61 protein-coding genes (2 of these 61 running past the window's edge) are annotated in these 56,252 nt (G+C 49.1%); 31 read left to right on the plus strand and 30 right to left on the minus strand.

Features of this window, described 5'->3' with window-relative positions:
* Both rimK and maoP read right to left on the minus strand, forming a co-directional pair.
* Positions 1–24 carry the 5' end (the start) of a 30S ribosomal protein S6--L-glutamate ligase gene (gene rimK / locus CBE68_RS04165; protein ID WP_087504905.1) on the minus strand. Its footprint begins 882 nt before the window's first position, so 24 of the gene's 906 nt are visible here — the first part of the coding sequence; it begins with the start codon at positions 22–24; its stop codon lies off the left edge, out of view.
* A 29-nt stretch (positions 25–53) separates the two neighbouring features.
* Positions 54–413, minus strand: a complete 360-nt coding sequence (maoP, locus tag CBE68_RS04170; RefSeq protein ID WP_087504906.1) for a DUF413 domain-containing protein — start codon at positions 411–413, stop codon at positions 54–56.
* A 149-nt stretch (positions 414–562) separates the two neighbouring features.
* Here maoP and CBE68_RS04175 point away from each other — a divergent pair, with 149 nt between their 5' ends.
* The 4 genes from CBE68_RS04175 (at position 563) to CBE68_RS04190 (ending at position 2,902) form a co-directional block, all read left to right on the plus strand.
* Entirely contained in the window at positions 563–1,462 is a 900-nt protein-coding gene (locus tag CBE68_RS04175) for a LysR family transcriptional regulator (RefSeq protein ID WP_087504802.1), read from the plus strand.
* 91 nt (positions 1,463–1,553) lie between these two features.
* Entirely contained in the window at positions 1,554–1,805 is a 252-nt protein-coding gene (locus tag CBE68_RS04180) for a TIGR03643 family protein (protein ID WP_087504803.1), read from the plus strand.
* Between the two features lie 147 nt (positions 1,806–1,952).
* Entirely contained in the window at positions 1,953–2,270 is a 318-nt protein-coding gene (locus tag CBE68_RS04185) for a heavy metal-binding domain-containing protein (protein ID WP_087504804.1), read from the plus strand.
* A gap of 194 nt (positions 2,271–2,464) precedes the next feature.
* Complete coding sequence (locus CBE68_RS04190; protein WP_229744632.1) at positions 2,465–2,902, plus strand: GNAT family N-acetyltransferase; 438 nt, start codon at positions 2,465–2,467, stop codon at positions 2,900–2,902.
* A 12-nt stretch (positions 2,903–2,914) separates the two neighbouring features.
* On the opposite strand, the gene CBE68_RS04195 is transcribed toward CBE68_RS04190, so the two are convergent.
* From CBE68_RS04195 to CBE68_RS04220, 6 genes are all read right to left on the minus strand, one after another.
* The gene (locus CBE68_RS04195) at positions 2,915–3,118 is read right to left on the minus strand and encodes a hypothetical protein (protein ID WP_087504806.1); all 204 of its coding nucleotides are present in this window, start codon (positions 3,116–3,118) and stop codon (positions 2,915–2,917) included.
* A gap of 293 nt (positions 3,119–3,411) precedes the next feature.
* Positions 3,412–5,193, minus strand: a complete 1,782-nt coding sequence (locus CBE68_RS04200; RefSeq protein WP_087504807.1) for an ABC transporter ATP-binding protein — start codon at positions 5,191–5,193, stop codon at positions 3,412–3,414.
* Positions 5,190–6,575, minus strand: a complete 1,386-nt coding sequence (gene hutW / locus CBE68_RS04205) for a heme anaerobic degradation radical SAM methyltransferase ChuW/HutW (protein ID WP_087504808.1) — start codon at positions 6,573–6,575, stop codon at positions 5,190–5,192. The genes CBE68_RS04200 and hutW overlap by 4 nt, the downstream gene beginning before the upstream one ends.
* 77 nt (positions 6,576–6,652) lie before the next feature.
* Positions 6,653–7,183, minus strand: a complete 531-nt coding sequence (locus CBE68_RS04210) for a pyridoxamine 5'-phosphate oxidase family protein (RefSeq protein ID WP_087504809.1) — start codon at positions 7,181–7,183, stop codon at positions 6,653–6,655.
* 17 nt (positions 7,184–7,200) lie between these two features.
* On the minus strand, positions 7,201–7,617 hold the full coding sequence (hutX, locus tag CBE68_RS04215) for a heme utilization cystosolic carrier protein HutX (protein ID WP_087504810.1): 417 nt from the start codon (positions 7,615–7,617) through the stop codon (positions 7,201–7,203).
* A gap of 53 nt (positions 7,618–7,670) precedes the next feature.
* Positions 7,671–9,707: a TonB-dependent hemoglobin/transferrin/lactoferrin family receptor gene (locus CBE68_RS04220; protein ID WP_087504811.1), complete on the minus strand. Its 2,037-nt coding sequence runs from the start codon at positions 9,705–9,707 to the stop codon at positions 7,671–7,673.
* Between the two features lie 271 nt (positions 9,708–9,978).
* Here CBE68_RS04220 and CBE68_RS04225 point away from each other — a divergent pair, with 271 nt between their 5' ends.
* The 7 genes from CBE68_RS04225 to CBE68_RS04255 all read left to right on the plus strand — a co-directional run bounded on the left by CBE68_RS04225 (position 9,979) and on the right by CBE68_RS04255 (position 16,763).
* Entirely contained in the window at positions 9,979–10,749 is a 771-nt protein-coding gene (locus CBE68_RS04225; protein ID WP_087504812.1) for an energy transducer TonB, read from the plus strand.
* Positions 10,750–10,780: 31 nt separating this feature from the next.
* On the plus strand, positions 10,781–11,332 hold the full coding sequence (locus CBE68_RS04230) for a MotA/TolQ/ExbB proton channel family protein (RefSeq protein ID WP_087504813.1): 552 nt from the start codon (positions 10,781–10,783) through the stop codon (positions 11,330–11,332).
* Positions 11,329–11,739, plus strand: a complete 411-nt coding sequence (locus CBE68_RS04235) for an ExbD/TolR family protein (RefSeq protein ID WP_087504814.1) — start codon at positions 11,329–11,331, stop codon at positions 11,737–11,739. Before CBE68_RS04230 ends, CBE68_RS04235 begins: the two co-directional genes overlap by 4 nt.
* A complete protein-coding gene (locus tag CBE68_RS04240) occupies positions 11,736–12,587 on the plus strand; it encodes a heme/hemin ABC transporter substrate-binding protein (RefSeq protein ID WP_087504815.1) in 852 nt (283 codons plus the stop codon). The genes CBE68_RS04235 and CBE68_RS04240 overlap by 4 nt, the downstream gene beginning before the upstream one ends.
* Positions 12,587–13,615, plus strand: coding sequence for a FecCD family ABC transporter permease (locus CBE68_RS04245; RefSeq protein WP_087504816.1), 1,029 nt, complete (start codon positions 12,587–12,589; stop codon positions 13,613–13,615). Before CBE68_RS04240 ends, CBE68_RS04245 begins: the two co-directional genes overlap by 1 nt.
* Position 13,616: 1 nt before the next feature.
* Complete coding sequence (locus CBE68_RS04250; protein WP_087504817.1) at positions 13,617–14,375, plus strand: heme ABC transporter ATP-binding protein; 759 nt, start codon at positions 13,617–13,619, stop codon at positions 14,373–14,375.
* Between the two features lie 1,134 nt (positions 14,376–15,509).
* Positions 15,510–16,763, plus strand: coding sequence for a sugar efflux transporter (locus tag CBE68_RS04255; RefSeq protein ID WP_087504818.1), 1,254 nt, complete (start codon positions 15,510–15,512; stop codon positions 16,761–16,763).
* On the opposite strand, the gene CBE68_RS04260 is transcribed toward CBE68_RS04255, so the two are convergent.
* The 5 genes from CBE68_RS04260 to rnm form a co-directional block, all read right to left on the minus strand.
* Complete coding sequence (locus tag CBE68_RS04260; protein WP_087504819.1) at positions 16,726–17,610, minus strand: WYL domain-containing protein; 885 nt, start codon at positions 17,608–17,610, stop codon at positions 16,726–16,728. The two genes, CBE68_RS04255 and CBE68_RS04260, sit on opposite strands and share 38 nt — an antisense overlap.
* An 82-nt stretch (positions 17,611–17,692) precedes the next feature.
* Positions 17,693–18,370 (minus strand): SMC-Scp complex subunit ScpB, encoded by a 678-nt coding sequence (gene scpB, locus CBE68_RS04265; RefSeq protein ID WP_087504820.1) that lies wholly within the window; start codon positions 18,368–18,370, stop codon positions 17,693–17,695.
* A gap of 306 nt (positions 18,371–18,676) precedes the next feature.
* Complete coding sequence (locus CBE68_RS04275; protein ID WP_087504822.1) at positions 18,677–19,531, minus strand: segregation and condensation protein A; 855 nt, start codon at positions 19,529–19,531, stop codon at positions 18,677–18,679.
* Between the two features lie 3 nt (positions 19,532–19,534).
* Complete coding sequence (locus tag CBE68_RS04280) at positions 19,535–20,155, minus strand: L-threonylcarbamoyladenylate synthase (RefSeq protein WP_087504823.1); 621 nt, start codon at positions 20,153–20,155, stop codon at positions 19,535–19,537.
* A gap of 22 nt (positions 20,156–20,177) precedes the next feature.
* Entirely contained in the window at positions 20,178–21,023 is an 846-nt protein-coding gene (rnm, locus tag CBE68_RS04285) for an RNase RNM (protein ID WP_087504824.1), read from the minus strand.
* A 409-nt stretch (positions 21,024–21,432) separates the two neighbouring features.
* On the opposite strand from rnm, the gene CBE68_RS04290 reads away from it, so the two are divergent.
* The 8 genes from CBE68_RS04290 (at position 21,433) to CBE68_RS04330 (ending at position 29,927) form a co-directional block, all read left to right on the plus strand.
* Positions 21,433–21,654: a hypothetical protein gene (locus tag CBE68_RS04290; protein WP_087504825.1), complete on the plus strand. Its 222-nt coding sequence runs from the start codon at positions 21,433–21,435 to the stop codon at positions 21,652–21,654.
* Between the two features lie 524 nt (positions 21,655–22,178).
* On the plus strand, positions 22,179–23,801 hold the full coding sequence (locus CBE68_RS04300) for an anthranilate synthase component 1 (RefSeq protein ID WP_087504827.1): 1,623 nt from the start codon (positions 22,179–22,181) through the stop codon (positions 23,799–23,801).
* The gene (locus CBE68_RS04305) at positions 23,798–24,424 is read left to right on the plus strand and encodes a glutamine amidotransferase-related protein (RefSeq protein WP_087504828.1); all 627 of its coding nucleotides are present in this window, start codon (positions 23,798–23,800) and stop codon (positions 24,422–24,424) included. The genes CBE68_RS04300 and CBE68_RS04305 overlap by 4 nt, the downstream gene beginning before the upstream one ends.
* Before the next feature lie 10 nt (positions 24,425–24,434).
* Complete coding sequence (gene trpD / locus CBE68_RS04310) at positions 24,435–25,463, plus strand: anthranilate phosphoribosyltransferase (protein WP_087504829.1); 1,029 nt, start codon at positions 24,435–24,437, stop codon at positions 25,461–25,463.
* Between the two features lie 2 nt (positions 25,464–25,465).
* Positions 25,466–26,842, plus strand: a complete 1,377-nt coding sequence (gene trpCF, locus CBE68_RS04315; protein WP_087504830.1) for a bifunctional indole-3-glycerol-phosphate synthase TrpC/phosphoribosylanthranilate isomerase TrpF — start codon at positions 25,466–25,468, stop codon at positions 26,840–26,842.
* A gap of 11 nt (positions 26,843–26,853) precedes the next feature.
* On the plus strand, positions 26,854–28,050 hold the full coding sequence (trpB, locus tag CBE68_RS04320) for a tryptophan synthase subunit beta (protein ID WP_087504831.1): 1,197 nt from the start codon (positions 26,854–26,856) through the stop codon (positions 28,048–28,050).
* A complete protein-coding gene (gene trpA / locus CBE68_RS04325) occupies positions 28,047–28,856 on the plus strand; it encodes a tryptophan synthase subunit alpha (protein ID WP_087504832.1) in 810 nt (269 codons plus the stop codon). The genes trpB and trpA overlap by 4 nt, the downstream gene beginning before the upstream one ends.
* Positions 28,857–28,952: 96 nt before the next feature.
* Positions 28,953–29,927, plus strand: a complete 975-nt coding sequence (locus CBE68_RS04330) for a substrate-binding domain-containing protein (RefSeq protein WP_087504833.1) — start codon at positions 28,953–28,955, stop codon at positions 29,925–29,927.
* On the opposite strand, the gene CBE68_RS04335 is transcribed toward CBE68_RS04330, so the two are convergent.
* Together CBE68_RS04335 and CBE68_RS04340 are read right to left on the minus strand one after the other, a co-directional pair.
* Positions 29,917–30,930, minus strand: coding sequence for an SMP-30/gluconolactonase/LRE family protein (locus CBE68_RS04335; RefSeq protein WP_087504834.1), 1,014 nt, complete (start codon positions 30,928–30,930; stop codon positions 29,917–29,919). The two genes, CBE68_RS04330 and CBE68_RS04335, sit on opposite strands and share 11 nt — an antisense overlap.
* Before the next feature lie 97 nt (positions 30,931–31,027).
* Entirely contained in the window at positions 31,028–31,339 is a 312-nt protein-coding gene (locus CBE68_RS04340; protein ID WP_229744631.1) for a DUF3392 domain-containing protein, read from the minus strand.
* A gap of 149 nt (positions 31,340–31,488) precedes the next feature.
* On the opposite strand from CBE68_RS04340, the gene CBE68_RS04345 reads away from it, so the two are divergent.
* The 3 genes from CBE68_RS04345 to CBE68_RS18700 all read left to right on the plus strand — a co-directional run bounded on the left by CBE68_RS04345 (position 31,489) and on the right by CBE68_RS18700 (position 32,763).
* Entirely contained in the window at positions 31,489–32,061 is a 573-nt protein-coding gene (locus CBE68_RS04345; protein ID WP_087504835.1) for a septation protein A, read from the plus strand.
* Between the two features lie 3 nt (positions 32,062–32,064).
* A complete protein-coding gene (locus CBE68_RS04350) occupies positions 32,065–32,364 on the plus strand; it encodes a YciI family protein (RefSeq protein WP_087504836.1) in 300 nt (99 codons plus the stop codon).
* 255 nt (positions 32,365–32,619) lie between these two features.
* Positions 32,620–32,763, plus strand: coding sequence for a hypothetical protein (locus CBE68_RS18700; RefSeq protein ID WP_158100491.1), 144 nt, complete (start codon positions 32,620–32,622; stop codon positions 32,761–32,763).
* A 76-nt stretch (positions 32,764–32,839) separates the two neighbouring features.
* On the opposite strand, the gene rmuC is transcribed toward CBE68_RS18700, so the two are convergent.
* Positions 32,840–34,300: a DNA recombination protein RmuC gene (rmuC, locus tag CBE68_RS04355; protein ID WP_087504837.1), complete on the minus strand. Its 1,461-nt coding sequence runs from the start codon at positions 34,298–34,300 to the stop codon at positions 32,840–32,842.
* A 123-nt stretch (positions 34,301–34,423) separates the two neighbouring features.
* Positions 34,424–34,696, minus strand: a complete 273-nt coding sequence (locus CBE68_RS04360) for a hypothetical protein (RefSeq protein ID WP_143824484.1) — start codon at positions 34,694–34,696, stop codon at positions 34,424–34,426.
* Positions 34,697–34,856: 160 nt separating this feature from the next.
* Between CBE68_RS04360 and CBE68_RS04365 the strand changes: the two genes are divergently transcribed.
* The 3 genes from CBE68_RS04365 to CBE68_RS04375 are packed head-to-tail and all read left to right on the plus strand — an operon-like array spanning position 34,857 to position 36,994.
* Positions 34,857–35,261, plus strand: coding sequence for a DUF350 domain-containing protein (locus CBE68_RS04365; RefSeq protein WP_087504839.1), 405 nt, complete (start codon positions 34,857–34,859; stop codon positions 35,259–35,261).
* A gap of 9 nt (positions 35,262–35,270) precedes the next feature.
* A complete protein-coding gene (locus tag CBE68_RS04370) occupies positions 35,271–35,840 on the plus strand; it encodes a DUF1190 domain-containing protein (protein WP_087504840.1) in 570 nt (189 codons plus the stop codon).
* A 2-nt stretch (positions 35,841–35,842) separates the two neighbouring features.
* Positions 35,843–36,994, plus strand: coding sequence for a glutathionylspermidine synthase family protein (locus CBE68_RS04375; RefSeq protein WP_087504841.1), 1,152 nt, complete (start codon positions 35,843–35,845; stop codon positions 36,992–36,994).
* A gap of 8 nt (positions 36,995–37,002) precedes the next feature.
* On the opposite strand, the gene CBE68_RS04380 is transcribed toward CBE68_RS04375, so the two are convergent.
* The 3 genes from CBE68_RS04380 to CBE68_RS04390 form a co-directional block, all read right to left on the minus strand.
* Positions 37,003–40,215 (minus strand): mechanosensitive ion channel domain-containing protein, encoded by a 3,213-nt coding sequence (locus CBE68_RS04380; RefSeq protein ID WP_143824485.1) that lies wholly within the window; start codon positions 40,213–40,215, stop codon positions 37,003–37,005.
* 155 nt (positions 40,216–40,370) lie between these two features.
* Positions 40,371–41,201, minus strand: coding sequence for an HDOD domain-containing protein (locus CBE68_RS04385; protein WP_087504843.1), 831 nt, complete (start codon positions 41,199–41,201; stop codon positions 40,371–40,373).
* Between the two features lie 58 nt (positions 41,202–41,259).
* On the minus strand, positions 41,260–41,631 hold the full coding sequence (locus CBE68_RS04390; RefSeq protein WP_087504844.1) for a hypothetical protein: 372 nt from the start codon (positions 41,629–41,631) through the stop codon (positions 41,260–41,262).
* A gap of 167 nt (positions 41,632–41,798) precedes the next feature.
* Between CBE68_RS04390 and asnS the strand changes: the two genes are divergently transcribed.
* Positions 41,799–43,199: an asparagine--tRNA ligase gene (asnS, locus tag CBE68_RS04395; RefSeq protein WP_087504845.1), complete on the plus strand. Its 1,401-nt coding sequence runs from the start codon at positions 41,799–41,801 to the stop codon at positions 43,197–43,199.
* 67 nt (positions 43,200–43,266) lie between these two features.
* Here asnS and CBE68_RS04400 read toward each other — a convergent pair whose 3' ends face one another.
* From CBE68_RS04400 to thrS, 9 genes are all read right to left on the minus strand, one after another.
* Complete coding sequence (locus CBE68_RS04400; RefSeq protein ID WP_087504846.1) at positions 43,267–44,151, minus strand: ABC transporter substrate-binding protein; 885 nt, start codon at positions 44,149–44,151, stop codon at positions 43,267–43,269.
* Between the two features lie 44 nt (positions 44,152–44,195).
* Entirely contained in the window at positions 44,196–44,558 is a 363-nt protein-coding gene (locus CBE68_RS04405) for a SpoIIAA family protein (protein WP_158100492.1), read from the minus strand.
* A 149-nt stretch (positions 44,559–44,707) separates the two neighbouring features.
* On the minus strand, positions 44,708–45,187 hold the full coding sequence (locus tag CBE68_RS04410; RefSeq protein WP_087504848.1) for a GNAT family N-acetyltransferase: 480 nt from the start codon (positions 45,185–45,187) through the stop codon (positions 44,708–44,710).
* 2 nt (positions 45,188–45,189) lie between these two features.
* Positions 45,190–45,717 carry a GNAT family N-acetyltransferase gene (locus CBE68_RS04415; RefSeq protein WP_087504849.1) on the minus strand — a complete coding sequence of 176 codons (528 nt, stop codon included), beginning with the start codon at positions 45,715–45,717 and terminating at the stop codon, positions 45,190–45,192.
* Between the two features lie 99 nt (positions 45,718–45,816).
* Complete coding sequence (locus tag CBE68_RS04420; protein ID WP_087504850.1) at positions 45,817–46,596, minus strand: TatD family hydrolase; 780 nt, start codon at positions 46,594–46,596, stop codon at positions 45,817–45,819.
* A 144-nt stretch (positions 46,597–46,740) separates the two neighbouring features.
* Positions 46,741–47,097, minus strand: a complete 357-nt coding sequence (gene rplT, locus CBE68_RS04425; protein WP_087504851.1) for a 50S ribosomal protein L20 — start codon at positions 47,095–47,097, stop codon at positions 46,741–46,743.
* Between the two features lie 12 nt (positions 47,098–47,109).
* A complete protein-coding gene (rpmI, locus tag CBE68_RS04430) occupies positions 47,110–47,307 on the minus strand; it encodes a 50S ribosomal protein L35 (protein WP_087504852.1) in 198 nt (65 codons plus the stop codon).
* A gap of 99 nt (positions 47,308–47,406) precedes the next feature.
* Positions 47,407–47,949 carry a translation initiation factor IF-3 gene (infC, locus tag CBE68_RS04435; protein ID WP_087504853.1) on the minus strand — a complete coding sequence of 181 codons (543 nt, stop codon included), beginning with the start codon at positions 47,947–47,949 and terminating at the stop codon, positions 47,407–47,409.
* 3 nt (positions 47,950–47,952) lie between these two features.
* Positions 47,953–49,881, minus strand: a complete 1,929-nt coding sequence (gene thrS, locus CBE68_RS04440; RefSeq protein WP_087504908.1) for a threonine--tRNA ligase — start codon at positions 49,879–49,881, stop codon at positions 47,953–47,955.
* A 260-nt stretch (positions 49,882–50,141) separates the two neighbouring features.
* Here thrS and CBE68_RS04445 point away from each other — a divergent pair, with 260 nt between their 5' ends.
* The 4 genes from CBE68_RS04445 (at position 50,142) to CBE68_RS04460 (ending at position 53,690) form a co-directional block, all read left to right on the plus strand.
* A complete protein-coding gene (locus CBE68_RS04445) occupies positions 50,142–50,921 on the plus strand; it encodes a substrate-binding periplasmic protein (RefSeq protein WP_158100493.1) in 780 nt (259 codons plus the stop codon).
* 115 nt (positions 50,922–51,036) lie between these two features.
* Positions 51,037–51,858, plus strand: coding sequence for a transporter substrate-binding domain-containing protein (locus tag CBE68_RS04450; RefSeq protein ID WP_087504855.1), 822 nt, complete (start codon positions 51,037–51,039; stop codon positions 51,856–51,858).
* 122 nt (positions 51,859–51,980) lie between these two features.
* The gene (locus CBE68_RS04455; RefSeq protein WP_087504856.1) at positions 51,981–52,244 is read left to right on the plus strand and encodes a DUF1289 domain-containing protein; all 264 of its coding nucleotides are present in this window, start codon (positions 51,981–51,983) and stop codon (positions 52,242–52,244) included.
* 177 nt (positions 52,245–52,421) lie between these two features.
* Positions 52,422–53,690 (plus strand): GGDEF domain-containing protein, encoded by a 1,269-nt coding sequence (locus tag CBE68_RS04460; protein WP_087504857.1) that lies wholly within the window; start codon positions 52,422–52,424, stop codon positions 53,688–53,690.
* A gap of 11 nt (positions 53,691–53,701) precedes the next feature.
* On the opposite strand, the gene CBE68_RS04465 is transcribed toward CBE68_RS04460, so the two are convergent.
* Positions 53,702–55,984: a putative bifunctional diguanylate cyclase/phosphodiesterase gene (locus CBE68_RS04465; protein WP_087504858.1), complete on the minus strand. Its 2,283-nt coding sequence runs from the start codon at positions 55,982–55,984 to the stop codon at positions 53,702–53,704.
* 172 nt (positions 55,985–56,156) lie between these two features.
* On the opposite strand from CBE68_RS04465, the gene CBE68_RS04470 reads away from it, so the two are divergent.
* Positions 56,157–56,252, plus strand: partial view of an acyl-CoA thioesterase gene (locus tag CBE68_RS04470; RefSeq protein ID WP_087504859.1) — the beginning only. The gene runs 708 nt beyond the window's last position; only the first 96 of its 804 coding nucleotides appear in the window; its start codon is at positions 56,157–56,159; the stop codon falls past the right edge of the window.

Here is a 56,252-nt window from a genome sequence, read left to right on the forward strand (position 1 = left end):
TCGAGACAGAATCGCTATGCGCATGTTGTTGCTTCCTATTTGTTCAATCAGCACTAATCATCAAAATAGTCGTCAGAGCTCATTTCGCTATCATTATCTGCGATAGCACTTGGCTGTGATTTTTTACCACCACACAAACCATGAAATGCGCGATGACAACGGGCCAGCTTGATGTACTTGAGCCAAACTTTTTCCAACAGCGTTTGAGGCTCGGTCAATCCAGAAATCACTTCTACGAAATGCAGCTCTTCGGAGCCCATCGGTTCGAGCTGCTTTTGCTCCAATGACACCAAAGTGTGACCAAACAACGTTAACAAATCGGCTTCTTTGAGCGTGAAGTCGCCAGTTTTATTAAATCCCCGCGGGAACTTTACAAAGTCGTAGTAAGCTTTATGGCCCAATCGGATGCTCATTGCGTTGACCTTTTTTACAGATTGCCACGTCGGCATTGAGTGATGAATTGGGCGCACGATAGTGTTCTGTCATGGATCTGAAAAACGAATTATATTTGTCGTGACAACAACGACTTTTTATCAACATCACAGGGGCGAAAGCAGGTTCAATGGATGTAAAAGTATTCCGAACATTTTTGCAGTTAGCGGAGCAAAAACACTTTGGTAAAGCCGCTGAAAGCCTCTATATCACTCAGGCTGCAGTCAGTGCCCGAATCAAACAATTAGAGACCTTTTTCGATAATCAGTTATTTGTTAGAGAGCGCAATGCGATTCGATTAACCTCGGCTGGAGAGCGCTTAATCCCTTACGCCCAAGCCATGGTTCGCACCCTAGAGCAAGCAAAAACCGATTTAGCGCTGGCTTCAAATCAAAGTATTCAGTTAACGCTAGCTGGCACTGCCAACATCTGGGACGCTTTTTTACAGCATTGGCTGACTGTCGTCACCGACACGATGAGCGGCTATTCGTTCAGTGCTGAGGTGATGAATAGAGAGCAAATCCATCGTTCGTTGGTTGAGCGCACCTTAGATATTGGCATCAGTTTTGACCCGCTTAAGGCTGATGACGTGGTCAGTCAGCACATTGCTGATTTAGAGCTCGCGTTGGTAAGCTCTGAACCGACAAATATCGATACCGTATTTGATTCCCCATACATCTACGTTGATTGGGGCAATCGCTTTAGTCTTGAGCACGCCGACCGCCATCCAGCAATTGCGGCACCTTTTATGCGCACGTCGTCGGGACGAATCGCATTGGACTTCATTTTGAAAAAAGGAGGAGCGGCCTACTTGCCCTCTTCTGTTGTCGAGCCATTCATCACTTCCGAGCAATTGTTTGAAGTCCAAAACTCCGCGCGTTGGAGTCGCCCCGTGTATTTTTGCAATCGCCGACAAGCGGTATCAGCTCAGGCCATCAGTCGGGTTCGCGAACTATTCGGTCAAACCGAGCCTGAACCGGCGCAGTTATTCCAGCAAGCCAGTGAGGCGACTAGCAACAGAGAGTGTTGATTAAGAGCTGTAGCTATCCCCCGGCGGGGTCGGCGTTAATCCAAACATGTCCTCTGCTCGTATCGACAACTTTATTGTCGAGTAATGCCTTATGAAGCTCACCGAAGACAACGAATCTCGGATCATAGAGATGGCGTGGGAGGACAGAACGCCATTTGAAGCAATCGAACATCAGTTTGGCCTGACCGAAACTCAGGTTATCCATTTCATGCGAACAAAACTCAAAGCTAGTAGCTTTAGGCTTTGGCGCTCAAGAGTGTCTGGGCGGAAAACAAAACACCTTCGCCTCCGCAGCAACAAAGTAAACAGAGCCTACTGCGCGACGCAATACAAGCACCGCTGAACCAAGCGCATCATCAACGGCTTGCTCAGATCAACGAATGGCACACAGCAATGCCAACACCGCTCAGGTATAGTATGGAAACATATTGCCCTGAGTGTGTTGGTCTAAACGCCAACCTAAGAACACCAATTTTTCAAGGACGCTGCAATGATTTACTCAACCATAGAGACCATCCCCGGTCGTGAAATACAAGAAACCGTTGGTGTTGTTACCGGCAACGTCGTTCAAGCCAAACACATTGGCCGCGATATTATGGCCGGTTTGAAAGGAATTGTTGGCGGTGAAATTCGCGGCTATACCGAGATGCTAACCGAGGCGCGCGACGTTGCCATTCAACGCCTTATTGAAGATGCCCGAGGCAAAGGTGCAGATGCGATTGTCGGCATCCGCTTTACCACCAGCACAATTATGGATGGCTCATCAGAAATCATGGTGTTTGGCACAGCAGTTAAGCTCAAACCCTAGCTCCCAAAACTGCATCCCCCTTTTGCCGACTTTCAGTTTTCGGCATCGGGGAATTATTTTTAGCGAGAAGCCTCGTTCAATCACATCATAGCTAAGCCTAGTTGACGCAAGCACGGTAACCTTACTAACCCTCTTATCCTTGTTCCTCTCGTTTGACTAGCGACTTATTGATAACAACAGATTGGAGTAAACCAATGACTAGTAAGATGCTTGAACTTGTTGAGGCCCAAGATTTAACGGCAGCAGCACAGTTCACCCTTGACAACATGGCGCCCTACTACGCCATGTACGGCGTTGACTGGGAGCTAAACGATGTTTATCAGGCGACCAAAGATCTGGTGAACTTCAATATCGTCTTTAACGGCCAGCATATAGGTGTCGTTCGATTATCGTTCGAAGGTGACTGTTGCCAACTCCGCGATATTCAGATTGGCGCGGCACATCAAAGCAAAGGCTTTGGAGCTCAAGTGATTGCCATCGTAATGGCCATGGCTGAGCGCCGCCGGCTTGCTGCAGTCGAGCTAAAAGTCTTTCAGCGCAGCCCCGCCCATAAGCTCTACAGCCGGGTTGGTTTTAGGGTCGTTAATAAAGACGATCGTTTCTATTACATGCGCCGTAGTACTGCCGACTAACGACAGATAGCGTTAGGTAGCCTCTCGTTTAATATGATTCAGCCGCTGTCTGGCTTGATGCAGCAAGACATTAAACTCGCGGACTTCATCAAACCCATCGCCGTGGGTTTCTTCTGCTAAACGCTGGCCCATTTCCTGAACGACAACAAATAGGTCTGCCAACTCGTATATGGTTTCGCGCCGCTCGCGCTGAAGAATTTCTTGATTGTTGTCCATGCCTCAACTCCCCGCCAAGGAGAAAAAGTCCCGTTAAAGTTTAGCCAAGACCGAGCGGTCCGGTGCGAATAATTCTTGGGGTGACTTGATAGTAGTCAATGATGCTGCCGAAGCTTGTTGTTGAACAATCTGCTCCTCTTTCTGAGTCAGATCACCGAAGAGTTTAACAGCAGGCAGCAAGTATCGCTGTGAGGTGCTTCAGCCGGCATGGATACCGGATGTAGAGCGATCCAAGGATGGACTTGAGCGTCACCGAATGGTGATGCTTGGTGGCTGCCAGACATTGTTCCAAGTCAGACCTGCGAACCATACAGCGTTTGATACAAGCCGGTCTCGGTAAGTAACTGCTGATGAGAGCCGCGCTGGCTGATCTCACCATCGTCAAGCACAAAGATCTTATCCGCCTGCTCAATTGCACTAAGTCGATGAGCAATAATCAAAGTCGTTTTGCCACTCAAAAAGCGTTGCAAATTAGCCAACACCTTGGCTTCGGTAGCAACATCCAGCGCCGATGTTGCTTCATCAAGCACCACCACTTTCGGATCGCTTAATACCATTCTAGCGATAGCTAAACGCTGCCGCTGACCACCCGATAAACGCACCCCATTACGACCCACCATGGTCTCTAGTTGCAGTTCTTGATCGCGAACGAAGTCATCAAGCTCGGCAATCGCCAACGCTTGCCAAATAGCATCATCGCTATGAGCAGCCCCCATGGTCAGGTTCGCTCGCAAACTGGTGTTAAACAATGCCGGTTGTTGTAACACAGTGGCAATGTTGGCACGCACTGCTTCAACGCCAACCTGCTCGATAGGATGGCCGTCATATCGGACCGTGCCAACTTGTGGTTGATATAAGCCAAGAAGCAACTGCACCAGTGTCGATTTACCACCGCCACTCATCGACACCAAGGCCGCGGTTTTGCCAGCAGGAATGGTCAAGTTGACGTGTTTCAATACTGGCGGCTTATCACCGTAGGCAAAATCAATCTGGTCGAAACTCAAACCAACCGTCGATGCGCGAGCAAACGGATCCACTTGCCCCTTTTCAGCCACTTCACTGGGCAAATCCAGTACGGCATTCAACCGTGCCATCGCCGCTTTGGCACCAAACCAGGCATATTGCATGTTCAGCAATTCTTGCACGGGCCCCATCATGAACCACAAATACCCGAACACCGCGAACATCTGGCCAATGGTCAAATCCGAGAGCAACACCATCATCATGGCGACGGCGCGAAACACTTCAAAACCAACCAAAAACACAGTGAAGCTAAAACGGCCCATCGCTTCTGTTTTCCATTGCGAAGCGATAGCGCGGTCTTTCAATTCGATGGCCGCTTGGCCGACTTTGGCAAAGTAGTGGCCATCACGACGAATAGCACGTAATTGGTGAATAGCATCCAGCGTTTCAATCAAGGCGCTTTGAAATGCTTCGGTGGCTGCGTTCTCTTTCACCTTGAGTTGCTTGACCCGTTTGCCAAACAACTGCGAAAAGTAAATCACTATCGGGTTAAGCAGTAAGATGAACAGCCCAAGCTGCCAACTAATCGCTAGTAAAATAGCTGCCACACCGACCAAAGACAGTGCCGCAACAAGAAACTTCGACACCGAGCTACTAATAAACTGATCGAGCGTATCGACGTCGGTAATGCAGCGTGCACTGATACCGCCAGAGCCTTGCGTCTCGTATTGCTGCAACTGTACTTTGGGCAAATGAGCCAACAAACGTTGACGCACCGATAAACAGATTTGCTTGCCGATAATGGTAAATTGCCTTGATTGCAGCACCGTCAGCACTAAAGACAACAAACGGAGCATTACTACTGCCAGCAAGATCGCCGCAATATAGCCGCCATTGGAATGCCAGCTATCTGGTAGCACCCAGTTCATCCACTCGACCGCAATACCGGGTTGATTGAGCAACACTTCATCAACCATCAACGGCATCATTAATGGGATAGGCACACTGATCAACGTTGCCAGAATCGCGATGATATGAGCTTTGATAAGTGTTGGTTTGTGACCTTTAATTTGCTGCCACAAACTGGCCCAACTGATGTGATAATTCGTCATGCTGCTGATTCGCAAGCCTCTACTGCGTGTTGATTGATGCTTAGGTATTGCAACATACCATTGGCCATGTTGACCGACCAGAATTTACCGGCCGTCGTCAATTCAACGCAGTCTTGCCCTGCTTGGATGTTCGCTTTAGCTAATCCATGTTGTTGCCATTTAGCAAACAGCGGTTGTGCCGCGCGATAGCGTGCAGCACCAATTTGCGCGGGGTTGATCAGCCCTTTATCACAGGCGCCAACGAGCGCGGCATCTTCAAGGTGATTGGCCGATTTAGCCATCATCATTGCCGCTGGCCATTGGTTTTGTTCGATTGCTTGCTGCCAAGGCTCAATATCGCGCGATTGCATGTAACTAAAGCCCCCCATGTTGCCCCCTGCTCCGGCGCCAACAGCGAGAATCTCAGCACCCGACTTGGCGAGCGAGTTATAGCGACTACGTTCTTTGTCACTGGTTGCCCAATGGCAATAACTTAATTGTTTTAAGCCATGTTGAGCAAAGTAGCGACTGCCTTGCTGATACAACAACGCGCGCTGCGGCGAATCCATTGGTTGCTCAATTCGGCCTTTCTCTAAATCGCGCTCAATGCCTGAGCCTTTAAATTGGATCAGCTGATACAAATCTACGCCATCAACGCCAGCGCTTAGGGTATCTTCAAGATCTTGTTGCCAACTATCGGCGGTTTGATGAGGCAAACCATACATCAAATCGATGGCAATTGTGGCTGCATTGCGGGCCGTCAATTGCTTCAGTTGCGCCAGCAGCGGTTCGCGATCATCCAATCGCTTAGCGGCGCGACGAACCTGCGTATCAAAGCTTTGCACGCCGAATGAAAAACGATTAAAGCCGCCTTGCAAGGCGCTATCGAACTTTTCATCATCAAACTTATTTAGTCGTCCCTCTAAGGTCATTTCGCAATCGTCAGCCAATGGCAAACTTTGTCGAATCCGTTGGCCTAGCGTTAATATTTGTTGTGCCGTTAAATCAGTTGGCGTGCCACCGCCAATGTAAACCGCATCAAATGGTTGTGTTTGTGACCAGGGCTCTGCCGCTTTACGGGCTAAATCAAGCAATAGCAAATCAAAGTAATTTGCCATCAGCTCAGCAGATGCAGCGTATTTGAAGAAGTTACAAAAGCTACAACGAACTCGGCAAAATGGAATGTGGACGTACAAAGCACGCCCTTTAGCGCTAACGGTGGTTTGATTCAACAACGCGGAAAACTGTTGTTGCGCTGCTCCTTGCGCCAGCGGTGGTGTACCGCCACGACCAGCATGAGCACCAGTTTTAGCGCTAAACGCATATTGCAAAGGCGATGGCGATGGGCGCCCGGTCATGGTTTCGGTAAGCGTTAGGGAACAAAAATCAATAGGCGTCGACATCACATACTCCGGATTGGACAGACTGTGCTTATGTCAAAGCCGGCACGCGACCGGCTTCGAGAGCAAAAAAGTGGAGGTTAAGCTTCAGCTTCCTCGCGCTTTTTGTGGCCATCGCGCATGTGCACAATTTGTTCACCCAGCAAGCCTTTACCAGAGAACGCGAAAGCACGACCAAAACCTTTGACAAAACGACCGCTAATCGGCTCTAGGCGGAACATTTTGAAGTCACCTAACTGGCTTAAATTATTGACCAACTCGCCATGACGATTCACTAGTTGTGCTAATCCGTGCTGCCACTCGTCGCTGTCTACAGCCAACAGGTTGGCTTGCACTTGATAGCTCACTCGCAGGCGTGCAAACAGCTCTTTGGCGCTGTCTTCATCCTCAATCACTAGCACTGAGGCAGTCGGATTAACTTGCAGGTTCACCGCGTGAACAGCAATTTCACTGAGCAACACATAAAAGCATTCATCACCAATGGCAAACGGTGCATACGACGCGTATGGGCTGCCGTCTTTAGTGATCGATGATAAGAAAAAGCTCTTACGGCTATCGAGTAGTTCTTTAATCTCTGGGCCAACGCGGCCGGCGATGCGTTCACTCGTCATGTTCTCTCCAAGTAGAATTATGCTGGCTGCAAGCCATTCGCTTTGATTTGTCGGAATTGTTCTAGTTGTTCGGGGTGAATGGCATGGCTGTCATCACGTCCCAAGTACACTTTAAAAATGGCCTGACCTTTACGATCTTCAAACACAAAAGCGAAGCTATCGGTGCCGCGATGCTTGCGCTCCATCAGCCGAATCGATTCGATGGCTTGCAGTTTAATGTGGCCGCTAAAGCCCATTTCGCCAAGGGCTAGGTTGTAATATCCTTCGGCAATACTGCCAGCTGGGAAGACGCCTTTGAATTCAAACACACATCCAGCAACAATGACGATGGTGGTGGTATTACGCCAAGTGGCAAGCTCGGTCATTAGTGCTTGTGCCTGACTGCCTGGTAGCACTGTTGCTACTTCTGACGGTTCGACTGTTTGTTGTGTCATAACTAATTCCTCGACATAAAATCCCTCGCTCTGCGAGGGCATAAACGAATCGCTTAGAAACTGTATTTGGCGGACAGAATCACTTCCCGGCCTACTTCATCAAGTTCACTCCACGCTTGGCGGTAGTGGCGATCAGTGATGTTGTTGACGGTCAAATCAATTTTCAGCGCAGCAAAAGAAGCTGGCTGATAGCTGATATATAAATCACCCACGGTGTAGCCGTCGTAAGTGGTGCCATCGACATTCGCTTCATACTTGGTTTTGTTCTGATCTTTGGCGTGAGTGACCCGGACGCCAGTGGTCAGTTGGCTGTGCCAAAAACCATAGCTGAGATCAGCAGTTAGGGTATCGGCGGGAATATCAGTGAGATCATCATTGGAATTGTCATCTTCGCCACGAACAATGCCGTATGCCAAACTCGCTTTGAATGCTTGGTAGGCATAATTGGCCGAGATCTCAAAGCCCTTGATCGTTGCTTCATCAACGTTGTACCAATAGGTTTTGCCGGGATCCATTTGTGGTCCAAACACAGGATCAGTGACAATTTGCTGAATGAAATCGTCAACTTTGTTTTGGAATACAGACGAATGAATTTGCAACGAGTCGTCTTGACCAAAGACCCCATTAAATTGCGCTTTTGCCATTAATTCAGTATTGGCAGCTTGCTCGGGTTTGAGATCCGGGTTTGGCTCAAAACTATTACAGAAGCCGGGGAACATACAGAAGTGATAACCGGTGGAATATAGCTCTTCTGAACTTGGCGCTCGAAAAGCACGATCATGACGTAGCGTTAGTTCAAGCCAATCTTGCGCTTGCCAAATGATTGCCGCCGACGGGTTAACGTCATTGTCAGACCGATCTTCACCTAAATTTTTGGCTTCGGTTGAGAAGTAATCATAACGAACGCCAGCTTCAACACGCCAACCTTGGGCAACTGGATAGCTGGCTTGAACAAAGCCACCAAAGATATCGGTGTCTGCATCCGGTGGCGTTGGTCGATTATCGCCGCCGCGATCTGCTGAGAACTCTTCGCGATGGCCGTCAATGCCATACAACAAGGTGACGTCGCCAACTTGTGACACGTTATTGAGGTTGATGCCGTAAACATCCAGCTCAGTCTTGTCAGTACGACCGTCGCTGATGCGCTCTTCATCCATTTCAACACTATTCCAGTAGGCTTTAACCTGAGCATTGAGTAATGGCGAATCGGTATTGATTCGATAGTCGACAGCAGCATTGAGGGTATCTTGGTCACGACCAATCATAAAGTTGGACGAACCATTCGGGTTGGCGGAAGCATTCGATGGCACCGAACCTTCAACATTGGCGGCTCGAACGTTGAATTCCAACGATTGGGCATCATCAAGCTGCCATTGCGCTTTAGCAAGCATGCCTTTATTTTCAGAGCCCGAGCCCACCAACGATTCGCCATTACCCAACTCGGCATCGTTGGAGTCACGGTAGTAGGCGCTGAACAACAAATCGACACTATCAGTGCGCCCTGCCACCGCCGCAGTAGTTGTGGTTTGGTCATTGTTGTCGTTAAACCCGGTTTTTACAAAACCGCCGATGTTCTGTTCCGGCGCTAACAGATCACCCGCAGAGACGGTGTTTTGCGATACCACACCGGCAACAGCGCCAGAGCCCCACAAACTACTCGCCGGGCCTTTGACCACTTCTACACTGGTCAGCAACTCTGGTTCGAGGAAATACGATGGCCGGTGGCCCGATTCAAACACTTGACGAACACCATCAACTGTTTGCAGCACTTTATTGCCTGACAAACCACGAATATTGACGCTCTGATTATTGGCCCGTGGACCGCCGCTGACGGTAATATTGGGCTCATGAGCGACAGCTTGGGCGACAGATTGTGGCTGAATCGTCTCCAGAGTTTGTTTGTCGACCACCGCCACTGGACGAGCAACATCGTCGATGTTCGTTTCGATTCGGGTGGCACTTACCACCACAGCTTTGACCTCAAATACTGACTGTTCGGAAGATGCTGATTCAGACGCTTGATTCTCAGCAGCGACGGCTGCACCACAAAGAGCGGCACTAATACAAAAAGCTAACGGCTTAACGTTCATAACTAATCCCAAAAACTTTCGAATACAGAATCCTGGCTTGCATTGCGTGGCAGTGAGAGGCGCTCAGCCGACCACATTTGCTTTCTTCAAGAAGCAATTGGCGGCAATCCTACCGGCTATATTTTTAAATGTAAATGCGGATCGTTATCATTTGCATTATTTATTAAATTAATTATGATGACTTCAGGTTTGCCATAAACAGCGATTGCTGAGCGACCGCAAGGGCCTTAAGCGGCTGTTTGTATGATGGATAAAGTAAAGCGACTAGGACATGACGATTTACCTGAAACGACACTGGCCACTGCTAAGTGGTCGCGCATTAATGATTGCTAGCGCAATCCTTGGCCTGTTTTGGGTGTCGATGGACGTCACCCCTGCGCCTCTGTCATCACCAATGGGAATGCGCGCAGCAGTCTCAGTTCAAGTCAACATGATATCGGCAGCAACATCCACCACTGCGCCAAAAGCAACAGTTTCGGAGCCATTGGCCGAGAAGAGCCCAGCGCCAGAACCATTGCCTGCAATTGCAAACAAGCCGGCCGCTCCGGCCCCAAACGACAAGGAAATTGTTCAAACGATCGAGGAAAAACCAGCGCTCAAACCGACTAACACCACCGAACTAAGCGAAACATCGACAGATGATAAAACCATCGCAGAAGTGCAAGAACAAGAAGTTGTCCAACAAGTCACCGAGAACGAACAAGATTCGGAACCGCAGAACGCGGTTGCCAGTAACAATCAAGCGGCTGGCGCCCACCAAGAGCCTGTCTTTGTTGAGCCACTATTTGCTGCCCCACCAACGCCACCACGGTATCCAACAATTGCCCGTAAACGCGGCCAACAAGGTGTGGTTTGGGTGGATGTTTGGCTGGATGAACATGGCCAGCAAACCCAAACCACAGTAAGTCAAAGTTCCGGGTTAAACAGCCTCGATGAATCGGCCTTAGCTGCGGTCGGCAACTGGCGTTTCAAGCCACACCAGATTAATGGACTGGCGATAGCATCGCGAGTGCGTATTCCAATCGAATTTTCATTGCAGTAACTAACTGTACGAACCAAAGCGAAAGAGAACTATGAGCAGTTATGCATTTTTACAAGGGCAACTCGGCCCTCTGACGATGCCACTTATGTTGTGTGCCCTACTCGCAACCATGATTATCATCGAACGACTAATGGTGCTGAGTATGCGTAGCGCCCAACGAACACTGTCCAATGGTGGAATTGCCCTACTACAAAGTCACAGCAATCAGCCCAAAGCGCTACGCGAAGAGATTGTCGCGGTTTGGCTTACAGGCCAACAACGCAAGTTAGCTAGCGGCATTCGAGTTCTACAAATTGTCACTTTGGTCGCGCCACTACTGGGTTTACTTGGCACTGTGATTGGCCTGATTCAAGTGTTTGACACCATTGGTGACCATAGCGGCCCCATCGAACCTGCGCTACTCGCTGAAGGGTTGGGCATGGCAATGAAAACCACAGCCGCCGGTTTAATTATTGCGGTACCAGCGATGCTTGGTGCCCATGGATTTCAATTGTGGGTCGATAAGCTCGTTGCTCGTGCCGAACACGCGATTAACGTTTCAAGCTTGAAGATCGATGGCGTCGGCACTGAGGCATTGGCATGATCCGCAGCCAACAACAAGCACCGATAACCACCCAGCTGGAGCTCACACCACTGATTGATATCGTCTTTATCGTCGTGGTGTTTTTGCTGCTAACCGCCAACGCTAGGCTGTTGTCTTTGCCGGTCGATATTCCTACCACCGATCAAGCCGAACAAGCATCGCAAATACCGCAGAGTTTGACCCTAACGTTGCAATCACATGCGCCGATGTTTGCGATTAATCAGCAAACCTATGAGACATGGCCGCAATTCGAACAAGCCCTAACGCCAATGCTCGAAGACAAAGAACAAGCGGTCACTATTGCGGCAGATCGCCAAGCCGATGTCGAGCCGCTACTGAAGTTGCTGGCACTACTCAATCAACAACAAATCACCAACACCCAAATATTGATGGAACAACAACCATGATCGCTAAGACTCGCGCCCTTTTATTTCTTTCCTTTGTCAGCTTCGGGTCGTTATTGTGCCTCACTGCAACCGCCAATCCTCAGCAACATCGGCTCATTGCAACCGACGCTGCGGCCACTAGTTTGGTGGTTGAATTTGGCCTGCTTGATCAATTAGTTGCAATCGATGTGACGAGCCAATTGCCTAACGGAGCAGACAAGCTGCCTAACATTGGTTATCACCGCACCTTGTCCGCCGAGGGCTTGCTCAGTCTTAATCCAACCACAGTGATTGGCAGCGAGCATATGGGGCCACCCGAGACTATATCGGCGTTGAAACAAGCCAATGTCAGACTATTGCAGTTGTCCGGTGCGTTAACGCCAGCACAGTTGCGCAATAACATTCAGACTACAGCGCAGGCACTGGGAGAAGCTCAGCGTGGTCAGCAGTTACTCGACACCCTAGCCAACAAAGAATCCCAGTTACAACAAGCTGCACTAACCGGCCATAGAGTGGCGTTCATTCTGGCAATGGACCCATCAAAACTGCGTCTAGCTGGCGCTGGGACAGCAGGTGCTGCCTTGATTGAACAAATGGGCGCGAGCAATGTGGCCGACTATGACAATTATCGCAACGTGTCAGCAGAATCATTACTTAGCATGGCACCGACTGTGATCTTGGTCGCGGGTCGCGCGCAGCAAAGCGCTGTTGCCGATTTAGTAGCGGCCAATGGCATTATCAGTCACACCCCTGCGGGCAAGCACAATCGAATTTATGCCGTTGATAGCAGTACCTTGGTCGCGGGGTTAAGCCTGGGTGCTATCGACGAAGCGGTGCGTGTTCAACAACTGGTAGTGGCATCAAACTAATGCGTTGGCCTGCTACTTACACTGCCAGCTCGTTGTTGCTTGTCATCGCTGCAGGCATGACGCTGAGCTTGATTTCTGGCGCGATGGCATTGCCTGCCAAAGAGAGTTTACTGGCGTTATTCGACCATATCACCGGCTGGCAGCAACCACTCAGTCAACTGGCCCCGCATGAGCAAGTTGTCGTCATGGAATTACGCCTACCACGGCTGTTACTGGCTTTGTTTGTCGGTTTTATTCTCGCGCAATGTGGCGCAGTGATGCAGGGGCTGTTTCGTAATCCGCTGGCCGATCCGGGCATCATTGGCGTGTCGTCAGGAGCGGCCGTCGGTGCAATCGTCGCAATCGTATTGTTTCCATTGGCTTGGGGCGCATGGACCATTCCCGCTAGCGCCTTTGTCATGGGTTTGCTAACCACCTTGCTGGTATACGGATTAGCCCAATCCAAACAAGGTACTTCAGTGCTGATCTTGCTACTGGCTGGCGTTGCCATCGCCGCATTCGCTGGTGCAGCAATCGGTTTTTTGAGCTACTTCGCCGATGACCAAAGTTTGCGACAACTGACCACATGGCAAATGGGATCACTCACTGGCGCCAATTCCGCTAATTTATGGTTGGCATTTGCCACCGCCGTGATACTTGCCGTGGCGTTTCAATCCCGGGCAGCAGCGCTCAACGCATTGTTACTCGGCGAAGCGGAAGCTCGCCATTTGGGCATTGCAGTTGAGCGCTTGAAGCTCGAATTGATCGCGCTTACCGCAGTAGGTGTCGGAGTCACGGTTGCTTGTGCTGGCATCATCGGCTTTATTGGTTTGGTGGTGCCTCACTTGGTGCGCCTTACCACTGGCCCCAATCACCTGACATTATTGCCACTTTCTGGTTTGCTCGGCGCAGCTTTGCTGATGATTGCCGATCTGCTGGCCCGCACTTTGGTACAACCGGCTGAATTACCAGTGGGTTTATTGACCGCGCTGCTCGGTGCCCCTTTCTTCCTTGCCCTTTTGATCCAACAGCGTAAACAGTGGAGCTAACATGCTAACTCTGAACAACATTAGCTATCGCGTTGGTCAACGGCAGTTGCTTGAAATTGATTCGTTGACCATTAACGGGGGCGAGCTAAGCGCGTTATTGGGCCCCAATGGCGCCGGAAAATCGACCTTACTAAAAGCCATCAGTGGGGACATTACCGCAGGCGGAATCATAGAATTGCACGGCAAACCCATGGCGCAATGGCCTTCGCTAGAGCGCGCGAAACATGTTGGCGTGTTGCCGCAACAAAGCCAACTGACTTTCCCATTTTCAGCACTGGAAGTCGTAGCTCTGGGATTAACACCGCTGACCCTGTCTAAACAGCAAGGTCAGCAAGCGATCGAGCAAGTGATGACGGAGACCGACTGCTTGCGCTTCGCCAAACGTTCGTTTCCGTCGCTATCTGGTGGCGAGCGACAGCGAGTGCAACTAGCTCGTGTGTTACTGCAACTGAGTCAAGCACACACCACTCCTCTGCTGTTGTTGGATGAGCCAACTTCAGCTCAGGATTTAGGCCAACAGCACCAGATCTTAGCGCTGGCTCAATCTCTCGCCCATCAACGCGGCTTCGCTGTCCTCGCGGTACTGCACGATTTGAATCAGGTATTGCAGTACTGCGACCATTGCGCCTTACTCGAAAGTGGCAAAGTCGTCTCTCAAGGTAGCCCAGAAGTAGTTTTGGCAACGGATACAATTGCCCAATACTGGCAGCACCAGGTTGAACGAGTTGAACTCGCCAATGGCCGAGTTGCGGTGTTCTAGCTGAGCAGCAGGCTGAATAACTTGTTGGCTTCTACACTGGACGGACTTGAGCGTCATCGAATAGCGATGCTTGGTGGCTTCCACGCACCGTTCGGAACAAATAATTCAACAACAAGACGCCGTAAAATCATCCCTGATGGCTCTGCTGCTGCGTCCTGCAGCAGAAGCTTGTTGTTGAACTATTTGCTCCTCCTTCCAAATCCCGCTGACGACTCCGCTAAAGAGCCCTCGTCGACAACGAACAGCTAGTTATTCAGAAAGCTCGGATTGACTGCCGCCTTTTGAGAAGGCATCAAGTATCGCTGTGAGGTGCTTCAGCCGGAATGGATGCCGGGTGTAGAGCGTTCCATGGATGGACTTGAGCGTCACCGAATAGCGATGCTTGGTGGCTGTCACGCTACCTTCGGAACAAATAATTCAACAACAAGACGCCGTAAAATCATCCCTGATGGCTCTGCTGCTGCGTCCTGCAGCAGAAGCTTGATGTTGAACTATTTGCTCCTCCTTCCAAGTCCCGCTGACGACTCCGCTAAAGAGTCCTCGTCGACAACGAACAGCTAGTTATTCAGAAAGTTCGGATTGACTGCCGCCTTTTGAGAAGGCATCAAGTCTCGCTGTGAGGTGCTTCAACCGGCATGGATGCCGGATGTAGAGCGCTCCATGGATGGACTTGAGCGTCACCGAATAGCGATGCTTGGTGGCTGTCATGCACTGTTCGAACAGATAGCCCCTTCAGAGAAGGCATCAAGTCTCGCTGTGAGGTGCTTCAGCCGGCATGGATGTCGGATGTAGAGCGTTCCATGGATGGACTTGAGCGTCACCGAATAGCGATGCTTGGTAGCTGTCATGCACTGTTCGAACAGATAGCCCCTTCAGAGAAGGCATCAAGTCTCGCTGTTAGGTGCTTCAGCCGGCATGGATGTCGGATGTAGAGCGTTCCATGGATGGACTTGAGCGTCACCGAATAGTGATATTTGATGCCTTCTGTACACTAATTAGAATCGTTACCAGTAACGTATTTGATGCTGCGATCAAACACAGTTTTTGATTGCAAATTGAGCAAATAGCAATAAAATGTATGCGCTTTCTTTCACATTTTTTCTTGAGCCATACTCGTAGGCTTGGCACTATTTAATGAAGATGAGACTTTTTTCAGCACTAGCAACGCTACAAGGCGATGCTGGGCGACTTTTCGTGGTCAACAGCCTAACGGCTATGTCATATAGCCTGATCATGCCGATCATGAGCTATTTCTTGATCAAGCACCTGCAAACGCCACCGTCATACATCGGCATCTACACGATCGCAACAGCTCTCTCGGGCATTTTGTTCAGCCAGCTTCTTGGCAACTTGTTAGACCGTGGCAAACCCGGCTTACCTTTGTTTACCGCGGCAATGGTTTCTGCGCTGCTTGCTGGCGTAGCATTCGCTAACGCCACTAATTTCTGGCAAGCGCTGCTTGCCGGTATTGTCCTGATGGGGTTTGCCAGCGCCAGTTTCCCGCTATTGTTAGCCATGATCCGCAACTATGCAGACAACAGCGGTAAAAACAGTTTAGCGATCAACTCACAAATGCGATGTGGTGTGTCATTGGTGTGGATTATTGGTCCAACCATGGCCTTTACCACTGTCGACTTGCTGGGCTTTTCGGCCAATTTCTATCTATCAGCTTTGCTGTGTTTGCTGGTCATTGTCATGGCTTGGACCTGCCTACCAAGTCTTACCATGGTGAAAAAACCAGATGCTGTCGAGCAACCTAAAGGTACTTTGTCGTTGCAACTGTGGCTGCTCGGCGCGGTGATGATGATGGGTAATCTGGCAAACACTTTGTATCTCACCGCATTGCCACTCTACTTAACGGAAGAATTGGCGCTGCCAGTGTCGCTACCGGGCATGCTGATGGGGCTCACAGCTGGACTCGAAATTCCAATCATGCTGTTAGTACCGCGCTGGGCGGCACGCTTCGGCCAATACCGTATTTTTGCCATCGGCTTTGGTTTCGCGTTGCTGTTTTATGCTGGGCTACAAATCGCCGAGTCGCCGTTGCATTTGTTTGTCCTGCAAGCATTCAATGCTATTTACTTTGGCATCTTTGCTGGACTGGGCATCAGCTTGATTCAGGATGCCGCTAGCACTCGGTTAGGTTTTGCCTCGGCGTTTTACACCAATACCATGCGCACCGGCATGATGTGTGGCACTGCGTTAGCTGGTTTGCTGGCACAATTTTGGAGCTTCAAACAGGCTTTACTGGGTTCTGTCGTTGCAACTCTGCTAGCCATTGGTGTGATGTCTTGTATCGTCTGGTTGCGTCGTCGCAGCAGCAACGACAACAATCCAATGCAAGATCAGACTACTGACGTTGACGCAATCGGTAGCCCGGCGCAATAGCCAGCTCTTCAATACCATCGAGCACTTTACTGTTGCGCAAATACAATTGATACTCCGGCCCACGCAAACTTGCCATGCCGGAGCAATCAACGTTCCAACGCCGCAATAGATACCCTGCCAGCGCCACTTTGGTGTTAATCATCAACACCCCGTTGTCCATACCGTAATCCATCTCAATGGCTTGTGGATGCTGGATATTGGCTGGATGGGCGACTAACTCCAAGGTCAATGGCGCTTGCCAATGGGTGTCGTAACCGGACATTTCAACTTCATCGACAGTCTCTGCCAACACCTCAACCTTGCTTAGTCGGGTGAGAACAAAATCTCGGAATGATTCGGTTTTGCGATCATAGGCTCTAACATGCCAACGCAAGCCATTATCGACAATAGTATGCGGTACTAATTCGCGCTCACTGGTACCACTACTCAGCGAGGTGTAAGTCACTCGCACTGGCCGTTTATTGATCACTGCTTGTGACAAGCGCGCCACGATAAAAATATCAGGTACATTGAGCTGAGTCGGGGCTGTGACAGGAAACTGGACATCGCCAACAGCATCAAAACCATCGGAAATTTGATAGGCAATTTTCATCAACGAAGTGCGTGGGTCGTGATGGTAAAGTGGGCTGAACTTATTGGTGATAAAGTACTTTTTTTCTGCGTTGTCGTACGCCATGTTATTTGGCGCTGACTCTTTGTAGAGCGATAAATCGCGACTAGCGGCAGCTAAACCCAGTTCAAAACGATTGACGATTTCACTGCGAGTTACAAAACCGGTGAATAGTAACTTGAAATCGATGTAGGCAAGGCGTTGTTTTTGCGAGAAGTTAACTTGTTCCAGTGTCACTGCAATTCCCTATTCAGATCCGGCGAGGTGCCAATTCAGTAAGAGCTACAGTGTGTATCATTTTGATACGAGCATCAAGTGGTCAGTTTGGGTCTTTAGCGACCGCCTCCGCAACGACGGAAAGTTCTGTATTGGCGCGCTCTGTTTTAGCCTTAGCTTCTGTTTGGTTGCTCGATTCAGCCTCGTTAAGTAACGGATATTCGTTAGCCAACGCCAGTTCCCGAGCATTTTCGGGCATATCAAGTTCAGGTAAGTCACTGAGGCTTTTGAGACCAAAATAGTCAAGAAATTCAGCAGTTGTTGCCCACAACGATGGCCTTCCCGGCACTTCTTTATGGCCAACAGACTTAATCCACCCGCGCTCTTGCAAGGTTTTCATGATTTGCGATGACACCGAAACGCCGCGCACGTCTTCAATTTCAGCCCGAGTGATCGGCTGACGATAAGCAATGAGTGACAAGGTTTCGAGTGTCGCCCGGGAATAGCGTGGCGCACGTTCGGTCCACATCAAGGCAATTTGTTCACTGACCACGGGGGCTGTTTGAAAACGGAAACCCGAAGCAACTTCAATTAGGTTAACCCCTCGCGATAAGTAGTCTTGCCTGAGCCGCTCAAGCGCTTCGCGGATCCTTGGCAGTGGCACCGCGAATTGCTGCAACACCGAATCACGCAATGCCACCGGCGTCATCGGTTGATCAGCGACAAATAAGGCTGCTTCAATCACTTGGGCAAGTTGGTCGTCGTTAATCGGTTTTGCCATTTTCTGCTGATAACTCCGGTTTAATCGCTGTCGTTAGTTTTTGTTAACTAGCGTAAACAATTGCTTGTATTAGTTAAATAGCCCGAGCAATCGGCTGTTTTAATTAAGTAGCCCAAGCTATCGCCAGCAAAATTCGACATCACTATAGAAGGCCAAAAGCTTACGTTGAAGGGTTCTATGGTTTGTTGTGTGAGCTTCTGCTGCATGGATGCAGCAGTAGAGCCATCAGGGATGATTTTACGGCGTCTCTCACAACACACCATAGAGCCTTTCATAACTACAAATTTCAGCAGCATCTAAACGGCATCACGCAGCCTTCGCTCGGACATGGATTTGGCCAAACTGTTCAGCTTGAGTTAGCTCTAACAGCTGCTCTTTGGCCAATTCCAAAATGGCCAAAAAGGTGACTACCACACCACCCTTGCCTTCTTCTAAATCAAACAGTTTATCGAAGCTGACAAATTTTCCGTGCTGCAGTGTTTCCAACACGCGAGTCATGCGCTCACGAGTTGATAGCGCTTCGCGCTCGACCTGATGATGGTCAAATGCCTGCGCTCGTTTGACCACACCAGCAAATGCCATCATTAGATCGTCCAGCTCCACATCCGGCAACAACTTGGTCGGCTTAACTGTGTCATCAAGCTCGGCTTTGGCGCAAAAGAAATCTCGCTCATTGCGTGGCAGCTGCTCAATTTCCTCGGCCTTGCGCTTAAACAGCTCGTACTCTTGCAAGCGCCGCAACAACTCTGCGCGTGGATCAGATTCCTCTGTCTCATCGTCTGAGTGGCGTGGCAATAGCATGCGCGATTTTAGTTCAGCTAATAGTGCCGCCATGAGGAGATAATCAGCAGCTAATTCCAGTTTCAGCTCTTCCATCAGCGCGATGTATTCCATGTATTGCTCGGTAATTTCTAGCACCGGCAAATCAAGAATGTCGAGCTTATTACGTCGAATGAGATACAGCAGCAAATCCATTGGTCCTTCGAATACGTCGAGGATAACGGCCAATGCTTCCGGCGGAATATAGAGATCTTGAGGTTGGTCAGTAAACGCCTCGCCGCGAACATAGCCCAGCGGCAAGGGTTGTTGTTGCGTCGGGCTTTGCGTTGATGTTTCGGCTTGCTTACTGGCTGATGCTTGCAGCGGCGCAACCTCGTTCATGGCTTAGGCAAACACGTCTGGATCGCCCTGGCCCACTCGCGCGATCACAGGTTCATCATCACTGAAATCCACCACTGTGGTTGGCGATTCGCCAAGGTGGCCACCATTAATAATCAAATCAACCTGATGCTCGAGACGATCGCGAATTTCCTCTGGATCAGATTCGGCAACGTCGCTGTCTGGCAGGATCAAGGTCGTCGACATCAGCGGTTCACCGAGGGCTTCAAGCAATGCCAAGGCAATGGTGTTGTCCGGCACACGAATACCAATGGTTTTCTTTTTCGGGTTGAGTAACCGACGTGGCACTTCCTTGGTGGCTTTAAAGATAAAGGTGTAAGCACCCGGCGTGTTATTACGGATCAAACGAAACGCCGAGTTTTCTACTTTGGCGTATAGGCTTAGCTCCGATAGGTCGCGGCACACCAAAGTAAAATTATGATCTTTATCGATTTTACGGATCCGGCAAATTCGCTCTAGTGCTTTCTTGTCACCAATATGGCAACCAATGGCGTAGCCGGAATCTGTCGGATAAATCACTACGCCGCCATTGCGAATAATGGCAGCCGCTTGGTTAATCAGTCTCGCTTGAGGGTTGTCGGGATGAACATAAAAAAATTGACTCATGGCCGGGTTCCTGTTGTTTTGTTCACGCCTGCGTTGGTGTTAGCCAGCCGTCCCAAACGGGAGTCAAGTCTGTCGGGAGTTCAAGACTTCGGCCTAATTCTCGGCGCCCGGCAGGAAAGTGAAAATCAGAGCCCTGCGAGGCGAGTAAATTGTATTGTCTGGCTAATTCGGCCAACTTCTGGCGTTGCGCCGGTGTTTGCTGGCATTGTGCCACTTCAATGGCATCGCCGCCAGCATCACTAAATTCATCCAATAACTTGATCAGCCAATTGCCGGCCAACTGGTAATCCAGTGGGTGAGCAAGAACCGCCCGTCCCCCTGCGGCTTGAATAGCTTCAACAGCTTCGGCAATTGAACACCATGGTGGCGCAACGTAGGCATTTCGGCCCTTACGTAAATACTTTTTAAAGGCTGTTTTCTCCAAGCTGACCCAACCTTCCTTGACCAGCAGTCGAGCAAAATGAGACCGTGTCACTTGCCCACCCAAAGCAAGGGACGACACTTTAGACCAGCAATTTTCTAGCCCTTTGCGTTGAAGACGGGCAGCGATCGTCATCGCTCTGGTAAGGCGCCGCTCAGCTTGTTGTCCCAACAAGGTTGTGATCGCCGGATGCCGAACATCAAAGTTCAATCCGACAATATGTATTTCCAAGCCGTGCCAAGCACAAGAAATTTCTACGCCATTGATGATTTGGATGCGAGGGTTTACCGCTTCGGCAGCTTGTCGAAGTTTAGCAATACCCTCAATGGAATCATGATCGGTCAGTGCCATGACATTGACCTGCATATTGCTGGCGCGCAAAAGCAACTCCTGCGGCGTCAAGGTGCCATCAGAGCATGTGCTGTGACAATGCAAATCAATTTTCATGGGGTATCAGTTCCCACTCTCAAGTTAAGCTCCCTCATGGACGGCCTTAAAGGCTGATGGTAACCGCACTAACAAAGCCCTGCAAAGTGATTTGATAGTTGCTATCGACAACGCCCCCGAATCAAACCCTTGGTTGCGCAATCTCCATGGCTTAAACGCTCATTCATCGAGCGTTGTGAAAATCACTAACTCACTAGTTATTTTAACCAACTCACCTTTTGAAACATCTCCAAAAAATATTACCAACAAAAATAAATCACATTAAAAACAACACCTTAAAAAATTAAACCAAGTTGGCATGCACCTTGAAATACAGTTTTTGTAACGCAGTGAAGCACAGCGGTGTCACTGGAAACTAACACTAACCCACACCCCTGCAGCAGACAGGAACGGGTACTGGAGAGATATCATGAAACGCATTCAAATCGCACTTATTTCTGGACTTACTTTGGCTTCAACTGCTTTCGTACCAGCGGCCTCAGCCAACGACCTTAGTGACACCGTTGCCGAAGTAGCGGTAGAAGTTGCCGAGCAGGTTGCCGCAGATATTAAAGAAAGCTCTGTTCGTCAATTGGAACAAGTTTGGGCCGGCTTGCAAGGCATGGTCGAAACCGACGAAGCAGGCGAGTAACCATTATGTTGTCACCAGTCGAATTGCTGATGTGGTGGAGCCTCCCCCTAGCAGGTTGGCTGGTGACATGGCTTGGTGTACAACTGTTGATTCGAGTCACCACTAGCTTTAACGAATAAGCCAAGCCGACTTCTAAGACGCCGCGCCAAGATGCCAGCCTTCAAGCTGGCATCTTTGTTTTTTCCCCTATCTGCCAATTAATATGGGCCTCAGACCAGTCAACTCTTGACAAGAGTTGACCAATCACGTACCAATAACACCCATCAAAAAGATTCAGGCGTTAGCAATGACTTTTGCAGCAAACACTCAAGTAACCAAATGGTGGTGGCACGTCCCTTGCGGGTTGTGCGTAGAGTTTTGATTGTCTGAAATAAACGAATCGCAAAGCCCGCTCCAGCCAGAGCGGGCTTTTTTGTACCTTGACTCTGCTGGTTATCGCGCAGTAACCAATGATAAGGAATTGCAGAGATGAAACGGTTTAACACATTGAAATTGTCCCAGCGGCAATTGGCTCAGGGGGCATTATGACAACCCTCCAATCGTTGGCCATTGGCCAAGCTCATGTAGTCACTCGTTCACTGAGCTATCAAGCCGACCCTTTGGCTTTGTACTCGCGAATTTGCGGCCATCGCCAACACAACAACAGCATGTTGCTGGAGTCAGCAGAAATTGACTCCAAGCAGCACACCCAGAGCTTGATGCTGATCGACGCTGCATTGCGGTTAGAGTGTAATGAGCGAACAGTTAGTATAACCGCGCTGACCGATAATGGCCGCAGTCTGCTGCCCTTCTTAACCGACAAATTAACGCAGCTGGCAATGACATCACGCTCTGGCGATGTCGTTGAGGCAGAATTCCAATTACCAGAGTTTGGCCTCGACGAAGAATCTCGACTGAAAGCGGCTTCGCCATTTGATGCACTGCGGACCATTGTCAATCAAATAACCACCGACTCTGATGAGCCAAATGCCATTTTTCTCGGTGGCGTCTTTGCTTATGATTTGATTGCCAGCGTCGAGCAACTGCCACAAGTGCCGCAGGGCGTGAATGATTGCGCTGACTTTGTGTTTTATCTGGCCGAAACCTTGCTGCATTTGGATCATGTCAATCAGCATTGTCATCTGGTCGCTACCGTATTTGGTGGCGAACATGCAGCTAAGGTTGCCGCTCAGCTTGACCCGCGCATTGAAGCCATTGCCAAGTTAACCGACGATTCATCATTGCAATCGTTCACCTCAACCAGCATTGCGCCAAGCAACTCCGATGTTGCCGAAAGCATGGATGATGCAACCTTCCGCGACCATGTGAAGCAACTCAAGCACAATATCTTTGTCGGTGACATTTTCCAGGTGGTGCCGTCACGCACCTTCAGCCTTGCTTGTCCCGACAGTTTGCTCGCCTACAAAGCGCTGCGTCAAAGCAATCCCAGCCCATACATGTTCTACATGCAAGATCAGGATTTCACGCTGTTTGGCGCATCGCCTGAGTGTGCGGTGAAATTCTGCGCCGACAGTCGTGACGTTGAGGTATATCCAATTGCAGGTACCAGGCGTCGCGGCTTTAATGATGATGGTTCCATTAACCCTGATTTAGATGGCCGCATCGAGTTGGAGTTACGGCTCGACAAAAAAGAGTTATCCGAGCATTTGATGCTGGTTGATTTAGCGCGTAATGATGTCGCTCGAATATCCGAACCCGGTACTCGCCATATCGCTAACTTGCTCAAGGTCGATCGCTACTCGCATGTGATGCACCTTGTGTCCCGCGTAGTGGGTAAATTGCGCCACGATCTGGATGCGCTCTATGCCTATCAAGCCTGTATGAATATGGGCACCCTGACCGGCGCCCCGAAAATCCGTGCATCGGAATTGATTCGTTCTGTCGAGCAACAACGCCGCGGCAGTTATGGCGGCGCCGTGGGTTACGTCAATGGCACCGGCGCAATGGATACTTGTATCGTAATTCGCTCAGCGTTCGTCAAGGACCAAGTCGCTCACGTTCAGGCCGGCGCTGGCGTTGTTTACGACTCCGATCCCCAGTCAGAAGCGGATGAGACTCGCAACAAAGCACAAGCGGTGATCAATGCCGTGCGTTTTGCCAACCAGCAACTGGCCGAACAACAATCGACGCAAGGAGAAAGCCAATGAGTAAAGCGCATATATTCTTGTTAGATAACTTTGATTCATTCACCTATAACTTGGTCGATCAGTTTCGCTCCGAAGGCTATCCGGTGACGATTTACCGCAATAACTTGCAAGCAAGCCAAGTCATGGCGGCAATCGAAGCTTGCCAAGACAACCCAGTGTTGGTGTTATCGCCGGGCCCGGGAGCTCCCCATGAAGCGGGCTGCATGATCGATCTGATCACTCTGGCGCGTGGTGTCGTTCCTATCATTGGCATTTGTCTCGGTCACCAAGCGTTGATTGAACAATATGGTGGTGAGGTCGGCTCCGCTGGCGACATTCTGCATGGCAAATCATCCGCCATTGATCACTGCGGGGAACATATGTTTAGCGGATTATCACAACCATTGCCAGTTGCTCGTTATCACTCATTGATGGGCACCAAAGTGACCGGCGGCTTACAGGTGGTGGCAAGTTATCAAGGTATTCCGATGGCAGTAATGAATGGCCCCGAACGAGTGCTGGGAATGCAGTTCCATCCTGAATCGGTATTAACCACAGATGGCGCCAAACTTCTCAATCAAAGTTTGGCTTGGGCACTAGCTGCGCCGGCAACTGCTGCCGAGAACAATTCAGCTTCAGCATAAGGACATCTCAATGAACTCAAATTTTTTGCCAGAGTGCTTCGAGCTTCTTTGTGACGGTAACAACCTCACAACCGAGCAAACCAGCGCGATTTTCAGTGCCATCGTCAGTGGTGAAGTTGAACCGGCGATGATGGCCGGTTTGTTAACAGCGTTGAAGATTAAGGGCGAAACTGCCGATGAAATCGCTGGCGCGGCGCAAGCGCTGCGAGCTGCGGCTCGCTCGTTTCCTCGTCCCGAAGGACAGGTGGTTGATATTGTCGGCACTGGCGGCGACGGGTTGAACACCATTAATATCTCCACTACCAGCGTATTAGTCGCGGCGGCGGCAGGGCTCACTGTTTGTAAACACGGTAATCGCAGCGTATCGAGCAAATCTGGCTCTGCCGATTTACTACGGACACTAGGCGTCAATATTCAAATGCCGCCTGAAGTGGCGGCTAAAGCCCTAGATAAAAGCGGCGCCTGCTTTATTTTTGCGCCTGAGTATCATGCTGGCATTCGCCATGCCATGCCGGTTCGTGGCGCCCTCAAGTCGCGCACCATTTTCAATGTCCTAGGCCCCTTGATTAACCCTGCGCAACCGGACGTAATGCTCCTTGGTGTCTATTCGCCAGATTTGGTGCTACCGATCGCCCAAGCGCTCGTTAAACTCGGCGTCACTCGTGCCATGGTGGTTCACGGTTCAGGTCTCGATGAAATTGCCGTTCATGGTCCGACCCAAGTTGCGGAAATCAATCACGGCGAGATTGAACAGAAGGTCATAACGCCAGCTGATTTTGATTTGGAAGAGTTTCCTGTTGAAGAATTAGTCGGTGGTACTCCCGAAGAGAATGCCGAAATAGCCAAAGAGATTCTGGCCGGACAAGGTGAGCCAGCACATAACGCTGCAATCATTGCCAATGTTGCAGCCGTACTTTATTTGAGCGGTAAAGAGCCAACATTGCAGCGCGGCGCGGCAAAAGCCAAGCGTGTGCTGAGCTCAGGTCAAGGGTTAACGACCCTGGCCAGCCTTGCCAGTGCTAGCCAAGTGGATATTTAAGCATGCTGAATGACACAATTTTAGGCAAAATTGTTGCCGACAAGCGCGACACCCTAGTGACACTCAAACAGCAGCGGCCACTCGACTCTTTTATTGCTGATGTGACCGACAGTGATCGTGATTTTTATCAGGCCCTGCGAGCAGTCAGCCCGGCATTCATTCTGGAATGTAAAAAGGCATCACCATCAAAAGGGCTGATCCGCGAGCCATTTGATCTTGATGAAATCGCCCAAGCCTATTTGCCATGGGCGTCGGCGATTTCATGTTTAACCGATAGCAAGTACTTTCAAGGTTGCATGGCCTATTTAAAACAGGTTCGCGACCAAGTGACTCAACCGGTGATCTTGAAAGACTTTATTATCGATCCCTATCAGATCTATCTCGGTCGTCTACACGGCGCTGATGCCACCTTACTTATGCTGTCGGTCCTCACTGATGATGAGTATCAACCGCTGGCCGATTTAGCGCACCAACTCGGCATGGGCGTATTGACTGAAGTGTCAACTCAAGATGAACTCGACAGAGCGATTGCCTTGGGCGCTAAAGTTATTGGTATCAACAACCGCGATCTTCGCGATTTGAGTATTGATTTGAATCGAACCTTTGAGCTGGGTGAGCAAATCCCTGACGATCGCATCATTGTTTCGGAAAGTGGCATATACAGCCACCAACAAGTTCGCTGGTTACATCAAACCGCAGATGCTTTCTTAGTTGGCAGCTCGTTGATGGCCCAAGATGATCTCAACCGTGCAGTGTCCAACTTGATTCTAGGCGAACACAAAGTCTGCGGCCTGACACGGCCTGAGGATGCGGCGGCAGCCTATTCGGCTGGGGCCAAGTATGGCGGCCTCATTTTCGCAGCGAAATCACCACGCTGTGTCAACAGCCAGCAAGCTCGCGCGGTGATGTCAGCAGCGCCACTTGATTATGTCGGTGTGTTTGTTGATGAAGCAGCAGAACAAGTTGCAGCTATTGCTAATCAACTCAAATTAGCGGCAGTGCAACTCCATGGCAACGAAGACGGCGAATACATTGATCAGTTGCGCTCGTTGCTAGATCAAGGCACGGCAATCTGGAAAGCCCATGGTGTCAGCGATACCGTTCCTGACTTTGAACGATGGCCGGCTGATCGTCACTTACTTGATAGTCGTATCGGCAACCAAAGCGGCGGAACAGGTCAAACCTTTGACTGGCAGCTTTTGGCAGATGTTGATTTAACCAACATCATGATTGCAGGCGGCTTAAACCTTACCAATGTTGAGCAAGCAGCAGCATTAAACTGTGCCGGTTTAGACTTTAATTCAGGCGTGGAGAGCGCCCCCGGCATGAAAGATCACGACAAGATCGCAGGCGTATTTAGTGCCCTGCGACATTACTAAGGATTGCATCAATGACAACCTTACTTGACCCATTTTTTGGTCCCTATGGCGGCATGTATGTGCCACAAATCCTAATGCCTGCGCTAAAGCAACTTGAAAAAGCGTTTGTCGATGCCCAAAACGATGCTGAATTTCAGGCTGAATTTACCGCATTGCTGAAGGAATATGCGGGCCGCCCAACGGCACTTACCCGCTGCCGTAACCTCACCAAAGGTACTAAAACCAAACTGTACTTAAAGCGCGAAGATTTGCTCCACGGTGGTGCCCATAAAACCAATCAAGTCCTTGGCCAAGTGTTGCTAGCCAAGCGTATGGGTAAAAATGAAATCATTGCCGAAACAGGTGCCGGCCAACATGGTGTTGCCACCGCCCTCGCCTGTGCATTGATGGATATGAAATGCAAAGTTTACATGGGCGCCAAAGACGTTGAACGACAAAGCCCAAACGTTTTTCGCATGAAGCTGATGGGCGCAGAAGTGATCCCGGTCCACTCGGGCTCATCGACCCTCAAAGACGCTTGTAACGAGGCCTTGCGCGACTGGTCTGCGAGCTATGAGAAGGCTCACTACCTATTGGGTACTGCTGCTGGCCCGCACCCATTTCCAACCATTGTGCGTGAATTTCAACGCATGATTGGTGAAGAAACCAAAGCTCAAATCCAACAGGTCGAAGGCCGTTTACCAGACGCTGTCATCGCCTGCGTTGGCGGCGGCTCTAATGCCATCGGCATGTTCGCTGATTTTATCGAAGAACAAGACGTACGCTTGATTGGTGTTGAACCTGCCGGTCACGGCATTGATTCGGGCGAGCATGGTGCGCCATTGAAACACGCCCCAGAAGGTATTTTCTTTGGTATGCGTGCGCCACTGATGCAAGACGAGCATGGTCAGGTCCAAGAGTCTTATTCGGTCTCTGCTGGTCTTGATTTCCCATCGGTTGGCCCGCAGCATGCCTACCTCAATTCTATCGGCCGCGCGGAGTACGATTCGGTTACCGATGACGAAGCACTTGACGCATTCCAAGAGCTGGCAAGACATGAAGGCATTATTCCAGCGCTCGAATCATCTCATGCTTTGGCTCTGGCATTGCGGATGGCACGCAATGAACCGGAGAAAGAGCAATTGCTGGTGGTCAACCTATCTGGACGTGGTGACAAAGACATCTTCACCGTTCATGAAATTCTAAAAGACAAAGGAGTGATGTCATGAGCAGTCGTTACGACGTAATGTTTGACGCCTTAGCGGCGAAGCAGCAAGGCGCATTTGTTCCCTTTGTGACTATTGGCGATCCAACCCCTGAGCTCAGCCTTGAAGTCATTCGCACTATGGTGAACGCTGGTGCTGATGCGTTGGAGCTGGGTATCCCGTTCTCTGATCCGTTGGCAGACGGACCGACGATTCAAGGTGCCACCATCCGCGCGTTGGACTCAGGCACCACGCCAGTCACGTGCTTTGATATCATCGGCCAAATCCGTGCCGAATTTCCTGACTTGCCGATTGGCTTGCTGATGTATGCCAACTTGATATTCGCCAAAGGCATTGAGCAGTTCTACGCCGAATGCGCGAAAGCGGGTGTCGACTCAGTGTTGGTGGCCGATGTACCAATTGAAATGAGCGAACCATTTGCCGCCGCGGCACAAGCCAATGGCATCGATGCCATCTTTATCGCGCCGCCAAATGCTGATGATGCTAGTTTGGAACAACTCGGCAAACTGGGTAGCGGTTATACCTATCTACTCAGCCGCGCTGGCGTCACCGGGGCGGAAACAGAGGCCGGTATGCCGGTTAGCGAATTGTTGGCCCGCTTGAGCCAGTTTAATGCGCCAAAACCACTGCTGGGCTTTGGTATATCCCGCCCGGAGCAAGTTCACGAAGCAATTAGCTCCGGCGCAGCTGGCGCTATTGCAGGCTCGGCGGTGGTCAAAGTAATTGAACAAAACGTCGACAATCCAGCGCAATTGTTAGCTCAAATGGGTAGCTACATCAGCGAGATGAAAGCGGCCACTCAGCTTTAGACACCTGTTCTAATCACAATAAATAGCCTCCGACCTCTGGAGGCTTTTTTTTCGACTAATCTCAAGGTTACGTCAACACCACCAATTAGTTACGCCATGCCAAGCTCAACGATTTCTGCTTTTATTGCGGTCTTAGCCCTGCTGTCAAGCGAGGAGAAAACGCCCGATTGTGTCGGCTTAGTAACAGCCAGTGGGGGTAGTCAATTTTGGCAGGAAATAACCGCAGGAGCGCGTGACGCCGCGACAGAATTGGAGTTAACGCTGGAAATACGTAGCTCGTCTTATGAGAGCAACATCGAACAGCAGCGGCAAGCATTGAAAGAGCTTGAGTCGCTTGGTTGCATTGCTATGGTCGTGGCACCAAATACCCCAAAGCGAGCACAAGATGTCGCTAAGCTGAAGCAAAAAGGCATTGAGACCATATTCATCGACCGCGACTTTGCTGCAGAACGCGCAACGGCCATTTTGACTGACAATTACGCCACCGGAGAACGGGCTGCGATCGCAATGGCTGATGAACTACCAAAAGGTGCGCAGATTGGCATGATTCGGCTACACCAATCGATTGATTCGACATCAGAGCGCGAACAAGGTTTTATCGATGCGGCGAAGATGGTTGGACTGACGGTCGTGTTCGATGAGTACATTGAAACCGGCCAAGATGCATCGTCGCAGCAGATGGCAGAGTTGCTCGCTCGTCATCCACAGCTAGCCGGACTGTTTACCCCGAATGAATCCACCACCACCACCGCAGTGCTCGCTCGTCAGTCGTTACAGCGCCAACACCCAATGATTCACATCGGCGTCGACGCCAACAAAGTGTTGCTCAGTTCGCTGGCTCAAAACCAACTACACAGTTTGTTCTTGCAGCGCCCTTATCTCATTGGCTACCAAGGGGTAATGGCAGCCGCCAAGATTGCCGATGGCCATCAGCTGCCCGATGTGATCTTAACTGAGTCGACCTATATTACGGCGGTGGATTTAGAGCAACCGGAGATCCAAGCTCTGCTGCAAGAAAGTGACAACAGAGCTCGGCAAAGTGATGATGCGACGTTGCCGCCTAGCGATTGAGTTGCACCCGCAGCAGACGACTGTCCGAGGTAATAAACAGTGACGAGAAATCCTGATTAAAGGCAACGTTGGCGCTGGCGGTGACAGTATGAATGGTAGCTAAATGTTTACCCTCAGGGGTCAACAGCAAGACGCCATTAGGGCCGGTGGCAAATAGCACGCCCGATGGGTGAATCTTCAAACCATCGGGAAGACCATGGCCCGAGCTCAAATGAGACGTCGCATCAAACAGAACCTTACCATTAGCTAGACTGCCATCCTCGGCCAACTGCCATGCCATCCATATCGCTTTATTGGGATCGGAGTTGGCAACGTACAAGGTTGACTCATCAGGTGAAAGCGCAATGCCGTTTGGACGCGTCATATCCTTGGTTAACAGAGTGACTTTGCCATCGGTATCCAGTCGAAACACGCCATGAAAGTCGAGCTCACGCTGCTCGGTATTTTGTTGCCCCTGTGGCAAGCCATACGGTGGATCGGTAAACCAAATTTGACCGTTTTTGCCAACAGTTAAGTCATTGGGACTATTAAAGCGTTTACCTTGATAGTGAGAAGCAAGCGTCTGGTATTGAGCTGCAGGTTGGTCGAATGGAACAGCTAAGCGTGACACCCTGCGATCACCATGTTGGCATAGCAACAATTGGCCAGTGATATCCAACGCTAAACCATTGGAACCCTGGCGACTGGCATCAGGATAAACACCACTTGAGCCAGACGGACGCAGATATTCGGTCACACCAGCGCCAGGGCGCCATTGATAAATCACATTCTCTGGTACATCAGAAAACAGCAGCGCGTTTTGTGATTGCACCCAAACAGGCCCTTCAGCCCACTCAAAACCTTCAGCAAGTACTTCAATGGCGGTGGTTTCGGAGACAAACTGAAGCGCTTGATCGTCGATTATTTCAATTCGAGGTTCATTGTCAGCAACTTCATGTGGCGTTTGCTGGCACCCTGTCAATGCCATGGCCGCAGTAGCCAGTAGCAACAACTGGAATTTCATATATAAACTTCCTTTTTATTAATAAAAAACCTGAGCATACCGTATCTCTCACAGCAGGCAAGCCTCAGGTCAAACAAGGCAAGGTCGTCCGTTGATTCTAGACATGGCGGTTGCGCTGTGCCCAAGTGCCTATAAACACAAAGCATGCGCTCAATAGGCCCAACAACCAAGCCGGCGACAACTGAGCCAACTGACCCGCGACAATCGGCGATAACTTAACAATGGCTAAACCAAAGCCAAATGCATTGATTAAAATAAATACCGATGTACGGACAACAAAATGGTGTCGGCGCATTGCTTTGCGCAGTAACTGATTAATGTCAGAGCCCAAAACGACAAGCATACATGCAATCAAAGCAGTTGATATTGAATGTAATTCGCCGTACACCCAAGAGTTGATACTAGCCACAGTTTTCCTCAACGAGCGATTCACTGGCGCATAATACTAATCCATTTTTGTCACAATCTGAGACATTTTTAGCGCGACTGAATGGGGTGACGAACGCCATGCAACTGGGTACACTGCCTGCCAGTTCTTTATAATCAACAGGCAAGCCAATGAAACAACTATTTGACTTCCTGCCTTTGTTGGCGTTTTTCATCGCCTACAAGATGCATGATATCTACACCGCAACTGGGGTATTGATTGTCGCTACTGTTATTCAGATAGCGGCGGCCAAATGGATTTGGAATCAAGTGGAGAAGATCCACTGGATTACACTAGTAATGGTCACCGTGTTTGGTTCAATGACCTTATTTTTCCACGACGATGCCTTTATCAAGTGGAAAGTAACCGCCATATACGGTGCCATGGCAGCGGCCTTACTCATCGGCCAGTGGGTGTTTAACAAGCCTCTAATCAAGGCCATGCTCGGTGGTGAGTTGCAATTGCCCCATAATGTATTCGTCAAACTTGGCTACGCATGGGCCGGGTTTTTCTTGTTTTGCGCTGGACTCAATGTCTACGTTGCCTTTAACTTGCCGCTGGAAACTTGGGTAAATTTCAAAGTCTTCGGACTGACCGTCATGACCTTATTATTTGCCGTGGCACAAGGCTTTTACATCTGGCGTTATCTGCCAAAAGAGCAGAAGCAACAATCCCAGGAACAGTTAGAACAAACCAAGGACTGATGCATGTATTACATGATTAGCTCAGAAGATGTCGCCGACAGCTTGCCGTTGCGACAAAAAGTACGCGCCAAACATTTAGCGCGGTTGCAACTTCTCAAAGAAGAAGGTCGTTTATTAATCGCCGGTCCTTTGCCTGCGATTGATAGCATTGATCCAGGCGATGCAGGTTTCACCGGCTCGTTGGTAGTCGCCGAATTCGAAAGCCTCGACCAAGCTCAGGCGTGGGCAGACCAAGACCCATATATCGAAGCCGGTGTGTACGCCAAAGTGGTGGTTAAACCGTTTAAAAAAGTCCTACCATAAATAATTCATAGCAGCCGAGCACCCTGCTCGGCTTTTTTACTCCAGCAAAATTCTCTAAATTCAACCTATTAAGCGCTAGCTCACAGCAACTGAACAGATTCCGAAACTGAATTAAGTGATCAAACCAAAAATAAAAGTTGATCACCGTCACACTTTAAAGTAATTTGAGACACAGATCACAAAACATACTAATTCAGTGATCAACAGCATCCGGTCCCTGGTGAACCATGCTGAACCGTTAGCTAGGAGTTTACTATGTCAGGTTTTATCGAAATTTTAGGCTATTTGAAAAATACCAAACGCACTCAAATTGCTGCAGCGCAGGAAGTGAAGTCGTCTTCAGTACCAAGCACTAAAGCAAGCTATTTCCGTTACGCTACTGAGCGTACAGACGACTAAGTCTATCGTGCGACCAAACACCAGAAACCGCCTTTACGGCGGTTTCTTTTTGCGTCGTCAAAGTGATGGCAAGGGATCAGGATTTATCGACTAACTCAGCGCTCAATTGTTTGTTACTGCGAACTCCCAACTCCTTGAGCATTGTGGTCTGCCGCACTAGGTTGCCCGGCCCTGTCGATAGTTTGCTCTTAGCCGCATCAAACTCTTTGTTAACCCTCGCCAAGGCACTGTCAACTTTCCCTAAATCATCAACGAAGCCAACGAATTTGTCGTATAGCTTGCCTGCTCGCTCGGCAATTTCCTGAGCATTTTGATTTTGCTGCTCAACTCGCCAAATATTGTGAATGGTCCGCAGCGCCACCAACAGGTTGGTCGGACTAACCAACATGATATTGGCATCCAATGCGGTTTTGATCAGTTCAGGCTCTTGTTGAATTGCAGATAAAAAGGCTGCTTCGACCGGCACAAACATCAGTACATAGTCCAAGCTTCGAATGCCCTCTAAGCTTTGATAGTTCTTCTTACCAAGTTCGCGAATATGATTACGAAGCGAAGTGACGTGTTCTGTTAGCGCAACAGCACCCTCGGCATCGGATTCGGCGTTAATGAAGCGCTCATAGGCGGTCAACGACACCTTGGAGTCAATAACGATATCTTTGTCATGAGGTAAACGGACAATGACATCAGGCTGATAGCGCTTGCCCTGCTCTGTTTTCAATGCCACTTGCAATTCATACTCGCGGCCTTCGGTTAAGCCTGCTTGGTCAAGCAATCGCTGCAGAATAACCTCGCCCCAGTTGCCTTGTGTTTTGCTATCTCCTTTGAGTGCGCGAGTCAGATTGGTCGCTTCTTCTGACATTCTCAAATTCAGCGTTTTCAAATCATCGAGTTCTTTTTTCAACAATGTGTGCTGTTGTAAGTCGGTCTCTGCTTGCTTCGATACCTGTTGCTGAAAACCACTGATTTGCTCTCGAAACGGTTTTAACAAGGCTTCCATGCTGGATTCAGAATTACTGCGAAACGCCTGGGTCTTTTGTTCGAAGATACGGTTAGCCAGATTTTCAAATTCTTTACTTAAGCGCTGCTCTGATTCTTGCAACAGCGCCTGCTTTTCTTCCAGAGCTTGGGTTTGGTTGGCATAACGCTCTTGTAAGGTATTAAGTTGACGCTGACTACTCTCTAGCTTGTCTCTTAGCTCGCCTACTATGATGTCGTTCTGATCTAACTTGCGCTGAGCCTGTAGCTGTTGTTGTCGCAGCAATTTCTCACTGGTTTCAAATTCCACCCGCAGCGCTTGCTGCTCACTCAATTGCTGTTGCAACACAGACACTTTCGACTGCTCTTGCTGATAGCGAGCCTGTAATTCAGTCTGCTGTTCGGTATGTTGCTGAGCAGCTTGTTCGGCTGCAGCCTGAAGCAGCGTTTGCTGTTGCTGGCTGTGACGCTTGGCAAGCCAATAACCAAGACTAGTGGCGACAAACAATGAGGCACTGATGACAGCAATAAATATGGGGGATTGGGCTAATTCCGTCAGCATTAACCAAGACTCCGATAGACAACAATCGAACTAGACTATTGCCTCAAGCTGGCTTTGCCAACCATAGTGTCGACATTCCGAGCTCAACTGCTGATTTATCCAACAATCCAAGCTGTGATGAGCTTAATGTTCGGTATCCCTGGACGGATCATCGTCGGTCAACTGTTGCAGCAATCTGACTTCAGCCATGATGTCGCGCACAACCGTCCGTGGCATTTGCAAGCGCCACTGGTTGTCTTGCAGATAAGTGGCAATGTCGGGGTGACCTGTCAGCAATTCTAAACGCTCAATGATTTCGAGTGCTTGCAGATCATGAATGGTGGCAAATTCCCGCAGTGCTCGAATACACTTCACTGCACTCATTTTTTCACTCGACGGTGAAAACCAACTCAGCATCTGTTGCCGTATCCTTTGTTAGTACTAATGCTAGTTCTAACCCGCGGCAATGACAGTTTCATGACGTCGGCAATAAACTATCAATGCTTTTGCCACCCCCATGTTGTTGGTAACATAGCCAGCTCGGATCACCCATGAATCGTTCACGGAGCCAGGTTCTATGATTATTGACTCACTGCAAGGACTGCCAGCATTCGCCCTCTACTTTATCGTCGGTTATGCCTTCATCGTGTTGTTTTGCGTGCTGTATGGCAAAGTCACGCCCTATTGTGAGTGGACTCTGATGCGCAACAATAATGTTGCGGCTGCCATCGCATTTGGTTTGAGTTTGGTCGGATATACCATTCCTGTCGCCAGCGCAGCGATTCATTCTGTCGGCATTATTGACTACATCATTTGGGCGGTCGTTGCCCTGTTAGCGCAAATTGTTACCTTCCTAACCGTCCGTTGGTACATGACCGACTTGGTCAAACGGATCAATGACGACCAAGTGGCAGCCGGACTGTTTTTAGGCTGTGCTGCATTGGCAACTGGCGTTTTGAATGCCGCTTGCATGAGTTATTAAGGGGTCCAGATGAAACGATCGCAATGGTTAAAATTAACCCTAATGGGCGCTGCATCAGGCAGCTTGATTAGCTGCGCACCAGAACCTCGCCAACAGATTGTCAATTACTCGGACATTAGCGACTGCGTTAATGATCGAGTGTTTTCTGAACAAGAATGTGTTGCTCAGTACCAGCAGGCGCAACAACACGCCGCGCAAGATGCGCCCATGTATCAGAATGGCCATGATTGCCAAACCGATTTTGGCCGCGATCAGTGTTATCACAACGGCAGTTTTTGGCAGCCGTTTATGGCTGGTTTCTTTATGTCGCGACTGGCAGGTTCTGTCGGCTCGGGGTTACGATCAGGCCAAGTTCATTCACGCCCGCTTTACCGTTCCGCCGATGATCCATCAAGCTTTCGCACTGCAGAGAATGTCAAAACCGGTAACGTCGGCGACACCCGCCCTCGCAGCGCGCCAAATCGCTTGATGTCAGCGTCTCAAGCGTCGCTCTACAGCCGTTCCAACAGCATGGGGAAACGTGCAGCAACACTAAACCGCGGTGGCTTCGGTCAGCGCTCAAGCAGCTGGGGCAGTTAAAGGTGCTCCGTGTACCTATTGCCGTAAGGCCTAATTTAGAACAACTGGCTGCGGAATTTGGTTTCAACTTTCATACCATCGACGGTGATGTCTACTGGGATGAATCAGCCTACTACCAGTTCACCCTGCAACAAATTGAGCAAGATTTAGAGGCGCCAACCGAAGAACTGCACCAGATGTGCCTGGACTTGGTTGGCGAAGTCGTCGCTAGCCAAGAGCTAATGGAAAAACTGGCGATTCCTGCTCACTTTTGGGATGCCATCGCCAACAGCTGGAATAACGGTTACCCATCATTGTACGGCCGTATGGACTTTAGTTATGACGGAAAGTCACCAGCGAAGTTGCTTGAATACAACGCCGATACGCCAACGTCAGTGTATGAGGCGGGATTCTTCCAATGGGTTTGGCTACAGCAACAAGTAGATGCCGGACGACTGTCCCGCGAATCAGATCAATTCAATTCCATTCAGGAAAAATTGGTCGCTCGGTTCGCTGATTTGAGCAGTTTGCCGATTACCTTCACATGCTGCCGCGACAGCGATGAAGATCGAGGCACAGTGGCCTACCTTGAAGATTGTGCTCGCCAAGGCGGCGTTGCAACCCGCTTTATCTATCTCGATGAGATTGGTATCAATGACCGCGGCCAATTCGTTCAACAAGATGATTCGGCGATCCAAGCACTATTTAAGCTCTACCCCTGGGAAATGATGTTCGAAGACAGTTTTGGTCATTACATTCCCAACTCAGAGTGTCATTTTCTCGAACCCCTATGGAAATGCGTTCTGTCCAATAAAGCTATCTTGCCGTTGCTATGGCAACGCCACAAAGATCACCCTAATTTATTACCCGCCTATTTCACCAGCGACGCCTCATCATTAAATGGTAGCTACGTCCGCAAACCGCTGTTTAGTCGCGAGGGCGCCAATATTCGGATCGAACAAAACGGTCAGCTGATCGCAGAGTCGCGCGGCGATTATGGTGATGAAGGCTATATCTATCAGGCTTATCAGCCGCTGCCGAAGTTTGCCGACAACTATACCTTGATTGGCAGTTGGGTGATCGACAACCAAGCGGCAGGCCTTACTATCCGAGAAGATAACAGCTTAATCACTCAAGACTCTAGCCGCTTTGTGCCGCATATTATTCTGGGTTGATTGCTGCCTTAGCCATTACTGGTTGCAATTCCCGCCGCGTGTTTGACATGGATATCCAACTGCGGGTGAGCCACTTCAATGTTCAGGGCATTGAACTTCTTGATCACTCGGCTATGAATATCATGAATTGATGGTAATCGATGGGCCGTTTCATTGGTAAAGGCGCGCAGTTCGAAGATTAACGCGCTGTCAGAATATTCGAGCAAAAACACTTCTGGCGTTGGCTCATCAATGACCATGTCGCACTCATCCGCAGCTTGCAAAATCATTTTGGTCACCATGCGAACATCCGAGTTATGACGAACGCCGATTCGGAGCACAATCCGAGTAATGGCATCACTGAGCGACCAATTGACAAAATCCTCGGTAATAAATGCCTTATTGGGAATAATGATTTCTTTTCGGTCCCAGTCAACGACGGTCGTTGCACGGGTGTTAATGCGAGTCACAGTGCCGCTCATGCCGCGAATGGTCACCGTGTCACCAATCCGTATCGGTTTCTCGAACAGAATAATCAAGCCCGATACGAAATTGGCAAAGATCTCTTGCAAGCCAAAGCCCAAGCCAACCGTTAGTGCCGCGACCAACCATTGCAGCGACGACCAGTCAAATCCCAACGCGCCGACGACCACCAACAAGCCAACGATCAATATGACGTACTTAGTAATCGTGGTAATCGCATAACCAGTGCCTGGCGAAAGCTGCATTCGTTGCAGTACCAACAGTTCCAACATACCGGGTATATTGCGCACACTTACGAGGGTAAAGCCGCCGGTAACAATCGCCGTTAACAGCACTTTAATGGTAATCGATGTGGTTTCTAACTGGCCTTGCGCACCGGCACTTTGTACGGACCACAAAGTCAGATCATTCAACGCACTCAGGGAATCAAAGGCATCACTCCATATCGGCAATAGAGAAAAATAGAATGCCAGTACAAAAGTAGTGCGAAGTAATTTGCTTGCTTGGGCACCAATGTCATCGAACTCAATATAACTCTCTTGCGGCTCTTCAATCACCGGCTCGTTACTATCGTCATTCTCTTCCCGCTTAGCCAAAGCTTGCGCGCGACGGTTTAACGCCCGCTCAAAGGCTAAACGGCGGTACAAAATGGCGATACCGCGCAATGCCAGGAAGTAAGCGACGCATATCACCGCTGCTGACGCTAAAGTCCAGCCGTAGCCTTGCAACAACATCTGCGCAGCAACAATGTAGCCAAACAACAGCAATACAGTCGCAGAGGCCGGAACAGCAATACCAAACCACCATAGCATTCGCATCGGCAGTCGAATGACATCGCCGCGTTCGGCAACCAATTTCGACACCAACCGGAATAACCAAATCGTTGCCCAAGTTAACAACACCGCATTAATCAAATGCAACAGTCGACCAGTGGCACTGAACAAAGCGAGCGGGTTCCAATCGGAAAGCCAGCTGTATATCAACAGCACAGCAAGAAACAGCGGCGATAACCAAATGACGTGACGCATAATGAGATCAATGGCCGCTGGCTTCATTCGGAAGTGATGGATCAACACACTGGAAGGCTTGCGCAACTGGTTTGCCACAATCTGCAGGCTGACGGCGATCATGGTCAGCAAAATCAGTTGCTGAATCATAATTTGGCTATTTTGCGACAGCCAATCGGCCAACTGCACTCCAAGTGGCAGCAAGCTGCCCAAAGCAATAATGCCAAAGATTGCCGTCAGTGAGTAATGGCCTTTGTCTCGCCTGACATTGCCAATTCGATCGCTGATCTTGTCCAAATAGTGGTTGTATTGGACCTGAAACCGGCGCAGATACACCGCTAAAAGTAGCAATAACACCAATTGAAAAACGCTCTCACCAGCATGCAAACTGTAAAGGCGCCACTGGTGAACAAGCTCACTACCAATACGACGAAAATCAGTTAATACGAAGGGAATATCAGCAGCCGTGATCGGAACCATATTGGGGATCCACGTCAGTAGCCGAAATGCCTGTTCTTCTAACTCACTGCGCCGGTGGGTGAGCTGATCGATATTGACCAATGCTTGTTTGAGCAACAATTCAAGCTGGCCATTGATACCAATAAGCTCGGTTAACAACTGCTGCTGTAAATCGAGTAAATCGCGTTCTTCGTCGCGCTGCGATAGCTGGAAGCTTTGGCGGTTTTTACGCTGTTCATTACGGTAAGAAAAACTATCAACCCGCAACTGGTTCAAGGTTCGCGATAGTTCTTGAATATTTGGCAAGCCACTGAGCGCTGCCAATTGTTCAACGATGGCATTGGAAAATTCCACCGAAGGTTCGAACCGGTCAATGTTTTTGCGCAACTCCCGCAACAGCGCATTAATCTGCACTGAGAGTTCATGTAAGCCTTGATAGCGCAATTGTGCCGTTTGCTGAGAAGACTGCAATTCTTCCAATTCGCGGGTCAACTCGATGTTACGGGCAATGATTTGCTGCAGTGCCTGATCATCGGCTGCCACCACTTTGGCCGCTTGATCAAGCTCCGCCAAAGCAAGAGCAGCGTCTTTCTGGCGCAATTCGGCCAACCGCTCATTAGCTAGTCTTAATTGCCGCATCAGGTCAAGCAGCAATTGGTTGGCTTTGGCGATTTTCAATTGATTGAGTTCGATACGTTTGCTGGCGCCGAGCGACTCCAACTGCATGACCTGCTGTTTGGCCTGCAGCATTTCACGCAACGCATCTTGACGGAATTGATTCGCTTCGTTGAGCAGGGCATCGTTAGTAACCGTCAACTCAGTGGCATAGCTACGTTCCAGTTCAGCGACGACATCGTCAAGCTCTCTGGGTAAATCAACCATCCGCTGCTGAACTTCTCGCCCATCATCTTCCAAGGCTTGAAGCTTTTCTCTAGCGAGTGCGATTTGTTGTTCTAACGCTTTGATGACGCTGCTGATCTGCAATTGGTCCATTTGCTGATAAGCAAGGCTGACTTTATCTTCATCAACTGTTTGCCTAGTCTTAGCTTCGGCTATGTCTTGCGGATACTGTTGCAGTAGTTGGCGATATTGCTCTGCTTCTTGGTGGTAGTTTTGACGCTCTGTGAGCAGTTGGATAGCGCCCTGATAGCGTTCAATAAGGGTGTTATTAGCTGCAGGAGTGCGCTTAATCAACTGTTCGAGCTGATCAATGGTGACCACAGCGGCTCTGGCGACAGGGCAATCCACCAAGCTCAACATAAGCACCAAACAAACAACCAACAACCGCACCACTGACGAGCTCCTTTCCCTAAATCACTACGATGGGGCTAGTAACAAAGTTAGTTAAACATGGTCACTAAGTGACTATTTTGCAAATCAAAGTGATCCTCTGCGAGGCTAAATCTATGGTCCAAATCGGCGCTAGATTCTACCTGCAGAAGGTGACATTAGTTAAACGAACTGAGGGTATCTCGGTAAGGCGTGAGATATTCTGGCGACGTGAAGACATCTAGATCTGCGACAATCCCCTTGTCGATGAAAGGCTTGAGTAGTTGTTTTTCGTCTTCTAGCTGATAGGTGCCTTGAGCGATCGCTGCAGCGCAAATAAAGTCGCCCAGCGACGCCTCTCCTTTCGCTGGCCGCGGCTGTTGCAATTGTTTAACAGCATCAATAACGGTATCGTCAAACTCCCAAACAGCGAGGAGCTTGGTGCCCATTTCGTGCTGTAGCGAATGGACCACTCGATGAATAACTTCCATGTCAGCACTAACCTGTGGCATCCGCTCCATTTCCAACAGTATCGGCAAGGCGCCGATATTGTGAACAACACCCGCCAAGGTAATTAACTCGGAATTGAACGGCAACCGCTTAGGATACATGGTCGCCAAGGCTGCGGCACTACTTGCCACTCGAACAGCACGTTTCCAGTTTTCCTCTAGCAGTTCGAAGATGCGCTCATTGGTACTTACGTACAGCTGCTCCATTGCCATGGTAGTGGCAATATTCTTAATCGCTGTTAGGCCAATACGGTTGACCGCGTCATGAATGGTTTTGATCCGCTGCGAGACGCCAAACAATGGCGAGTTAGAAATCTTGATCATGCGCGCGGCCATGCCCGCATCGCGAGTAATTAATTCGGCAATTTCCTTCAGTGAGACATCTTCGCGCTCTACCGTTTCACAAACAGACATGGCCACTTTGGGCAAACTTGGGATCACTAATACGTCGCGAGCCAGCTTGTCTTTAAAGGTCAGTACCAATGCTTGTTCAATAGCCAATTTTGTCTCCTCAAAACCACTCCGCTGGTTTTGTACATCGAATGAGTGAACAGAATAATTAATTATGCGCTAATAGTTTGACGGTCAGCAGTATGCCAAATGACACCGTGATGACAGTGAGCAGGATCAGGTTATAACGACGTGTATCCCCTGCTCTGCGACTTAACTGCCGATTTGCTATCAAGCTCAGCAAACTGATGACGCAACTGCTCCAGACAAAGTACATTAACGGCCCGGTGTAACTGGGATCCCAAAATTGGCGAATCTCCAGTTCATAGTAGCGCGCGATACCCGAGTCCATTTCAGGACGAGCAAAGTGAAACAATAGCAAGCTGATGATAAACAACAACCAGGCCAGTATCGCTAGGCCCCGAAGTGTTCGAACACGCCAATCGGGTCCCTTGCGCCGATCAACTCCATCCCACACCATATAAACCCCAATTTATCTGTATTCTCAGTTATTTTGTCGCTCAATTGACCGCAATCCAACGACAAAATGCGTCCATTGAATCAATCTGATTGGTATCACGCTATGTTACCTGTAAGATGTGTGTCTTTCATCTTGAACGCAGACAGCAATTTCGGAGTATTTGCTTCATGACGCATGCTACTGTTGCCGCAGTTTTAGCCGGCGACTACTCAATTGATTCGGTCATTACAGTTAAGGGTTGGATTCGCACTCGCCGCGATTCCAAAGCAGGAATTTCATTCTTAGCCATCCACGATGGTTCAAGTTTCGATGCCGTCCAGGCAGTCGTGCCAAACGACCTGGGCAATTATGAATCGGAAGTCACCAAGCTCACTACCGGTTGTTCGGTTACCGTCACTGGCAAAGTGGTGGAATCGCCTGGCAAAGGTCAATCATTCGAGTTAAATGCTACTGAAGTGAATGTCTTGGGATGGGTTGAAGATCCCGATACTTACCCAATGGCACCGAAGCGCCATAGCATGGAATACCTTCGTGAGCACGCACACCTTCGTGCCCGGACCAATGTTGGTGGCGCCGTAACCCGTGTTCGCAACTGTTTGGCACAAGCCATCCACCGCTTTTTCCACGAGCAAGGCTATGTTTGGGTGAGCACACCAATTGTCACCGCCAGCGATTGTGAAGGTGCTGGTGAGATGTTCCGCGTCAGCACTCTGGATTTGGAGAACTTGCCGCGTACCGAGAAGGGTGCCATCGATTTTGAACAAGACTTTTTTGGCAAAGAATCATTCCTTACCGTATCCGGTCAGCTCAACGCTGAAACCTATGCCTGTGCGCTGAGTAAAGTTTATACCTTTGGTCCAACATTCCGCGCTGAGAACTCCAATACTAGCCGTCACCTCGCTGAGTTTTGGATGGTTGAGCCTGAAGTTGCTTTTGCCGATTTGGATGATGTCGCCAAATTAGCAGAGGGCATGCTGAAATACGCCTTTAAAGCCGTTCTTGAAGAACGTGCCGATGATATGGCGTTCTTTGCCCAACGGATTGATAAAGATGCGGTCGCTCGATTAGAGCGATTTGTTGACAGTGATTTTGTGCAAGTGGATTACACCGATGCGGTGGATATTCTGCTGAAGTGCGATAAGAAGTTTGAATACCCAGTTGAGTGGGGCATCGATCTGCAGTCTGAGCATGAGCGTTACCTTGCCGAAGAGCACTTCAACGCACCGGTGGTCGTTAAAAACTACCCGAAAGACATTAAAGCCTTCTACATGCGCATGAATGAAGATGGCAAGACTGTTGCCGCAATGGATGTATTGGCCCCCGGCATTGGCGAAATTATTGGCGGTAGCCAACGTGAAGAACGACTCGACGTTCTTGATGCTCGCCTCGCCGAAATGGATTTGGATCAAGAAGACTACAGCTGGTATCGCGATTTGCGCCGCTATGGCACTGTGCCTCATTCAGGCTTTGGTCTGGGCTTTGAACGTTTGGTTAGCTACGTGACAGGTATGGCCAACATTCGTGACGTCATCCCATTCCCACGGGCACCTCGCTCTGCTGACTTCTAACCAGCCAGTTTTGTAGCCAATAAAAAGCCCGCTGTAGCGGGCTTTTTATTGGCCATCTAATCACTCATTATCGCCGTGGTATGGACTCAACATCGAGCCAAAGTTCTTTTCTGTCAAGCGGTGTAGCCGAAGACAACAAGGGGTTGTCGACATGAAAAACGCGACGGCCAGCCATATTGGCCTTGTTAAGCACATCTTGAATCACCGGCGAACTGTAGAACACACGATCAAAGCTGCCATCAGCAATCGCTACTTCCAGCCCTTCAGTCAGCGCTTTAGCTAACTCGGTATTGGATTGATTGACAAAAAAGTACATCGGCGCTCGATAAACCAACATCAATTCGCGCTCAATAGCCAAATTGAGATTGGCATATTGATTCACCTCGTTCCAAGGCTCATGAACTCCTCTCGGATAGTAGTCAAAGCGATTGCCCTCAAGCATATGGAACAAGCTTTCGTATTTTAGCGCCGTGACGACAGGCAATCCTGCACCATCAAGAATTTTTGTATCTGGCCAAAGCGTGCCCTGGCCGGCTTGCAACTGAGATAACTCGCGCAAGCTGTGAACACCAGTGAACTTGTGCTGCTCATCAGCATTAATGATAAAGATGCGATTGCCCAGCAGCCCCTTAAAAATCGGAATCCGGACCGGTAGAAACTCCTTTTCAAGTTCACTGGAGGTCATGGTCCAGTAAACATCGATGCCTTGGGTTTTGAGTTCCTCTCGAACTTTAGCATCGGTAAAGGTTTCAGTGGTTCCTTGTAGCTCGTAGTTGCCACCACTTTTCTCTACCGCCAGCGATAAAATATCAATGATATAGCGCTCTTGTGCAGCATCGGAGGCATTGTAGCGCAACGGTTGAGCCAACGCAGAGGCGGATACCATCGATAGCGCGAATATCAGAAATAAGGTGAAGGTTCTCATGCTTGCCTCTTCAGTTGGGTCATCCATTCAATGACCCAAGTATAGGCAAGCACCGAAATTTGTGAGAAGTGCTAGGCCTGCAACCAACTGATGGCGTCAGTCTCTTGCTCTACGGCGAAGGTTTTAACTGGACAAGGGGTGGCAACATTGACCAGCTTAATTGCATGGTTAACCCACTTGACGTCGCAGACTACCGCGATACGCTGAAAGTCCCCCAAATGTTTGATACCGAGCTTAGCATCATCAATCAATGCGGCGGCTTCAAAGCCTTTGAATTGGCTACCAAGAATGTACAGAAAGCGGACTTTTTCGCCATGGGCAAATGCTCTTTCCAACTCTGGCCGAATAATATCCTGATAATCAGCTCTTGTTACTTCTCCCACTGCTTCCATAGCAATTAGCCCGGCCGGCATATCGTCCCGAACGATAATCATGTGCTCCTCCTGAAACCAACTCATCGTACCAGTTTATTATGCACCCATCTTATCGGTAGGTGTTAACCAAGATCAATTCCTACGTGCGTTTAGCAAATCACAGAAATGATCAATTTTTTATTCAAAAAAGCACAATCGAAACAGCTGCACTAGCCAGGCTCTTGATAGTCCGATACTCCGCGAATCTCCATAAAGGCGTGAGGATATGCGACCGGCTTAAATCCAACACCTTTATATATGTCATGGCCATCCGCCGTGATCAGCAACCACTTTTGCAGCTGCGGTAGTTCCGGACATTGAACGAATGCATCAACCATCCACCTCGCTATGCCCTTACCACGAAAGCTAGGCGCAACATAAACATCCGCCAGATAGCCAAAACTAGCATAATCAGTAACCAAGCGAGCAAAACCAACTTGTTGATGGCGAGCATCTTCGGCAAACACAGAGACACACCAAGAGTGAGTAATGGCGGTACGCAGAATGTCGGCAGGAATGTTCTCACACCAATATTGCTGAGACAGCTGTCGATGAAGCCAGTCAAATTGAATGCGTGATGGATCGGAGGTTAGCTCAAATCCATTTTTTCGTTGATACAAACAAGGAGGGCTAAACGCCATCGCGATCATGATTACACCGAATGAAATGCATTGTGATAGTGCAAGGTTTCGCCTTGCTCGAAAGAAGGAGTTGCGGCACCGGGTGTGACGCGCAATAAAAAGTACTCTGGTGGCACTTGAAACTCACACTTGAGGCCGTATTTGCTCGCCGCCTGAAAACCAAAGCGACCATACAAAGCGGGCTCACCCACCAACACCTGCCAAGGGGTTTGGCTTATGGCTTCGCTTTCCAGCGCAGCTTCGATAATCTGCAGGCCCAAGCCCTGCCCTTGATATTTGGGTAGCACCCCAACCGGGCCAAGTGCTGCTCCCGTTGCTAACGCTGCGGACCGCTGCGAGCCGGAGACGGTGACTGGGCTAAAAGCAATATGAGCCACCGGCGCATTGTCATGAGTGGTCACCAACGACAGCAACAGTTGACGTTCACGCCGAAGGCGATGGACCAAACGCCCTTCATTGTCTCGGCCAAAAGCCTGACGATGAATATTGGTAATCGGGTTATGATCGTCCGGTCGTTCTGGTTGAGTCACAAAACTCATGCAAAAGTCCTCTTGCCCTGACGGGAAAACAACCTCTTGCCGCAACAAAAGGTTTAAACGACTGTTACAGTTTTACCGGACTTTAGCGGGATCAACAAGTTAGCCTTTGGTTTTGGCGAGAGGAAACAGCCGATAAAAGTTTTGAGTTGTGATCGCTGCCAGTTCTTCATAACTGACACCTTTGAGTGTCGCGATGTACTCTGCCACCTCTTTGACATAGCCAGGTTGATTGGGTTTACCGCGATATGGCACTGGTGCCAAATAGGGGCTGTCAGTTTCCACTAGGATTTTGTCAAGCGGCACAGCTTGCGCTACTTGGCGCAGCTCTTCGGCATTCTTAAAGGTAACAATGCCACTGAAGGAAATGTAAAAGCCCAAATCCATTGCTGCTTGCGCCATTTCCAACGATTCAGTGAAACAGTGCATGACACCACCCACTTGTTCAGCACCCTGCTCTTTCAAAATCGCGATAGTGTCTTCGCGAGCATCGCGAGTATGGATAATCAACGGTTTGTTGAGTTCTTTGGCGACCTCAATGTGATCACGAAACGATTGCTGCTGGAGCGCAATAGTGTCTTTCGAGTAATAGTAGTCAAGACCAGTCTCGCCAATCGCCACAACGCCATTGTCATCGGCCAATTGTTGTAACAACGCCAAGTCGTAAGGTTTATCCAAATCCAGAGGGTGAACACCACAAGACACCGATACATCGTCATATTTAGCGACGACATCACGCATACTTGGGAATTCATCAAGCGTGACGCTTACGCACAGCATGTGCTCAATATCGCGCGAACGGGCAAACTGGACAACATCATCCAAAGTTTCTCCCTCTTTAAACTTCAGACGATTTAAGTGGCAATGAGAATCAACCAGCATAATTAAACTCGATCGGTAATGGTGTTGGTGGTGTTGAATGATACGTGTTTGAGCTACTACAGGATAGTATTGGTCAGTACACAAATTAGATACAAAAAACGGGAGGCAAGCCTCCCGTTTTTTTACAGCTTAAGTAGCCTGAACTTAATTCAGTGCTGCTTTCGCTTTTTCTACCAACGCAGTGAAGGTTGGTTTGTCAAAAACAGCAATGTCAGCAAGGATCTTACGATCGATGTCAACAGAAGCTTTTTTCAGACCGTCGATGAAACGGCTGTAAGACAGACCGTTTTGACGTGAAGCCGCGTTAATACGGGCAATCCACAGTTGACGGAACTGACGCTTGCGCTGACGACGGTCACGGTAAGCATATTGACCTGCTTTAGTAACCGCTTGGAAAGCTACGCGATATACACGTGAACGTGCACCGTAGTAACCTTTAGCTTGCTTCAGTACTTTTTTGTGACGCGCGCGGGCGATCACACCACGTTTAACTCGTGCCATCAGTCATTCCCCTTATGCGTATGGCAGCATACGCTGCACTTGTGCAACATCACATTTCTCAACTTGGTGCTTACCACGTAGCTGACGCTTACGCTTGGTGCTCTTTTTAGTCAAGATGTGACGCAGGTGAGACTGCTTGTGTTTAAATCCGCCGTTACCAGTACGCTTGAAACGTTTGGCAGCGCCTTTGTTGGTCTTCAATTTAGGCATTGAATACAACTCCGCATTGTGATTAATAAAATAGTCATTAAGGCGAATAAAAGCGGCCCGCTCATCGAGCGGGCCGCTTCGATTACTTGTAAGCCCTAATTACCGCTTAGTTGGGGCGAGTACCATCACCATTTGGCGACCTTCAACGCGATTCGGAAACGATTCGCATTGGGCCAACTCTTCCAAATCGGTTTTAATCCGATTCAAAAGATCGATGCCAAGGTTTTGGTGGGCCATTTCACGACCGCGGAAACGCAGTGTGACTTTGGCTTTATCACCCCCTTCAAGAAAGCGACGCAGGTTGCGCAGTTTTACCTGGTAATCGCCTTCGTCAGTTCCAGGACGGAATTTAACTTCCTTCACCTGAATCTGTTTTTGCTTCTTCTTCTGCTCTTTAAGAGACTTGCTCTTTTCGTAGAGGAATTTACCGTAGTCCATTACGCGGCATACTGGTGGCTCAGCATTTGGGCTGATTTCCACCAAATCCATTCCGGCTTCCTCGGCTGCATTCATTGCTTCTTGCAATGATACGATGCCCATTTGGTCGCCTTCCGGACCGGTTAAACGAACTTCTTGTGCACGAATGTGCTCATTAATCCGATGCGCGGCCTGCTGTTGCTGGCCTCTTCTTCCACCTTTAATAGGTTATTCCTCCACAGAGTCAGAACTCTTGTCGGCTACTTCTTTTGCCAACAAGGCGATAAAATCGTCCACTTTGAGCTTTCCAAGGTCTTTACCGCGGCGTGTGCGCACAGCAACTTCGCCTTCTTCGACCTCTTTATCACCGACCACCAACAAATATGGAACCCGGCGCAAAGTGTGCTCGCGGATTTTAAAGCCAATCTTTTCATTTCTCAAGTCAGAAATAGCACGGAAACCCGCTGAATTGAGTTTTTGGACGACAGAATTCACATAATCGGCTTGATTATCAGTGATATTCATCACTACAGCTTGCTTCGGCGCCAACCATGTTGGGAACAAGCCGGCATACTGCTCAATCAAAATGCCAATGAAACGCTCAAGTGAACCAAGGATTGCTCGGTGAATCATCACTGGCACAGCACGCTCGCCATCTTCAGCAACGTAGCTCGCGCCCAAGCGCTCTGGCATCGAGAAATCAAGTTGAATAGTGCCGCACTGCCAAGCACGATCTAAGCAGTCATACAGGGTGAACTCAATCTTAGGGCCATAGAACGCCCCCTCACCTTCTTGAATTTCATACTCAAGATCGTTGGCTTTAAGCGCTTCGGCCAATGCTTCTTCCGACTTGTCCCAAGTGGCATCATCACCAATGCGCTGCTCTGGGCGAGTCGACAATTTGACATCGATATCGTGGAAGCCAAACGTTTTGTAAGTGTCGTATACCATTTCGATACAAGCAGTTACTTCCTGCTGGATCTGCTCTTCAGTACAGAATACGTGCGCATCATCTTGGGTAAAGCTGCGAACCCGCATCAAACCATGCAATGAACCAGAGGGCTCGTTACGGTGAACAATCCCGAACTCGGCCATGCGATATGGCAAATCGCGGTATGACTTCAACCCTTGATTGAAAATCTGCAAATGACCTGGGCAGTTCATTGGTTTCACTGCATAGGTGCGCTTTTCAGATTCAGTAGCGAAGATGTTGTCGTGGTACTTGTCCCAGTGACCTGATTTCTCCCACATGGAGACATCCATGATCATTGGTGCACGAATTTCTTCGTAGTCGTACTTCACCAGCTGTTCACGCATGTAGTCTTCAAGTTCTTTGTAAATCGTCCAGCCATCTGCATGCCAGAACACCATACCTGGCGCTTCTTGTTGCCAGTGGAACAGATCCAGTGTTTTGCCAATTTTGCGGTGATCGCGCTTCTCTGCTTCAGCCAGCCGTTGCAAATAAGCTTTAAGCTGCTTTTTGTCAGCCCATGCGGTGCCGTAAACGCGTTGCAGCATTTTGTTGTCACTGTTGCCACGCCAATACGCTCCAGCAACACTCATCAGTTTAAAGTGATGACAGAACTTCATGTTTGGCACATGCGGGCCACGACACATGTCGACATATTCTTCGTGATGATACAAACCAGGACGATCGTCTTTGCTGACGTTCTCATCAAGGATTTCCATCTTGTAGGTTTCACCGCGTGCTTCAAAGGCATCGCGTGCTTCTTGCCAGCTCACTACTTTCTTAACCACGTCGTAGTTGGTCTTCGCCAACTGCAACATGCGCTTTTCTAGCTCTACCAAATCATCTTCGGTGATTGGATCTTCACGATCGACATCGTAGTAGAAGCCCTTATCGATGGTTGGGCCAATTGCCATTTTGGTATCTGGCCATAGCTGCTTGATGGCATGACCCAGCAAGTGAGCACAGGAGTGGCGGATGATTTCTAAACCATCTTCATCTCGGACCGTGATGATTTCGATATTGGCATCGTCGGCGATCAGGTCGACGGCATCGACACGCTCACCATTCACTCGGCCAGCAATGCATGCTTTGGCCAGGCCGGGACCGATGTCCATGGCAACGTCCATGATCGAAACAGGTTTATCGAAACTACGTTGAGAACCATCTGGAAGAGTAATTACAGGCATGTGTTTTCCTACAATACAGTGGTGACCCATACCAAGGGCCACTTGCTATTTCTGTAAATTAAAAAATGCAAATAAAAAAGCCCCATTGAGGGCTTCTTTGAAATTAGTTTGATGTCCGTTACCAATCGGACCGGGCAATGATATGTGATCGCGCACCAAGTGCCAACCATCATTTGCTAAACAAACAGGTTGAGACCACTATTGACTGTTTACCGCCATGTTTTACAAAGGTGCCTGTTACTGTGCTCTGGAGGATGCCCTTGTCTCGAAAAGCAATGCTGGTGGCCTTTGCCTACTTTGTAGCAACGGATTCTCAAGCCCAGAATTGCGAGGTCGTCACAGCAACGGCCCATCCTAACTACCCTCCTTATCAGTGGCGCCAGGAGGATAAAATCGTGGGCGCGACCATCGATATCACCCGCGAACTTTTCAGCCAGCTGAATGTAGACTTTCAGGCAAACTATACAGGCCCTTGGAAACGCGCATTGCAGCAAGTTAAAGTCGGCCAAGTTGATATGGTAATAGGGCTCAAAAAAACGACCGACAGAGAGCAATACATCAGTTTTACGTCTTCCCCCATTGCCACCAACCCATTCACCGTGTTCGTTCTCCAAGGCAATCAGTTTGATATCAAAACTTGGCGCGACTTGTACGGCAAGAAAGGGGGCAAAAATGCAGGCGATCGTTACGGCAATGCCTTTGATACTTTTGCTGACAGGTATCTTGATCTAGAAGAAAGTTATGCCGTGGCAAGCAACTTTAACAAGCTAAAGGCAGGCCGAATCGATTATTTTATTCACAGCCGTTTCGCTGGCTTGGCTCAGCTATCAGTCTCTGCCGACGCTGCGAGTTTTGCTGTTTTGCCATACAACGTTAACGAAGGCTTATTGCACAGCGGCTTTGCGACCAACTCGCCATGCGCAATCTACAATGGTGCCATATCTTTGGGCTACCAAAAGCTGCTCGATAGTGGCGAGGTAGAACGCTTGCTAAAACTCAATATCGCCAAGTGGCAACAACAAACAAACCACTCTAAATGATAATAATCTCCAACACTTTGGCTCAGACCGTCTATAAGTTAATGCATCTAATTCACCAGAAAATTCATTGAGTTTCATAAATTTCCATTTTGCGCAGCCACAAGGAGAGAACATAATGGCTACAACTGTTAACTTCATCCGTCGACTGGTTCTTACGTTGATCGTCGCTTTACCAGTGATCTTCGTCAGCCAAGCTAACGCCCAAAGCCCAATACTTGATCGAGTATTGGACCGAGGCGTTGTTAAAGTAGCAATGACAGGTGACCAACCGCCATTTAACGTCGTTAGCCGCAGCGGCATGTTCATTGGCTACGATGTTGACCTTGCACAAGCACTCGCCAACGCCATGAATGTGGAGCTGGAAATCATTAAGGTACCGTTTCCGGAACTGATTAGCGCCCTGCAAGCAGGTAAAGCCGATATGGTTATATCTGGCATGTCAATTACATCTCAGCGCTCGAAACAGGTGAGTTTTGTCGAGCCTTATATGGTGTCGGGTAAATCATTACTTGCGACTAGCGAGCGCATGGCTCAGCTTGAGCAAGACGGCGGTTTTAATCGCCTTGGTATTAAGGTTGCTGCGTTAAAAAGTTCGACCAGTAAAACCTTAGTCCAGCTCAATATTCCAAAAGCAGAAATCGTCGGCGTCAACAATTATGAAGAGGCAATCCAGCTGATTCGCGATCGAAAAGTTGATGCCCTATTTGCTGACATGGCGATCTGCAAACTAGCGGTACTGCGCAACCCGAATGATGACTTCGTTACGTTGCAAAGACCGCTTTCAATGGAACCTATTGGTGTTGCCGTACCGCATGGTGATTTGCACTTTTTCAATCTAGTGCGCAATTTCATGGTGTCTTACGAACGAGTCGGGTTGATGACTAAACTTCGTAGCAAATGGTTTGATAACGGTGAATGGCTTGCCCAATTGCCCTAACCAGCCAGTTCAATCGGATTAGCGGGGCAATGCCCCGCTTTTTATTATCCACCGTCAGCTTTCGCTTGAAGCCCCGATCCCAGCTCGCTAGACTGCAACGATAACAATACGCGCAGATCACCATGAGCCCTAAACAAAATCACGATCAGCTCCATCTTTTCGATGTTCCTAATCCGTGCCAAGGCATTTGCCAAACTGGCGAACGGGGCTACTGCATTGGTTGTTTTCGCAAACGCGAAGAACGCTTTAACTGGCAGCAATTTGATGATGCCCAAAAGCTATACGTGTTGAGGTTATGTGAGCAGCGCCGCAAACGAGCACAAAAGAAGCAAACCAATGACACATCCCCCCTCGACCAAAACAACGGCTCACAAACCCTGCTTTGACGTTTGTTCCTTCCATTGCCAACAATTAACTTAAAAATAAGATCTCACTAACGATCATTTAACCATTCAAGCCAAAAAAATCACGTATGATGATTGCGAGTTAATGTCTACAAGGAGGTATGAAACAACAGACGCAATGCGTTGCGCAGTAGTTACCCAGAGTTAATTGTTTTAAAAATGCCTTTATTTCGCTCCAACCGCTTTCTTGCCCTACTCCTGCTAGCCATGCTGACCACTGTCGCTGTGATGGCTGGTTATCCCGAACGCTTTGAGTTTAGCGAACAACTCATTCCCGGCGAAAACTACCACATCGAAGTGCAATCAGACCAAATGATTGGCGGTAAAAGTAGCGTGCGCTGGATCGATGAGAGCGAGAAACAGGCTATGGAATGCCAATTTTCGACCCAAGTGGCCCACCCTTACTGTCTCCTGCAGGTGTATTTCGCCAGTGAGCCGAATATTGGTAAAGACTTAAGCATTTTCCAAGACATGCTGATTGATATTGATTACCAAGGACCAGGCCAAGAGCTTAGGTTGTACTTTCGAAATTTCGGAGCGACGTACTCGAAGTTAGAAGACTTCGATAGCTTGAAATACAGCATGGTTGACATACCGATCGCAGAATTAAATCAGCCGATCGTGGTCAAAATGGATGAAATAAAAGTGGCTAATTGGTGGGTATTAGAACGACACCTACCGCGACCTGATCGTTATGTAGACATCGACAACGTTATTGCCATGGGCATTGAGTTAAAGTCGTCGGTTGATGGCACCGTCGAGCGGCTCCGAATCAATCAATTGACCTTGCGGGGCACCTATATCAGCCGCGAGCAACTATACCTTTACATTATTATCGGCTGGGCATTTATTCTGGTGTCCGGTGTCATGGTGGTTTTGATTGAGCGGTTCAGAGACAAAACCACGGCAATTCAGAAACTCACTCATGAGACGTTCGAACTCAAACAAAGCTCGCAACTCGATCAACTAACCGAAGTACTGAATCGCCGCGGCGTATTGAACTTTTTCAGCCGCTACCAACAACAAGACAAGTACTCAAAAATCTACTCACTGTTACTTTTCGATGTCGACCACTTCAAGCAGATCAATGACCAATATGGTCATTCCGATGGTGACCGAGTGTTGCAACAGCTGGCTAAAAAACTCAAGGCCATGATCCGGAATCAGGATGGCTTTGGTCGCTGGGGTGGTGAAGAGTTCATCTTGCTCTGCCCGGGAACCAATCTCGAGCAAGCCCTCAAAGTAGCGGAGAAGATCCGCTTGATGATCAGCGAACATAACTTCGAATTAGAGCCGAGCAAGCAAGTCACCGTGTCTATCGGTATTAGTATCAATTCGCTATCGACGCCAATAGAAGTGGCCATCGAGCGCGCGGATAAGAACCTCTATTCGGCCAAAGCCAATGGTCGCAACCGAGTTCATTATTAGATTGATTAAAACTAATCGACTAACGGCTCAGAAACACACATCTTTTCACTGAAGCGGACAAAATCTTCGTGCTTTAGCGGCCGGCTGAACCAGTAGCCTTGAATAGCGTCACAATCATACTGAGCCAATATATCGAGTTGCGGCTCCGTCTCAATACCTTCGGCCAATACAGATAGTTTGAGGTTTTTCGCCATTTGGCAGAGGCTCAACACAATTGCTTGATCATCAAGATTGTGTTCAATATTACGGACAAAACTGCGGTCAATTTTCAATTTATCGACTGGGAATTGTTTCAGGTAAGCCAAGGATGAATACCCTGTACCAAAGTCATCAATTGCCAGCGACACACCAAGGCTCTTGAGCTGGTTTAGCACCAGTATGCCAGTTTGTTCGTTGTCCATGATGGTACTTTCGGTAATTTCCAACTCAATTGCCGATGGTGGCACTTGATATTGGTTTAGTAGCTGTTCAACGCGAGCGGTGAAATCGCTCTGCAAAAACTGCCTCGGGGAAATGTTAATGGCAACCACCAAATCGACAAGGCCAAGGCGTCGGTATTCGGCTGTCATCAGGCAAGCCTGCTCCAATACCCAATCGCCAATGGCTAAAATTAAACCGGTTTGCTCCGCCACAGGTATAAACTCCGCGAGCGAAATAAACTCGCCATCACAATGCCAACGGAGCAACGCTTCAGCACCAATGAGGGTCCGACTTGGCATCGCCATTTGTGGTTGCATATACAGACTCAATTGGTTCTTTTCAATGGCCTGCTCTAATTTCAACGCCAACTCAGCACGCCGAGCGTGGGCTTGCCCAACATCGATGTCGAAATAGCTGATGGTGTCACCACCTTTTTGCAGCGCCTGATCGGCAGCAATTTTTGCGTCCAATAACAAATCATGGCCGGTACGGACCTGCGGAGCATGTTCGGTAATACCTAACTGAACTTGAATTCGCATTTGTCCCAAAGTGGTTGGTACCGGCGTTTGGAATCGACTGGCAATTTGCTTCACTAAAAACTGCAACTCCGAATCAGCCGTCAAGTGCTGAGCCAAAATGGCGAAGCTACCGTCTGCGATGTGATACAAAGTGGCATTTAACGGCTGCCGCTGTTGTGCCGTTTCAAACTGTTCGATCAGCGTATGGGTAACGCCTTCAATACACGCACTCGCGCCGTTGAGACCATAATGACCTTGCAGCTGCCCCATTTGTGCTACTTCGACTAAAACTAAGCTGATGCTTTGACCTTTGATAATTGCGTTATTAATGTCTTCATTAAACCGTAGTCGGTTGAATAGCCCCGATTGGTCGTTGCGATAAGCTCGGTCCATCAGCTGTAGTTGAGCCCGTTTTTTCTGCGAAATGTCTTTGATGTGAATGTCGAAAGCCGCCATATCAGCCAACCAATGGATTTCGTAACTAAAGTAGCGGTCTTCAAGTTGATGCTCATGTCGATGAGCATCAGATACATGATTGCGGGCATCAAATAGCTGCTGTCCAAGATCGGGTGACAATAACGCCGTTGGGTTGTCGACGCCGTTGAACTGTTTAAGCACTTCGCTACTCGCCGGGTTTTGATAGAGCACATCACCACGCTCCCCCAAGCTTAATACTGGGTTGGGGTTGCGCTCAGCAAACAGGGCTAAACGGGCATTGCTATCACTGAGTAGCAGATAACGTTTGACGTAACGGCCTAGCAATATGGCTAACAATAATACTGCAGCACCATACACCACCACCGCGGCAAACATCTCAGCCAATGCATTTTGAGTTTGCTGGTAGCCTTGGTTGACTTCACCGGTGATGGTCGATTCGAGTTGGCTCAATAACGGCAAAATATCTCTTCGCTCGTCGCTTAACTGGCGCAACTGCGCGCGGGCCAAATCCCAATCAACACTTCGTTTTCTCAGGTTCTGATGCAGTTGCGCAGCAATATTATCGATCTTCGCTAAATGCAGCTTCACCGGCTCAACACGATTATCACCAGCGTACATAGCGAGCGTGCTTAGTGCTTGCGATAACTGCTCGGCAACCGCTTGTGCATGTTCGGTGTAAAGCGCCGAGTCGACCGTTGCGTAATACTCATAAAGTAACCGTTCATGCTCTCCTAATAAATGGTTAATGCTGCTGCTGGTTTGCAACACCGGCAATTGATTGCTCACCAATCGAGACGATATTTGCTTGAGGCTATCGACGGACAGATAGACATAGGCCGATAAGCCAAGGCCAATAGCCAGTACAAAGCCGTAAATCAGGTTGGCTTTGAGGTTGAGTCGCTGTGAACTGACAATCATTGTTCAAACCCTTGAGTGCTGCTCCGTGTTAATGAAGGAGAACGGCGAAACTGAAAAAAAATTCCACGTTATCGCTAACTCAATCATTCACTTAGCTTTTAGCCGCCAAGTAGACATCGGACCAGTGATACTGTTACGGTAACATTCATGTTTTAACGGCCAACTTAACTCGATGCATATTGACCAACTCCTGAGCCAAATAGATTCTCAAAACGACAACCAAGCAATCCAATTGTCGGTAACAAACGATTGGGCACAAGGCAGAACT

This window comes from Neiella marina (assembly GCF_002165625.1).
Classification (GTDB): domain Bacteria; phylum Pseudomonadota; class Gammaproteobacteria; order Enterobacterales; family Neiellaceae; genus Neiella; species Neiella marina.

Excerpts from the sequence above, each read along its gene's own strand:
- maoP (WP_087504906.1), bottom strand. The coding sequence starts at position 413 with ATGAGCATCCGATTGGGCCATAAAGCTTACTACGACTTTGTAAAGTTC.
- CBE68_RS04175 (WP_087504802.1), top strand. The coding sequence starts at position 563 with ATGGATGTAAAAGTATTCCGAACATTTTTGCAGTTAGCGGAGCAAAAA.
- CBE68_RS04180 (WP_087504803.1), top strand. The coding sequence starts at position 1,554 with ATGAAGCTCACCGAAGACAACGAATCTCGGATCATAGAGATGGCGTGG.
- CBE68_RS04185 (WP_087504804.1), top strand. The coding sequence starts at position 1,953 with ATGATTTACTCAACCATAGAGACCATCCCCGGTCGTGAAATACAAGAA.
- CBE68_RS04190 (WP_229744632.1), top strand. The coding sequence starts at position 2,465 with ATGACTAGTAAGATGCTTGAACTTGTTGAGGCCCAAGATTTAACGGCA.
- CBE68_RS04195 (WP_087504806.1), bottom strand. The coding sequence starts at position 3,118 with ATGGACAACAATCAAGAAATTCTTCAGCGCGAGCGGCGCGAAACCATA.
- CBE68_RS04200 (WP_087504807.1), bottom strand. The coding sequence starts at position 5,193 with ATGACGAATTATCACATCAGTTGGGCCAGTTTGTGGCAGCAAATTAAA.
- hutW (WP_087504808.1), bottom strand. The coding sequence starts at position 6,575 with ATGTCGACGCCTATTGATTTTTGTTCCCTAACGCTTACCGAAACCATG.
- CBE68_RS04210 (WP_087504809.1), bottom strand. The coding sequence starts at position 7,183 with ATGACGAGTGAACGCATCGCCGGCCGCGTTGGCCCAGAGATTAAAGAA.
- hutX (WP_087504810.1), bottom strand. The coding sequence starts at position 7,617 with ATGACACAACAAACAGTCGAACCGTCAGAAGTAGCAACAGTGCTACCA.
- CBE68_RS04220 (WP_087504811.1), bottom strand. The coding sequence starts at position 9,707 with ATGAACGTTAAGCCGTTAGCTTTTTGTATTAGTGCCGCTCTTTGTGGT.
- CBE68_RS04225 (WP_087504812.1), top strand. The coding sequence starts at position 9,979 with ATGACGATTTACCTGAAACGACACTGGCCACTGCTAAGTGGTCGCGCA.
- CBE68_RS04230 (WP_087504813.1), top strand. The coding sequence starts at position 10,781 with ATGAGCAGTTATGCATTTTTACAAGGGCAACTCGGCCCTCTGACGATG.
- CBE68_RS04235 (WP_087504814.1), top strand. The coding sequence starts at position 11,329 with ATGATCCGCAGCCAACAACAAGCACCGATAACCACCCAGCTGGAGCTC.
- CBE68_RS04240 (WP_087504815.1), top strand. The coding sequence starts at position 11,736 with ATGATCGCTAAGACTCGCGCCCTTTTATTTCTTTCCTTTGTCAGCTTC.
- CBE68_RS04245 (WP_087504816.1), top strand. The coding sequence starts at position 12,587 with ATGCGTTGGCCTGCTACTTACACTGCCAGCTCGTTGTTGCTTGTCATC.
- CBE68_RS04250 (WP_087504817.1), top strand. The coding sequence starts at position 13,617 with ATGCTAACTCTGAACAACATTAGCTATCGCGTTGGTCAACGGCAGTTG.
- CBE68_RS04255 (WP_087504818.1), top strand. The coding sequence starts at position 15,510 with ATGAAGATGAGACTTTTTTCAGCACTAGCAACGCTACAAGGCGATGCT.
- scpB (WP_087504820.1), bottom strand. The coding sequence starts at position 18,370 with ATGGCAAAACCGATTAACGACGACCAACTTGCCCAAGTGATTGAAGCA.
- CBE68_RS04275 (WP_087504822.1), bottom strand. The coding sequence starts at position 19,531 with ATGAACGAGGTTGCGCCGCTGCAAGCATCAGCCAGTAAGCAAGCCGAA.
- CBE68_RS04280 (WP_087504823.1), bottom strand. The coding sequence starts at position 20,155 with ATGAGTCAATTTTTTTATGTTCATCCCGACAACCCTCAAGCGAGACTG.
- rnm (WP_087504824.1), bottom strand. The coding sequence starts at position 21,023 with ATGAAAATTGATTTGCATTGTCACAGCACATGCTCTGATGGCACCTTG.
- CBE68_RS04290 (WP_087504825.1), top strand. The coding sequence starts at position 21,433 with ATGAAACGCATTCAAATCGCACTTATTTCTGGACTTACTTTGGCTTCA.
- CBE68_RS04300 (WP_087504827.1), top strand. The coding sequence starts at position 22,179 with ATGACAACCCTCCAATCGTTGGCCATTGGCCAAGCTCATGTAGTCACT.
- CBE68_RS04305 (WP_087504828.1), top strand. The coding sequence starts at position 23,798 with ATGAGTAAAGCGCATATATTCTTGTTAGATAACTTTGATTCATTCACC.
- trpD (WP_087504829.1), top strand. The coding sequence starts at position 24,435 with ATGAACTCAAATTTTTTGCCAGAGTGCTTCGAGCTTCTTTGTGACGGT.
- trpCF (WP_087504830.1), top strand. The coding sequence starts at position 25,466 with ATGCTGAATGACACAATTTTAGGCAAAATTGTTGCCGACAAGCGCGAC.
- trpB (WP_087504831.1), top strand. The coding sequence starts at position 26,854 with ATGACAACCTTACTTGACCCATTTTTTGGTCCCTATGGCGGCATGTAT.
- trpA (WP_087504832.1), top strand. The coding sequence starts at position 28,047 with ATGAGCAGTCGTTACGACGTAATGTTTGACGCCTTAGCGGCGAAGCAG.
- CBE68_RS04330 (WP_087504833.1), top strand. The coding sequence starts at position 28,953 with ATGCCAAGCTCAACGATTTCTGCTTTTATTGCGGTCTTAGCCCTGCTG.
- CBE68_RS04335 (WP_087504834.1), bottom strand. The coding sequence starts at position 30,930 with ATGAAATTCCAGTTGTTGCTACTGGCTACTGCGGCCATGGCATTGACA.
- CBE68_RS04345 (WP_087504835.1), top strand. The coding sequence starts at position 31,489 with ATGAAACAACTATTTGACTTCCTGCCTTTGTTGGCGTTTTTCATCGCC.
- CBE68_RS04350 (WP_087504836.1), top strand. The coding sequence starts at position 32,065 with ATGTATTACATGATTAGCTCAGAAGATGTCGCCGACAGCTTGCCGTTG.
- CBE68_RS18700 (WP_158100491.1), top strand. The coding sequence starts at position 32,620 with ATGTCAGGTTTTATCGAAATTTTAGGCTATTTGAAAAATACCAAACGC.
- rmuC (WP_087504837.1), bottom strand. The coding sequence starts at position 34,300 with ATGCTGACGGAATTAGCCCAATCCCCCATATTTATTGCTGTCATCAGT.
- CBE68_RS04360 (WP_143824484.1), bottom strand. The coding sequence starts at position 34,696 with ATGCTGAGTTGGTTTTCACCGTCGAGTGAAAAAATGAGTGCAGTGAAG.
- CBE68_RS04365 (WP_087504839.1), top strand. The coding sequence starts at position 34,857 with ATGATTATTGACTCACTGCAAGGACTGCCAGCATTCGCCCTCTACTTT.
- CBE68_RS04370 (WP_087504840.1), top strand. The coding sequence starts at position 35,271 with ATGAAACGATCGCAATGGTTAAAATTAACCCTAATGGGCGCTGCATCA.
- CBE68_RS04390 (WP_087504844.1), bottom strand. The coding sequence starts at position 41,631 with ATGGTGTGGGATGGAGTTGATCGGCGCAAGGGACCCGATTGGCGTGTT.
- asnS (WP_087504845.1), top strand. The coding sequence starts at position 41,799 with ATGACGCATGCTACTGTTGCCGCAGTTTTAGCCGGCGACTACTCAATT.
- CBE68_RS04400 (WP_087504846.1), bottom strand. The coding sequence starts at position 44,151 with ATGGATGACCCAACTGAAGAGGCAAGCATGAGAACCTTCACCTTATTT.
- CBE68_RS04405 (WP_158100492.1), bottom strand. The coding sequence starts at position 44,558 with ATGATTATCGTTCGGGACGATATGCCGGCCGGGCTAATTGCTATGGAA.
- CBE68_RS04410 (WP_087504848.1), bottom strand. The coding sequence starts at position 45,187 with ATGATCGCGATGGCGTTTAGCCCTCCTTGTTTGTATCAACGAAAAAAT.
- CBE68_RS04415 (WP_087504849.1), bottom strand. The coding sequence starts at position 45,717 with ATGAGTTTTGTGACTCAACCAGAACGACCGGACGATCATAACCCGATT.
- CBE68_RS04420 (WP_087504850.1), bottom strand. The coding sequence starts at position 46,596 with ATGCTGGTTGATTCTCATTGCCACTTAAATCGTCTGAAGTTTAAAGAG.
- rplT (WP_087504851.1), bottom strand. The coding sequence starts at position 47,097 with ATGGCACGAGTTAAACGTGGTGTGATCGCCCGCGCGCGTCACAAAAAA.
- rpmI (WP_087504852.1), bottom strand. The coding sequence starts at position 47,307 with ATGCCTAAATTGAAGACCAACAAAGGCGCTGCCAAACGTTTCAAGCGT.
- thrS (WP_087504908.1), bottom strand. The coding sequence starts at position 49,881 with ATGCCTGTAATTACTCTTCCAGATGGTTCTCAACGTAGTTTCGATAAA.
- CBE68_RS04450 (WP_087504855.1), top strand. The coding sequence starts at position 51,037 with ATGGCTACAACTGTTAACTTCATCCGTCGACTGGTTCTTACGTTGATC.
- CBE68_RS04455 (WP_087504856.1), top strand. The coding sequence starts at position 51,981 with ATGAGCCCTAAACAAAATCACGATCAGCTCCATCTTTTCGATGTTCCT.
- CBE68_RS04460 (WP_087504857.1), top strand. The coding sequence starts at position 52,422 with ATGCCTTTATTTCGCTCCAACCGCTTTCTTGCCCTACTCCTGCTAGCC.
- CBE68_RS04465 (WP_087504858.1), bottom strand. The coding sequence starts at position 55,984 with ATGATTGTCAGTTCACAGCGACTCAACCTCAAAGCCAACCTGATTTAC.